The organism is Pseudomonas sp. A-R-19 (genome assembly GCF_019956575.1).
Classification (GTDB): domain Bacteria; phylum Pseudomonadota; class Gammaproteobacteria; order Pseudomonadales; family Pseudomonadaceae; genus Aquipseudomonas.
The window spans coordinates 1-55401 of sequence record NZ_JAHBDR010000036.1 but is presented as its reverse complement, the minus strand read 5'-3'; the positions used below and the strand labels follow the sequence as shown (position 1 = coordinate 55401).

The window sequence follows — 55401 nt, the reverse complement described above, 5'->3', positions numbered from 1 at the left end:
AGCGAGCTGGAGGAGTTCGAACACTCCATCTCCGACCTCGAGTACAACTGGTACCTGCATACCGTTTAAGCGGTTGCAGTAGTGAACAAACGCCGCCGGCCTCACAGCCTGCGGCGTTTTTTTTGCTCGCCATTTGTTACGGAATGCTGATTAGCAGAACCAAAGAAATCTCCTACAGATTCGTCAGACACCAACTACATCTGCCCCCCTGACCACAACCTCACACTCCGGACGCCGGGATTCTTCCCGTTTTCCTACCCGTGTGTGAGTACGACAATGAAAAAACAGTTATTGGGCGCAACCATCACTCTGGTCATCGCCGGTATGTGCTCGACTGCCTGGGCAACAGCCGGTGACACGGCTGCATGGAGCTATTCTGCCCCCACCGGTCCGCAAAACTGGGGTGAACTGAAAAGCGAGTACAGCCTCTGCTCATCGGGCAAGACACAGTCGCCTATCGATATTCGGGACGTGATCAAGACTGACGCTCAGACGCTGAACGTTGCTTATCAGCCAAGCACAGCCAAAGTGTCGAACAACGGCCATACCATTCAGGTAACGCCGGTCGACGCCGGAGGCATCACCCTGGAATCCGGTCACTACTCGTTCGTGCAAATGCATTTTCATACGCCGAGTGAAGAAATGATCCAGGGACGTACCTATCCTCTGGACGCGCATCTGGTTCACCGCAACCCTGCAGGCGAACTGGCCGTGGTCGCCCTGCTGTTTGAAGAGGGTGCACACAATCCGACCCTGGAGCCAATCCTGGCAGCCATGCCCAAGCACGCGGGCGGCAGTGCGCAGCTGGACACGGTAGACATTGCGCAACTGCTACCTGCGAACCTCAACGCCTATTTCTATATGGGCTCCCTGACAACCCCGCCTTGCACCGAAGGCGTGCGCTGGAATGTGCTGACCACTGCAGTGCAACTGTCGCGAGCGCAACTGGAGGCGTTCCAGGCGCTGTATCCAATGAATGCACGCCCGGTTCAACCCTTGAACGAGCGGAGTGTGCACGTTGGTGGCTAAGCGGTCTTGATCGCCAGGCTGGGCAGCGGAGCCCATACAGACAAGGTGCCACCTGCCTCGTACAATGCCCGCTGCCCCGCAGGAGACTTCCATGACACGCGTTGCCAGCCCCCGCAAACCCCGCGCCCGCAGCCAGGCACGGATCGATTCGATACTCGATGCGGCCCGCACATTGCTGGCGGCTGAGGGCGTGGCCAGTCTGTCGATCTACAGCGTCGCCGAGCGCGCGGAGATTCCGCCCTCCTCGGTCTACCATTTCTTCGCCAGCGTGCCGGCGTTACTGGAGGCGTTGACCGCCGACATCCACGCCGCCTTCCGCGCCTGCCTGCAAGCCCCCATCGATCACCATGCCTTGAACGGCTGGCGCGATCTGTCGCGGTTGGTGGAACAACGCATGCTGGACATCTATGCAGAGGACGCCGCCGCCCGCCAACTCATCCTGGCCCAGCACGGCCTGACCGAAGTCACCCAGGCCGACCGCCAGCACGACATCGAACTGGGCGACTTGATGCACAAGCTGTTCGACCATCACTTCGAACTGCCGAAATTGCCAAGTGATGTAGATGTGTTCGCCCTGGCGATGGAGCTGGGCGACCGGGTGTATGCGCGCTCGGTGCAGCAGCACGGGCAGATTACGCCGCGCATGGCCGAGGAAGGGATGCGGGTATTTGATGCTTATGTGGGGTTGTATTTGCCACCGTATTTGCCCAAGCGCAGCCATCCAGCCTGAGATGTTTGTTGGCCTCTCCGGCCTCTTCGCGAGCAAGCCCGCTCCCACATTTGGAATGCATTCCCTTGTGGGAGCGGGCTTGCTCGCGAAGGTCGCGCCGCGAATCTCGCTGATACACACCCACAAAAACCCCCGAAGGGCTCACACCCTTCGGGGTTGTTGTTTACGCATGAGCCTTACAACTTGGCGATCGACACCTCGGTGGATTTCACAAACGCGATCACTTCACTGCCGACCGCCAGTTCCAGCTCTTTCACCGAGCGCGTGGTGATCACCGAAGTGACGATGCCGGACGCGGTCTGTACGTCGATTTCCGACAGCACGTCGCCGAGGACGATTTCCTTGATGGAGCCTTTGAACTGGTTGCGAACGTTGATGGCCTTGATAGTCATGATGTTGATTCCTGTCGTGGGATAAGACTTGAGTTATTGAGCCCAACGCAATTGCGTGGGCAAGGGTGAAACAGGTTCCGGTTCCGGCGGCTGGCCGGGCAGCGCCAGCACGCGATTGAGCACTTCGGTTTCCAGCGCCGCCAGCCGATGGGAACCACGCACCCGAGGGCGCGGCAGTTCCACGTGCAGGTCGAGGCCGACTTCGCCGTCTTCGATCAGGATCACCCGATCGGCAATCGCTACTGCTTCGCTGACGTCGTGGGTCACCAGCATCACCGTGAAGCCGTGCTGTTGCCAGAGTCGTTCGATCAGTTGCTGCATTTCAATTCGGGTCAGGGCATCCAGCGCACCCAAGGGTTCGTCGAGCAACAGCAGGCGCGGCTGGTGAATCAACGCACGGGCCAAAGCCACGCGTTGCTTCTGTCCACCGGATAGCGCTGCCGGCCACTCGTTGGCGCGATCGGCCAAGCCCACCGCTTCCAACGCTTCAAGCGCTTGCGGCCGCCAGTTACCCTTGAGGCCCAGGCCGACGTTGTCGATGATCTTTTTCCAGGGCAGCAAACGCGCTTCCTGGAACATCAGCCGCGTGTCTTCCCGCGCCTCACTCAATGGTGCGGCACCGGCGAGCAATTCACCGCTCGTGGGCTGGTCGAGGCCGGCGAGCAATCGCAGCAAGGTACTTTTGCCGCAACCACTGCGACCCACCACGGCGACAAACTGGCCAGCCGGAATGTGCAGGTCGATCTCGCGCAGCACCTGCCGCGAGCCAAAGGTTTTTTGCAGCTTGCGCACCGCCAGCGGAATGCCGCGCAGCAGGCGTGGAGGTTGTTCTGCGATCATGCCGCACCTCCCTTGGCAACCTGATACGCCGGGTGCCAGCGCAGCCACACACGCTCAAGCCCACGGGCCGCGAGGTCGGCCAGTTTGCCGAGCACCGCGTACAACAGAATCGCCAGCACCACCACGTCAGTCTGCAAAAACTCCCGGGCATTCATGGCCAGATAGCCGATGCCTGAACTCGCGGAAATGGTTTCCGCGACGATCAGCGTCAACCACATGAAGCCCAGGGCGAAGCGCACACCGACCAGAATCGAAGGCAGCGCCCCCGGCAAAATCACCTGCCAGAACAGGCTGAAACCAGTCAGGCCATAGCTGCGCGACATCTCCACCAGCGCCGGATCGACGTTGCGGATACCGTGATAAGTGTTGAGGTAGATCGGGAACAAGGTGCCCAGTGCTACCAGGAAAATCTTCGCCGACTCGTCGATGCCGAACCACAGGATCACCAGTGGAATCAGCGCCAGGTGCGGCACGTTACGGATCATCTGCACTGAACTGTCGAGCAGGCGCTCACCCCACTTCGACAGGCCGGTGATAAAGCCCAGGGTCAAACCGATGCCGCCACCAATGGTGAAACCCAGCGCGGCACGCCAGCCGCTGATGGCCAGGTGCGTCCAGATTTCGCCGCTGCGCACCAGGCTCACGCCGGCTTCGATCACGGCGACAGGTGCCGGCAGGATCCGTGTCGACAACCAGCCCGCCGACACACTCAACTGCCACACCGCCAGCAGCAACACCGGCAACGCCCAGGGCGCCAGGCTGTGGATGATTTTCTTCATGACCGCGCCTCAGCTCTGGGACGCGGCTTTGGGCAGGATGTCGTTGGCGACCATCTCGCCGAACGGGCTGACGTAACCGGCACCTTTCGGCAGCTCGGGACGCTCGACATCAAGGTGCGGGAACAGTAGTTCAGCGACGCGATACGACTCTTCCAGGTGTGGATAACCGGAGAAAATGAACGTGTCGATGCCCAGCTCCGCGTACTCCTTCACACGAGCGGCTACGGTCGGACCATCGCCCACCAGCGCCGTACCGGCACCCCCGCGCACCAAGCCGACACCGGCCCACAGGTTCGGGCTGACTTCCAGGTTGTCGCGGTTGCCGCCATGCAAGGCGGCCATGCGTTGCTGACCGACCGAATCGAAGCGCGCCAGCGAAGCCTGGGCGCGAGCGATGGTGTCGTTGTCCAGATGCGAGATCAGCCGATCCGCGGCTTTCCAGGCCTCTTCGTTGGTTTCGCGCACGATCACATGCAGGCGAATGCCGAAGCGCACGGTACGACCGAGCTTGGCGGCTTTGGCCCGAACCTGTTCGATCTTCTCTGCCACCGCTGCCGGTGGTTCACCCCAGGTCAGAACCATTTCCACCTGCTCTGCCGCGAGGTCTTGTGCCGCTTCCGACGAACCACCGAAATACAGCGGTGGACGTGGCTGCTGGACCGGCGGATAGAGCAATTTCGCGCCTTTCACACTGATGTGCTGGCCGTCGTAATCTACGGTTTCGCCTTCCAGTACGCGGCGCCAGATGCGGGTGAATTCCACCGAGGCCTGATAGCGCTCTTCGTGACTGAGAAACAGACCATCACCCGCCAATTCTTCCGGATCACCGCCGGTCACCAGGTTGAACAACGCACGCCCGCCGGACAGTCGATCCAGGGTCGCGGCCTGACGCGCCGCCACCGTCGGGGAAATGATCCCGGGGCGCAGGGCGACAAGGAACTTCAAGCGCTGGGTCACCGGAATCAGTGATGCCGCCACCAGCCACGAGTCTTCGCAGGAACGCCCGGTAGGGATCAGTACCCCACCGAATCCCAGGCGATCCGCTGCCTGTGCGACTTGTTGCAGATATCCGTGATCGACGGCGCGGGCGCCTTCGGCGGTGCCAAGGTAATGGCCGTCGCCGTGGGTAGGCAGGAACCAGAAGATATTGAGGCTCATTGGAGTGGTCTCCTTGGGGAATCGATTTACTGGGATTTGGTTACTGAGCTTTGGGCAACGGCGGCCGGCGGCGTCCAGATCACATCCTTGATGCTCAACTGCTTTGGAATCAGCTTGAGCTGGTAGAAGCTGTCGGCGATTTTCTGCTGCGCGGCGACCACTTCCGGGGTGAGGAACAGCGCGCCGTAACCCTGGCGTTTCACCGAGGTCAAGGTGATGTCTGCCGGCAGGCCGAGCAGCGGCGAAACCTGTTGGGTCACGTCTTGCGGGTTAGCCTTGGACCATTCACCGACCGCGCGCACTTCTTCCACCAGGGTCTTGATCACCTCAGGATTTTTCTGCGCATAAGGCTTGGTCGCCAGGTAGAACTGATGGTTGTCGACGATGCCCTGGCCATCGCGCAGAGTGCGCGCTTGCAGCTGTTGTTCGGCGGCGGCCTGGTACGGGTCCCAGATGACCCAGGCGTCGACGCTGCCACGCTCGAACGCGGCGCGGGCATCGGCTGGCGGCAGGAATACGGTCTGGATGTCGGTGTATTTGAGGCCGGCGTCTTCCAGTGCGCGCACTAGCAGGTAGTGCACGTTGGAACCCTTGTTGAGCACGACTTTCTTACCCTTGAGCTCGGCCACCGACTTGATCGCCGAGTCCTTCGGCACCAGGATCGCCTCACTGTGCGGCGCTGGCGGTTCGTAGGCGACGTAGAGCAAATCTGCGCCGGCCGCTTGAGCGAACACAGGTGGAGTCTCACCGGTAACGCCGAAGTCGATAGAGCCGACGTTCAGGCCTTCAAGCAGTTGTGGGCCACCGGGGAATTCCGTCCATTGCACGTCCACGCCTTGGGCGGCGAGGCGTTTTTCCAGGGTGCCCTTGGCTTTGAGCAGCACCAGGGTGCCGTACTTCTGATAACCGATTCGTAATGTCTCGGCCTGAGCTTGAGTAATGGCGCCGAAGGTGACAGCCGCAGCAAACAGAGCGACCAGACCACGACGCAAAATGACAGGGCGCATGGCGCTCTCCTTTTTGCAGTTGGGTTTTGGCTGCACCTGCTTGCCCGTTGACGGGCGAGTAAGGCCAGTACTTCAATTTTTCGGTGAGGCTCAAATGCTCCAGCGAGCACTCAACAAACGTTCATTCAACAGGTTCGGATCGAGCGGCCTGGGCCGTCGTGCCATGGCACCGGAGAACTGCTCCAGCGCTTCATACAAACGTTGCTCCAGCTCCGGCGCCAATTGCGCCTGGGCGCTGCCTTCGCCGTAAGCGATCTGGCTGTCGACGGCGAATATCCCTTGCAGCATTTCCTGGGCCTTCAATGCCGACAGCACCGGCTTGAGCGCGTAATCCACCACTAGCATGTGGGCGATGCTGCCGCCGGTGGCCATCGGCAGAACCACCTTGTGGCTCAACGCGCGTTCGGGCAGCAGATCCAGCACGACCTTCAGTGCTCCGGAAAACGATGCCTTGTAAACCGGTGTGGCGATCAGCAGGCCATCGGCGTTTTCAATCTGTTGCAGCAGGTCGATCACCCTGGGGCTGTCGAAGCGTGCGTGCAGCAGGTCTTCGGCCGGGAAGTCCCGTACCTGATAACTCACCACTTCCACGCCCTGCTCTTGTAACCATTGCCGGGAGCGATCCAGCAGCACCCCTGAACGAGAGCGCTGACTGGGACTGCCACCGAGAGAGACAACCAACATTCAGAGGATTCCTTGCTCGGCGTTGGCGATTCGCGGTTTGCGATCTCGCTTCAATGGAGTGACCTTAACAGCTGATTTATATATCCATAAATCATATTTATTCATTTGGTTATTCTTTTTAGAGATATATAAATCCATATTCTCCAGGCAAAAAAACAGGCCGTCGAAACGGCCCGAAATCCCCTGCTTTGTAAATGCTGTGGTGCCTGATCTGGCGCCTTCGCGAGCAAGCCCGCACAGTTGACCGCGTACCTCCTGTGGGAGCGGGCTTGCTCGCGAAGGCGGCTTCAGCCACACCGTAAATATTGATGACTCACCGATTGGGCTGGGGCGTCAGGCGCAAGTAAGGCTTGACCGCCCGATAGCCCTTGGGAAAACGCTGTTTGATTTCATCCTCATCCTTGAGCGACGGCACGATCACCACCTCATCACCGTCCTGCCAGTTGGCCGGCGTGGCCACCTTGTAGTTGTCGGTGAGTTGCAGCGAGTCGATCACCCGCAGGATTTCATTGAAGTTGCGCCCGGTGCTCGCCGGGTAGGTAATCGTCAACCGGACCTTTTTGTTCGGGTCGATCACAAACAGCGAGCGCACGGTCAAGGTGTCGTTGGCGTTGGGGTGGATCAGGTCATAGAGGTCCGAGACCTTGCGGTCGGCGTCGTCCAGGATCGGAAAGTTGACCACGGTGGCCTGGGTTTCGTTGATGTCCTCGATCCACCTGTGGTGCGACTCGACAGGGTCCACGGACAGTGCGATAGCCTTGACGCCGCGCGCTGCAAATTCATCCTTGAGCCTGGCGGTGAAACCCAGTTCGGTGGTGCATACCGGCGTGAAATCCGCCGGATGGGAAAACAGCACGCCCCAGCTATCGCCCAGCCACTGATGGAAACGGATGATGCCGGCGCTGGAGTTCTGTTCGAAATCGGGGGCGATATCGCCAAGTCTGAGACCCATGGTGCTGCTCCTTGTGAGTGCTTGATGGGTTCAACTGTGCCTGTGTTTTTTATCTATTAAAAAGAATAAATATCGATTTATTTAGATCATTAGGAAATATTAAAGATCTGTTCACTGGACGCGCACGCGCAACCCGCCGAACATCGGCCACGAGGTTCGAGAAGGCCTTGAGTTGCTGCAAAGAGGGAACTTCAGGGCGGGATTACGGGGGTGAACCCGTCTTGAACATGTAAAAGCCCCGCCCGGTGCAAGACCGGGCGGGGCTTTTTTTGTCTCGGTTACGCGAACGCTATTACAACAGCGGGATCGAGTAGCTGAGGATCAGGCGGTTTTCGTCCTGCGAACGTGTGTTCGGCAGGTCGGTGCGCCAGGTGGCGTTTTTCCACGCCAGGCCCAGGTTCTTCAACGGACCTTCCTGAACGACGTAGGCCACGCTCAGATCGCGCTCCCACTCCGAAGCACCATTGGCCGCTTGGCCACCCTTGGCGTTAACGGTGTCGATGTTGTCGCCATGCAGGTACACCAGACCCGCCGTCAGGCCAGGTACGCCGACCTTGGCGAAGTCATACGCGTAACGTGCCTGCCAGGTACGCTCGCCAGCACGGCCGAACTTCTGGATTTGCGAATCGGTGATGGTGTAGTTCGACGAACCGTCACCCTGGTTCAGCCAAGGGAAGTCGCTACTGCCGTTGCTGACCTGGTAACCGCCACCGAAGGTATGACCGGCAACCGAATACAGGAACAGGCCGCTGTACAGGTTGTTGTCGACCTTGCCTTTACCGTTTGGCGCGTTGTAGTTGCCAGTGGTGTAGTACAGCGGGTCGTGACCGTTGGCACCATCATCAGAGCTGTTGAAATAACGGAAATCCGACTTCAACACGCCCGGGCCGATGGCCCAGTTGTGAACCAGACCCAGGAAGTGTTGCTTGTAGAACTCTTCCAGATTGCCGTAGTAGTACTGGGCAGTCAGGTCCTTGGTGATCTTGTAGTCGCCACCGGCATAGATGAACTTGTTGCTGTCGCGGAACTTGGTGCCACGAGTGTTCGCGCCCGAGATCGACATCTGCTCATTGTTGCTGGAGTTACGGCCTTTGACGGCTTCGATCTGGCCACCAACCAGCGACAGGTCCTTGATCTCGGCGGAAGTGATCTGGCCACCCTGCCAGGTTTGCGGCAACAGACGACCATCGTTGGTCACGATCACCGGATTTTTCGGCTGCAAGGTGCCCAGCTTCAGTTCGGTCTGGGAAACCTTGGCTTTGGCAGTCAGGCCCAGGCTGGAGAAATCATCAACCGCCTCGCCGTTGGATTTGCTCGGGAAAACCGTGCCGCCGTAAGAGGTCGCGGTGGCGCCGTTGGTACCGCCGCCCGAATCCAGCTTGACGCCCAACAGGCCGATCGCATCGATACCGAAACCGACGGTGCCCTGGGTGTAGCCGGAGATGAAACGCAGATCGAAGCCTTGGCCCCACTCTTCGTTTTTGTTGGCACCGGCACCGTCGCGGTTGTCGGTGTTGATGTAGAAGTTACGCAGCCCCAGTGTTGCCTTGCTGTCTTCGATAAAACCCGCGGCGCTTGCCTGCTGGGCCAATACCCCGACGGCCACAGCCATGGCCAAGGTGGATTTGTTCATGTTTCGCTCCTCTAGTTTCTAATTCTGATGTTCCTGGTCCCGAATCGATTGCCCGGGATCCTGAATGCATAAATTCGCGGTAAACCGTCTAAGCCGGTCGTTTGGCGGGCGGCAGGATACATGGCCTTAAAGCCAAAAAGAATTTCTTAAGTTATTTTAATATCACTGTGGAATATGGCTTCCCACGGCAGAACCGAGGTATCGGCGGCAAGGCCGATTCCTTAACCTGATCATTTGTCGAGGGACGAAATTGCCAAATCCGAGTTCAGGGATGAGTGTCGGACGGACGCACTTTAAGCGGGATGGATAAAAACTAAAAAGAATAAAAAAGAAATAGCATCTGCATTTATGGAATATAAACCTCGACTCGAAAAAAAGCCCCGCCAGCAGGCGGGGCTTTTTCGTGAGGTGATTACATGAAGCTGTAGGTGTAGTTGAAGATCAGACGAGTCTGGTCCTGGTCCAGGGTGCTGGTGTTGCCACGGTAGGTGCCGTGACGCAGCGTGGTACCAAAGCCTTTCAGTGCGCCCGTCTGGATCACGTAATCCACACGTGCGTCAGTCTCGTGCTCGCTCAGGTCTTTACCCACACCGTTGGTGGCCTTGATGTCCTGACCATTCAAGTAACCGATCGACGCCTTCAGGCCTGGAACACCCAGGGAGGCGAAGTCATAGGAGTACTGACCGAAGGTGGTGTTTTCACCGGCACGGATAAAGCTGCCAACGGTCGCATCGGTAAACGAGTAGAAGCTCGCGCCGCCGGCCCCTTCCTGACGACCCTTATCATCGATAAGGCTGCCCTGGTTCAAGAATACGAAGCCGCCGTCATCGTTGACACGCTGATGCCCGAGCAGGAACGCGTGGCCACCCAGGGTGTAGGTGAACATGGCGCTCCAGGTCTTGTTATCGACCTCGCCCGGGTTCTTGGCGAAACCGTTGTTGTTGTTGAAACGGTAGCCCACATCGCCGTTCTTGCCGTCGGAGCTGCTGTCGAAATAACGGATATCAGTCTTGAACGACTGATTGGCCGCGATCGGGTAGACGTGCACCAGGCCGAGGAAGTTCTGTTTGTAGAAGTCTTCCAGGTTCGCGTAGTAGTACTGCAGGGTCAGGTCTTTGGTGACCTTCCAGTCAGCACCGGCGTACTGGAACTTGTTGCTGTCTTGGGTAGCGCCCGCCACGGACAGGCCAGTGGAGTTTGAAGAGGCGCGACCCGACGCGTGCTCCAGTTGACCCAGGTTGAAGGTCACATTGTCGATTTCTTTGGAGGTGATGGTGCCACCGTCAAAGGTCTGCGGCAGCACACGGCTGTCGTTCGCGATCAGGATCGGCAAGTTAGGCGCCAGGGCGCCGCCCAGGTGGGCTTCGGTCTTCGAGAAACGCGCTTTGACGTTGCCATCCAGACGGCTCCACTCGTCAGCCGCTTCTTTGCCATCGCTCGGGAAGAACGAGTTGGCGTTACCGACCGGGTGATGCCCCTTGCCGCCATCGAGGTGGATACCCACCAGCGCCTGGGCATCGATACCAAAGCCTACGACGCCCTGGGTGAAGCCCGACAGGTAGTCGAACTTCAGACCCTCAGCGGTTTCGCGCTGACGGTTGGCAGCAGTGCCTGCACCTTCGCGCATATCGGCGTCGTAATACATGGTGCGAGAGCTGATGGATGCCTTGCTGTCTTCCAGGAAACCTGCGGCGCCTGCCTGCTGCGCCAAAACCCCTACGGCCACGGCCAAAGCCAAGGTGGACTTGTTCATTGTGTAGCTCCTCTCGATTCTAATTCTTGTATTCCTGGTCTCGAGTCGTCGCCCGAAATCCTAAGATGCGCGATTAGCGCCAGACCGTGACCCACAAGTCAATCGTAACTATGTGTGTCTACGACCATAGTCTAATCCCCGTTTTTTTGGTCCCTGCAGGGTCATGATTTCGTCATGAACCTGAAAAGAATTACCCGATTCTTTTCTAATATCGTTTAGGAATTTAGCTACCCATCGCACGATCGCCCCGGAATGCAAGGTTCGGCTCATAAGCTAATTCCTAAACGGTATTTATTTTTGCTTTTTTAGATCGATTAGTTTCAGTCGCAATTCGGAAACAAATCCTTTACCGAAAGGCGGCCCCATGACGACCAAACGCGCACTATCCGGACCAATTGTTACAGTTTGTGTATTCCTGGCATTTTCTTTCTCGGCTCAGGCGGCGAATCTCACCGTCGGTTACCAAACCGGAATCGATCCCAGCAAAGTCCCCCAGGCCGATGGCCTTTATGAAAAGACCATCGGCCAGCCCATCGACTGGCGACGCTTCAACAGCGGCCCGGAAGTGGTCACGGCGATTGCCTCGGGCGATGTGCAAATCGGCAATCTCGGCTCCAGTCCGCTGGCCGCCGCCGCCTCGCGCAATCTGCCGATTGTCGCGTTCATCGTCTCGGCCCAGATCAATGCCGCCGAAGCGCTGGTGGTGCGCAACGGCAGCGGCATCGAGAAACCGCAAGATTTGATCGGAAAGACCATCGCCACGCCTTTCGTATCAACTTCCCACTACAGCCTGCTGGGTGCGCTGAAGCACTGGGGCCTGGACGGCTCGAAAGTCAAAGTGGTGAACCTGCAGCCAGCGGAAATCGCCGCAGCCTGGAAGCGTGGTGATATTGATGGCGCGTTTGTCTGGTCGCCCGCCCTGGGGGAAATCCGCAAGACCGGCAAGACCCTGACTGACGCGGCGCAGGTGGGCCAATGGGGTGCGCCAACCTTTGAGGTTTGGGTGGCGCGCAAGGATTACGCCGAGAAACATCCGGAGGTCGTGGCAAAGTTCGCCCGGGTGACCCTGGATTCGTTCGCCGACTATGCCGCGCATAAGGACCAATGGACCGTTGACTCGGTGCCCGTCCAGAAAATCGCCAAATTGACCGGTGCCAACGCCGCCGATGTTCCGGAGTTACTGGCCGGTTCCGCCTTCCCGGATGCCAAGGCGCAACAGAGCACCGCGCTGCTGGACGGCGGCACGGCCAAGGCCATTGGCGAGACAGCGAAGTTCTTGAAGGAGCAAGGGAAGGTCGAGACGGTGCTGCCGGATTATTCGCCGTATGTCAGTGCGAAGTTTGTGCAGGAGTGAATGTAAAACCTTGTGGCGAGGGGGCTTGCCCCCGTTCGGTCGCGAAGCGGCCGCAAAACCATGCGACTTGGTCGGGCAGGTTTTGGGGCTGCTCCGCAGCCCAACGGGGGCAAGCCCCCTCGCCACAGGGAGCTCTACTGCTACAACATTAGAGGGCTTTTTCGAAGATCTTCGAATTACGCTGATAGTTGTACAGCGACGCCCGCGCCGACGGTAGGCGGTCGACGCTGCTCGGTTCGAAGCCACGCTCGCGGAACCAGTGCGCGGTGCGGGTGGTGAGGACGAACAAGGTTTTCAAGCCCTGCGCCCGGGCGCGGGTTTCAATACGCTCCAGCAACTCATCGCCGCGACCACCATGGCGGTACTCCGGATTCACCGCCAGGCACGCCAGCTCGCCCGCATCCGAATCGGCGATCTGATACAGCGCCGCACAGGCGATGATCATGCCTTCGCGTTCAACCACACTGAACTGCTCGATTTCGCGTTCCAGCACCTCGCGGGAACGGCGCACCAGGATGCCCTGCTCTTCCAGCGGGCTGATCAGGTCCAGCAAACCACCGACGTCTTCAATGGCCGCTTCGCGCACCACTTCGAACTGTTCCTGGGCTACCAGCGTACCGCCACCGTCGCGGGTGAACAGCTCGGTCAGTAGTGCACCGTCTTCGGCGTAACTGACGATATGGCTACGGGCCACGCCGCCACGGCATGCTTCGGCTGCGGCATCCAGCAATTCCGCCTGATAGTTACTGCCCAGCCGTTGCAGATGCGCCGGCACTTGCTGCGGACGCAACTCTCGCACCAGGCGCCCGTGTTCGTCGATCAGGCCCAGGTCGGCGCCAAACAGCAGCAACTTGTCCGCGCCCAGGTCGATGGCGGCGCGGGTGGCGACGTCTTCACAGGCGAGGTTGAAAATCTCCCCCGTAGGCGAATAGCCCAACGGCGACAGCAGCACGATGGAGCGCTCGTCCAGTAGACGGTTGATACCCTTGCGGTCGACCCGGCGCACTTCGCCGGTGTGGTGATAGTCGACGCCTTCAAGCACGCCGATCGGCCGTGCCGTCACCAGGTTGCCGCTGGCCACCCGCAGGCGCGAGCCCTGCATCGGCGACGAAGCCATGTCCATCGACAGGCGAGCCTCAATGGCAATGCGCAACTGGCCGACTGCGTCGATCACGCACTCCAGGGTCGCGGCATCGGTGATGCGCATGCCGTGATGGTAATGCGGGGTCAGGCCACGGGCCGCCAGGCGCGTTTCGATTTGCGGCCGGGAACCGTGGACCAGCACCAGACGCACGCCCAGGCTGTGCAACAGCACCAGGTCGTGGACGATATTGCCGAAGTTCGGGTGTTCAACGCCGTCGCCGGGCAGCATGACGACAAAGGTGCAATCGCGGTGGGCGTTGATGTAGGGCGAAGCGTGACGAAGCCAATTGACGTATTCGGGCATGAACCTGGGCCTGTAATAAATAGCAGCCGAAAAAAGGGCGAAACTGAAAACGCACAGCGGGCTGATGGTTATCGTCGGAACAGGCTTGGCGACACGCGCGCTCTCCTCATGAATACGGGTTTGGGTACCGGCAATTTATACATTAAACCTGTAGGAGCCGGCTTGCTGGCGATGCAAGCACTGCGGTCCATTGGATGAACCGCGTCATCGTTCATCGCCAGCAAGCCGGCTCCTACAGATTGTGTTGCGTTCAGGCCGGCGTCAGGCAGTAATGTTCGATCAGTTGCCTTAATAGATGCACCGTAGGCTGCAAACGTGACATTTCCAGGTATTCCCCCGGCTGATGGGCGCAGGCGATATCACCCGGGCCAAGCACCAGCGTTTCACAGCCAAGGCGCTGAAGATAAGGTGCTTCGGTGCCGAACGCCACTGCTTCGGCGCTATGACCGGTGAGCTTTTCAGCAAGGCGCACCAATTCGGCGTCCTCGGCTTGCTCGAAGGGCGGCACTTCAGGGAACAGCGGTGCGTAATCGATCTTGACCTGATGCCGTTCGGCAATCGGATTGAGCTTTTGCAGGATCTCGGCGCGCAGGACCTTGGGGTCCATACCGGGCAACGGTCGCAAATCGAACTCCAGCGAACACTGGCCGCAGATGCGGTTGGGGTTGTCGCCACCGTGGATGCAGCCGAAGTTCATCGTAGGCGTCGGCACGCCAAACTGTGGATTGCGGAATTCGCGCTGCCATAACAAGCGCAGGCCACGCAGTTCGCCGATGGCATCGTGCATGGCTTCCAGGGCGCTGTGGCCCAGGCGCGGATCGGAGGAGTGACCGCTCTGGCCGAGGATGTCGATACGCTCCATCATGATGCCTTTGTGCATGCGGATCGGCTTGAGCCCGGTCGGCTCGCCTATCACCGCCGCCCGCCCCAGCGGTCGCCCCGCTTCGGCCAGCGCACGGGCGCCGGACATCGAGCTTTCTTCATCGCAGGTGGCGAGAATCAGCAACGGCTGCTTGAACGGCTGATCGAGCAGCGGTTTGACCGCCTCGATGGCCAGGGCGAAAAAGCCCTTCATGTCGCAACTGCCCAGGCCGACCCAACGACCATCGACTTCAGTCAGCTTCAGCGGGTCGGTCTGCCAGAGCGCACCGTCAAACGGCACGGTGTCGCTGTGCCCGGCCAGCACCAGGCCGCCGGGACCGGAACCGAAACTGGCCAGCAGATTGAACTTGCCGGGGCTGACCTGCTGGATCTCGCAGGCAAAACCCAGCTCACCGAGCCACGTCGCCAGCAGATCGATCACCGGGCGGTTGGTTTGATCGAGACTGGGCTGGGTGCAACTGACTGACGGTGCGGCGATCAACGCAGCGAATTGTTCTTTCATCGACGGCAATGGCATCGCTGACTCCCGGCACCCGAATTGAGGTCCATCATAGAACCAACCGATGATAGGAATAAACCGTCGCGGCGCGTACTAACCTTGAGTCCTGTACACTGCACGACCTTGGCAGCCACACATTCCCCCGGCTGCGCTCCCGATCCTGGATTTTCCGGCCATGCAGAAAGAAACCGAAATCAAACTCCGCGTCAGCCGCGAAACCCTCGCCGCCCTGCGCGAGCACCCGCTACTGAAAAAACGCAACAAAAGTGGCTGGGAACGCCGTGAGTTGATGAATCAGTACTTTGACACGCCCGAGCGCGACCTGGCCCAGGCCAAAGTCGCCCTGCGCCTGCGCAAGGATGGCGAAGAAGTGATTCAGACCCTCAAGACCCGCGGCCAGAGTGTCGCCGGCTTGTCGGTGCGTAACGAGTACGACTGGAACCTGCCCAAAGCCAAGCTCGACCTGAAGAAACTCGACGGCGAATGCTGGCCCGAGGAACTGGCCGAACTGGACAAGAAGACCCTGAAGCCGATCTTCACCACCGACTTCGTCCGCGAACGCGCGGAAATCGCCTGGGGCCGTGGCAAGACCAAAGTGGTCATCGAAGCCGCGCTGGACCTGGGCCACGTCGTAGTCGGCAAGCAGAAAGAAGAAATCTGCGAGCTGGAGCTGGAACTGCGCGAAGGCGAGCCGGCAGCCCTGCTGGAACTGGCCGCCGAGCTGGCCGAGAAACTGGCCCTGATGCCGTGCGACATCAGCAAGGCCGAGCGCGGTTATCGCCTGTACGACGCCCACAGCTATTCGCTGAGCCTGCCGGCGCCGCAGATCACCGCCGAAACGCCGCTGGACGACGCGTTCGCCGCGCTGAGCTGGCATTTGCTGGGCAGCAGCCAACGCCTGGCCGAGCAGTATCGCTTCAACGGTCACTGGCGCCTGTTGCAGGATTGGGTCGAATGCCTCGCGGAAATGCGCGCGTTGATCAGCAGCCTGGGCCAGGCCGCTCCGCGTCAGTCGACCCACGACCTGCGTATCGCCCTCGATGCCTTGCTGGAAGACTGGCGTCCGCTGGTCCAGGCCGGCCTGGACGATGAAGACGTGCGCAAAGCCGCGCCTGAACAGTTCCTCGAAGAACTCGAAGACCCGCGCTGGGGTCTGTTCTCCCTGACCACCTCGCGCTGGTTGCTGGCCCGCACCTGGACCGCCGACCGCAATACCCGCGGCAATCGCCAAGGCGCAGCGCAACTGGGCAGCTGGTTGCCGCGCCTGCTGGGCGAAGAAGCCACTTCGTTGCAACTGCAGCGCTACCAGCAACAGCCGGAAGACCTGGCCGAGCAACTGCCGCGCATCGAGCGCATCCAGGTCTGGCTGCATCATGCGCGCAACGTGCTGGAGATCCCGGAAATGGATCGCCTGTACGGCGAGCTGAACAAACTGGCGCAACTGGCCAACGAATCGATCACCGATGAAGTCCTGGATGCGCGCAAGCAGCAGGCGATTGCGGTGTATCAGAACCGTGCCTGGAAAATGTTGCTGCGTCTGTAATACCTTGTGGCGAGGGGGCTTGCCCCCGTTGGGTTGCGCAGCGACCCCAAAAAATGGGCCTGCTGTGCAGTCCAACGGGGGCAAGCCCCCTCGCCACAAAGGCCCTCAAGCATCATCAGCGCAATACCGGCAAACTGGTAGTCGACTTGATCTCCGACAACGCCACGATCGAATTGACCTCCTGAATCCCCGGCACCATCGACAGCTTCTCGAAGAAGAAGCGCTCGTAGGCCTCGATGTCCGCCGTGACAATCCGCAGCAGGAAGTCCACCGCCCCCATCAGCACGTAACACTCCAGCACTTCCGGAAAGCCGCGAATCGCCTCGGTGAATTCGGTGAAGTTCGAACGCCCATGGGCATTGAGTTTCACCTCCGCGAAGATCTGCGTGTTCAGGCCGATTTTCTTGCGGTCGAGCAAGGTCACCTGGCCGCGAATGATGCCTTCCTCTTTCATCCGCTGAATCCGCCGCCAGCACGGCGATTGCGAGAGCCCCACCTGCTCGGCGATTTGCGCGCTGGAAAGCGAAGCGTCCTCTTGCAGCAAGGCGAGGATCTTGCGGTCGTAGCTGTCCAGCTCGCTTTGCATAAATAAACCCTTAACCGAGTAACAAGTGAATTGATTGATTCTTCATATCTGCAATACAGCCAATCATAGAGAAGAAATACCCGGCACAGGATGTAAACATTTCTCCAATGATTTTGGAGCCTGACCATGCCGTATCTCGAAGCCGTGAACACCCCTCCCGCCCGCGCCGATGTCTGGAACGTCGGCAACGCCCATTGCCGTGTTCGCTATCAAATGCTGGCCGAAGCAGAACCGGACCTGCTGTGTCGCGCGCTCAATCTGTTCGCCTTGCAAATGCTCACTCCGGAACAGGTCAACGTGCAGCGCCAGGACGACTGGCTGGATATCGAAATCGTCATCGACGGGTTGAGCTGGCACCGTGCGCAAGTGATTGCGGAAAAACTTCGTAACTTGATCAGCGTCTGCTCGGTGGAGCTGCAAGAAGCTGAGTCCGCATGGACCGAAGCGGTTCAAGCGGCGGGCTGAAAAACTCCGAAACGGCTTCGTCAGGTAGTGGCCCAGCAGTCAGCCGGGCCACGGCTATCCTTTGCGCACTGTCGTTCAAAGGAGCCCGCATGTCCGTACAACTCGCCTCTCAGGACCGCTGGCTGGATCTCAATGATGTGCTGCGCGAGCTGGTCGCCCAGGGCTTTATCAGCCAGGATTCGGCCGAACACGCACTCAATGCCCGCCGCCGCAACGCCACACATGGCCAGACGCATCCACTGGAGTTCATCGCCAGCCAACAGCTGGCGGATCTCAGCCGCCCCGGCAAACTGCTGGACCTCGAAAGCCTGACCTTGTGGCTGTCCCGGCAGGCCGGCCAGCCTTACCTGCGCATCGACCCGTTGAAAATCAACGTCGCGGCCGTGACCCCGCTGATGTCCTATGCCTTTGCCCAGCGCCACAAGATCCTCGCGGTAGCGATCGACCGCGATGCGGTCACAGTGGCCAGCGCCCAGCCTTATGTCAGCGGCTGGGAGTCTGACTTGACCCACGTGCTCAAATTGCCGATCAAGCGCGTGGTGGCCAACCCGGTGGACATCCAGCGCTTGAGCGTCGAGTTTTTCCGTCTGGCCAAATCGGTCACCGGGGCGAACAGCGCCGACCCGCACGTCAGCACCCTCGGCAATTTCGAACAGCTGCTCAACCTCGGCGCCAGCGACCAGGAGCCGGACGCCAACGACGCGCACATCGTCAACATCGTCGACTGGCTGTTCCAGTACGCATTCCAGCAACGCGCCAGCGACATCCACATCGAGCCCCGGCGCGAGCAAGGCACTGTGCGCTTTCGCATCGACGGGGTGCTGCACAACGTCTATCAATTCCCGCCCCAGGTCACCATGGCCATCGTCAGTCGCCTGAAAACCCTGGGGCGCATGAACGTTGCGGAGAAACGCAAACCCCAGGACGGCCGGGTGAAGACCAAGACCCCGGAAGGCGGTGAAGTCGAACTGCGCCTGTCGACACTGCCCACCGCCTTCGGCGAAAAAATGGTCATGCGGATCTTCGACCCGGAAGTGCTGCTCAAGGACTTCGACCAGCTCGGATTTTCCGTCGACGACCTGCGTCGCTGGCAGGACATGACCCGCCAGCCCCACGGCATCATCCTCGTCACCGGGCCGACGGGTTCGGGCAAGACCACTACCCTCTACACCACCCTGAAAAAACTGGCGACGCCGGAGGTCAACCTCTGCACCATCGAAGACCCGATCGAAATGGTCGAGCCGGCCTTCAACCAGATGCAAGTCCAGCACAATATCGACCTGACCTTCGCCGCCGGCGTACGCGCGCTGATGCGGCAAGACCCGGACATCATCATGATCGGCGAGATCCGTGACCTCGAAACCGCGGAAATGGCGATCCAGGCTGCGCTCACCGGGCACCTGGTGCTGTCGACCCTGCACACCAACGACGCGCCCAGTGCCATCAGCCGCCTGCTGGAGCTCGGCGTGCCGCACTACCTGATCAAGGCCACGGTGCTTGGCGTCATGGCCCAGCGACTGGTGCGAACCCTGTGCCCGCACTGCAAGGCGCCACTGGCGCTGGGCGAAGACGACTGGCAAACCCTGACCCGTCCCTGGCAGGCACCGTTGCCGGGCAATGCCCAGCGGGCCGTCGGTTGCCCGGAATGCCGCGACACCGGCTATCACGGTCGCGCCGGGGTCTACGAAATCATGCAGCTCAGCGATGGCATCAAGGCGTTGATAAGCCCCGACACCGATCTGCTGGCCGTGCGCCGCCAGGCATTCAAGGAAGGCATGCGCAGCCTGCGGCTGTCAGGGGCGCAAAAGGTCGCCGCCGGGCTGACGACCATCGAGGAGGTCCTGCGAGTGACACCCCAAAGCGAGCAGAACTGAGCCCGGTTGTTCTTATCCGCCATCGGCGCCGCTACACTCCAGCGATTGCAACTCCACAGATCCACACATCAACAAGGAATCGTTATGCAGATCGGTAGTGTGCTTTTGCTTTTTGTCGGCCTGGTGGTCGCCATTCTGTTCATGGGTTTCAAGGTCGTGCCCCAGGGTTTTGAATGGACAGTCGAGCGTTTCGGGCGCTACACCAACACGCTCAAGCCTGGGCTGAACGTCATCGTTCCGATCATGGACCGCATCGGGCGCAAGATGAACGTGATGGAAAGCGTGCTGGATATTCCGCCACAGGAAGTCATCACTTCCGACAACGCCACTGTGCAAATCGACGCCGTGTGCTTCTTCCAGGTGGTCAACACGGCCCAGGCTGCCTACGAGGTCAACAACCTCGAACACGCCATCCGTAACCTGTTGCAAACCAACATCCGTACGGTGCTCGGCTCGATGGAGCTCGATGCCATGCTCAGCCAGCGTGACGGGATCAACGAAAAACTGCTGCGCACCGTCGATGAAGCGACCGCGCCGTGGGGCATCAAGATCACCCGGATCGAGATCAAGGACATCAGCCCGCCCGCCGACCTGATGGCGGCGATGTCGGGGCAGATGAAAGCCGAGCGGATCAAGCGCGCGCAAATCCTGGAAGCCGAAGGCCTGCGCGCCGCAGCGATCCTGACCGCCGAAGGCAAGAAGCAGGCACAGATCCTCGAAGCCGAAGGCAGCCGCCAGGCCGCCTTCCTGGAGTCCGAAGCCCGCGAGCGGCAAGCCGAGGCAGAAGCCCAGGCGACCAAAGTGGTGTCCGAAGCCATCGCCAGCGGCAACGTGCAAGCGGTCAACTACTTCGTCGCGCAGAAGTACATCGATGCACTGGGCAAACTGGCTTCGGCCAACAACAGCAAAGTGATCCTGATGCCGCTGGAGGCCAGCTCGATGATCGGTGCAGTGGGCGGCATTGGCGAAATCGTCAAGGCCACTTTCGACAACAAGAAAGCCTGAGGCGCGCCATGTGGGCATTCTTTCAGCATCTTTCGTTCTGGGACTGGTTGGCGCTGGGCACGGTGCTGTTGATTCTTGAGGTGTTCGGCGCTGGTGGCTACCTGTTGTGGATCGGCATGGCGGCGGCCGCCGTGGGCGTCTTGACCTTCCTCCTGCCGGGCCTGTCCTGGGAGTGGCAGTTTCTGTTGTTCGGCCTGCTGTCGATCGCCACCGCGTTGTACTGGTGGCGGCGTCAGCGCACGGCGACGCGCCCGAGCGACCAGCCGCACCTGAATCTGCGCGGCCAGGAACTGATCGGCAAAACCTTCGTGGTGCATGAAGCGATTGTCGACGGTCGCGGCAAAATCAAGGTGGCCGACGGCGTGTGGATGGCACGCGGGCCGGACGCTGCCATTGGCAGCCGCGTGCGGGTGGTCGGCCAGCAAGGCGCGATACTGCTGGTCGAAACGGCAGAATAGGCACCCACGGAACTCGATTGGGGGTTGGCAATCCAACCGCGTAGTCAACCCAGTGGAGTCACCCTGTCATGCGTTTCAAACTTGCTGTCGCTACCGTCGCGCTGTTGTCCCTGCCTGTCGGTTCGGCGATGGCCGATACTTTTTGGCGTAACATTCTTACGTCCGGTGCAACCACCGGTTCGAGCTATCTGACGTCCAAGGATCACAAGCTGGTCGTCGCGGCCCAGGACGACGCCAGCAGCTTCGTCGCCAGTGACGGCGGCATCCGCGGTCCGTACCTGGAGGCGGCCATGCAGAAAGTCCGCGCCGACAACCCGGGCCTGCAAGCCACGGACATGGAACTGGCGAATGCGATCCTGGCGAAGAATGCCGTGGCTTCGGAGTAAGCGTTGCGAATGAAAAATGCCGCTCAATTGAGCGGCATTTTTATACCTTGCGAACACAAACCTCATGTTCACTGATCCCCCCCTGTGGGAGCGGGCTTGCTCGCGAAAGCGGTGTGTCATTCAGCATAAATCTGGCTGACACGACGCCTTCGCGAGCAAGCCCGCTCCCACATTGTTTATGTGTTGCCTGGGAGGTCAGCGGTAGTCGTCGACCGGCACACACGCGCAAAACAGGTTTCGGTCCCCATACACATTGTCCACCCGGTTCACCGTCGGCCAGTACTTGTGAGCCTTGGTGTGCGCGTCCGGCGTGACCGCTTGCACGATGCTGTACGGCCGCTCCCACACGCCGGTGATATCGGCCAGCGTATGCGGTGCACCTTTCAACGGGTTTTCTTCCGCCGGCCAGTTACCGTTCTGCACCTCGTTGATTTCCGCGCGGATGCTCAGCATCGCCCCGATGAACCGATCCAGCTCCGCCTTCGACTCACTTTCGGTCGGTTCGACCATCAGCGTCCCCGGCACCGGGAATGACATCGTCGGGGCATGGAAGCCGTAGTCCATCAGGCGCTTGGCTACATCCTCCTCGGTAATACCGGTCAACGCCTTGAGCGGCCGCAGGTCGAGGATGCATTCGTGCGCCACCCGCTCGTTGCGCCCGGTGTACAGCACCGGGAAGGCACCGGACAAATGCCGCGCCAGGTAATTCGCGGCGAGGATCGCCACTTCGCTGGCGTCCGCCAGTTGCGGCCCCATCATCGCGATGTACATCCAGCTGATCGGCAAAATGCTCGCGCTGCCCCAGGGCGCCGCGCTGACGGCACCGTTTTGCGGGTGCGGCCCGTCGATCGGCACCACCGGATGGTTGGCCACGAACGGCGCCAGATGTGCCCGAACACCAATCGGCCCCATGCCCGGCCCACCGCCACCATGGGGTATGCAGAAGGTCTTGTGCAGGTTCATGTGCGAGACATCGGCGCCAATATCTGCCGGCCGCGCCAGCCCGACCTGAGCGTTGAGGTTGGCGCCATCCATGTACACCTGACCGCCGTGCTGATGGATCACTTCGCAGATTTCGCTGATGCCCTCCTCATACACACCATGGGTCGAAGGATAGGTCGCCATCAGGCAGGCGAGTTTGTCGGCGGCCTGTGCGGCTTTTTCCTTGAGGTCGTCCAGGTCGACGTTGCCCGCCTCGTCACACTCGACGATCACCACGCGCATCCCGGCCATTTGCGCCGACGCGGGATTAGTGCCGTGAGCCGACGAAGGAATCAGGCAGATATCGCGGCCACCCTGTTGCCGGCTCTCATGGTATTTGCGGATCGCCAGCAGCCCGGCGTACTCGCCCTGGGCGCCGGAGTTGGGTTGCATGCAGATCGCGTCGAAACCGGTGATCGCGCACAGCCAGCGCTCCAGCTCTTCGATCATCAGCCCATACCCGGCTGCCTGTTCCTTGGGTACGAACGGGTGCAGGTTGGCGAACTGCGGCCAGGTAATCGGGATCATCTCGCTGGTGGCGTTGAGCTTCATGGTGCAGGAGCCCAGCGGGATCATCGATTGATTGAGCGCCAGGTCCTTGTTTTCCAGTTGTTTGAGATAGCGCAGCATCTCGGTTTCGCTGTGATGGGCGCTGAACACCGGATGGCGCAGATAAGGCGAGCTTCGCGCCAACCCTTCGGGAATTCCGCCAGGCAAGACTTCGGCATCCAGGTCTTCAATGCGCAGGCCGTGATCGGCCCCCAGGAACACGTCGAACAGCTTCACCACGGTGGTTTCGTCACAGGCCTCGTCGAGGCTCAAGCCCAACTGTCCGCGCCCGAGTATGCGCAGGTTGATCTGCGCGGCCCGGGCACTTTCGATGATCGCGGTCTGGGTTCCACCGACTTCCAGCGTCAGGGTGTCGAAGAAGTGCCGGTTGACCCGGGTGATACCCTTGCGTTCAAGCCCGGCGGCAAGGATGCAGGTCAGCCGATGAACCCGCTGGGCGATCCGCTTGAGTCCTTCGGGGCCGTGGTAGACCGCATAGAAACTGGCGATATTGGCCAGCAGCACCTGGGCCGTACAGATGTTGGAGTTGGCCTTCTCCCGACGGATGTGTTGCTCGCGGGTTTGCAGGGCCATGCGCAGGGCAGTGTTGCCCCGCGCATCTTTCGAGACCCCGATGATCCGCCCGGGAATCGCTCGCTTGTATTCATCGCGGCTGGCAAAAAATGCCGCGTGCGGCCCGCCGTAGCCCATGGGCACGCCAAATCGCTGGGACGAGCCGAACACCACATCGGCGCCCAATTCACCCGGCGGGGTCAGCAGCAACAGACTCAGCAAATCCGTGGCAACACAGGCCAGGGCCTGTTGCGCGTGCAGGTGATCAATCAGCGGCCGCAGGTCGTGGATTTCACCGTGGGTGTCGGGGTATTGCAGCAGGGCGCCGAACACCTGGTGCTGCTTCAAGTTATCCACAGTGTCGACGATCAGCTCGAAGCCGAAACCTTCAGCGCGGGTCTGCACCACGGAAATGGTTTGCGGATGGCAGTTTTCGTCGACAAAGAACAGGTTGCTTTTCGACTTGGCGACCCGCTTGGCCAGGGCCATGGCTTCCGCCGCCGCGGTAGCCTCATCAAGCAGCGAGGCGTTGGCCAGTTCCAGGCCAGTCAGGTCGATGGTCAGTTGCTGGAAGTTCAGCAGCGCTTCGAGCCGCCCTTGGGCGATCTCCGGTTGATAGGGGGTGTACGCGGTGTACCAGCCAGGATTTTCCAGCACGTTACGTACAATGACGGCCGGCGTGAGGGTGCCGTGGTAGCCCATGCCGATCAGGCTGGTCCAGACCTGGTTCTGCTCGGCATAGCCGCGCAGCTTGGCCAGCGCGGCCTCTTCATCGAGTGCCGGGGGCAGGTCCAGCGCCCGGTTGAGGCGGATGCCCGGCGGCACGGTTTGCTCGATCAATTCGACCCGGCTGCCCAGGCCGAGGCTGTCGAGCATTGCCTGTTGCTCGGCGGCATCGGGTCCAAGGTGGCGGCGCAGAAAGGCATTGGGGTCGCGTAACTGGCTCAGGGACGGCAACTGGGACATGACGGGCTCTCTCTTGACTGGCGCTCAGCGTCGATGCAACACGGTCAAACCAGCATAGCAGTCGATCTTCGCGCGGATGACGTGGCGCGGTCGGCCAAACCGGATCATCATGTCCGCCGCCTATCTAATGTCCGTCGATCGGGTACCTGAATCCATGAGCCAATTGCCTTTCCTGCCGTTTTCCAAACCCACCATCGATGAAGCCACGATCGCCGCCGTAGGCGACGTGTTGCGCTCGGGATGGATCACCAGTGGCCCCAAGGTCCAGGCCTTCGAAGCACAACTTTCGGAGTATTTTGGCGGGCGCCCGGTGCGCACTTTCAATTCCGGCACCTGCACCATGGAAATCGCCTTGCGCATTGCCGGGGTCGGGCCGGGCGACGAAGTGATCACCACGCCGATTTCCTGGGTGGCCACCGCCAACGTCATCCTGGAAGTCGGCGCCACTCCGGTCTTTGCCGACATCGACCCGGTGACCCGCAATGTCGATCTCGATCAACTGGAAGCGGCGATCACGCCGCGCACCAAAGCCATTATCCCGGTGTACCTCGCCGGTTTGCCGGTGGACATGACGCGGTTGTACGCCCTGGCGAACAAACACGGCCTGCGAATCGTCGAAGATGCGGCACAGGCATTGGGCTCCAGCTGGAATGGCCAGCGCATTGGCTCGACCGGTGATTTCGTGTCCTTCAGTTTCCAGGCGAACAAGAACGTCACCTCCTCCGAGGGCGGTTGCCTGGTGCTGAATACGGCTGAAGAAGTACGCCTGGCAGAGAAATACCGGCTGCAGGGCGTTACCCGCAATGGCTTCGATGGCCTGGACGTCGACGTGCTGGGTGGCAAATTCAACATGACCGACGTCGCCGCGGCCATTGGCCTGGGGCAATTTGCCCATATCGACGCCATCACCGCTCATCGGCGTGAACTGGCCCGGCACTATTTCACCTGCTTTGGCGCGGATTTCGAAGCGCAGTACGGAGCGCAACTGCCTCCGGCGGATTTCGAGAACAGTAACTGGCATCTGTTCCAGCTGGTATTACCGGAACGCACGGATGGCAAACCGGCGCGGGCGACTTTCATGGAGCAGATGCAGGCTTTGGGTGTCGGGATCGGTTATCACTACCCGCCGATTCACCTGTTGAGCCTGTACCGCGAGTGCGGTTTCAAGGAGGGTATGTTCCCGGTTGCCGAGCGGGTCGGTCGGCTGATTGTCTCGCTGCCGATGTTCACGGCGATGAGCAAAACGGATGTCGAGCGTTCGGTGGCGGCGGTGAAGGCGGTACTCAAGGCTTGATTTACCCTTGCAGGAGTCCGGCTTGCCGGCGATGGCGGTCTTGAAGACGCCATCGCCGGCAAGCCGGCTCCTACAGGGGCGAGCATTACTCGCCGATGGCAGCCTTGTAGCCGGTGGCATCCAGCAGTTTTTCCAGCTCGGCGGTGTTGCTTGGCTTGAGCTTGAAGATCCACGCGCCGTACGGATCGGAGTTGAGCAGCTCAGGCTCACCGCTCAGCGCCTCATTGACGGCGATCACTTCACCGCTGATCGGTGCATAAATGTCGGAAGCGGCCTTAACCGATTCGACGACACCCGACTGATCACCGGCAGCAAACACGTTGCCGACTTCAGTCAGCTCGACGAACACCACGTCACCCAGCGCTTCCTGCGCGTGATCGCTGATGCCCACGGTGACGGTGCCATCGGCTTCCAGACGTGCCCATTCGTGACTTTCGGCAAAACGCAGGTCGGCAGGGATATCGCTCATGTTCTGTGTCCTCAGGAAATGGTCGGCGGGCAGGCCCGCCAGAAAATATTAGATCAAGGTTTTGCCGTGGCGTACGAAGGTCGGTTTGACCACCCGGACCGGATACCACTTGCCACGGATTTCCACTTCAGCGCGGTCGGCAGTTGCCATCGGCACGCGCGCCAGTGCAATCGACTTGCTTAGCGTAGGAGAGAAACTACCACTGGTGATCTCCCCTTCGCCAACATCCGCGATACGAACCACCTGATGAGCGCGCAAAACACCGCGCTCCTCAAGGACCAGACCGACCAGTTTGTGCTGCACGCCGGCAGCCTGCTCGGCTTCCAGGGCCTTGCGCCCGATGAACTGCCGGGCGGCAGGTTCCCAGGCGATGGTCCAGGCCATATTGGACGCCAGCGGTGAAACATCTTGCTGGATGTCCTGACCGTAAAGGTTCATGCCGGCTTCGACCCGCAAGGTATCCCGCGCGCCAAGGCCGATGGGGGAAATTCCGGCACCGACCAGATCGTTGAAAAAGCCTGGTGCCTGATCGGCGGGTAGAATGATTTCCAGGCCGTCTTCGCCGGTATAGCCGGTGCGCGCGAGAAACCAGTCACCATCGGACAGACCTTCGAAGGGTTTGAGGAGCTGGATCAGGTTGCCGCGGGACTGGCTGACCAGTTCGGCAATTTTATGCCGGGCGTGGGGGCCCTGGATGGCCAGCATCGCCAGCTCGGAACGCTCGCGAAGTTGCACGTCGAAACCGTCGAGATGGGCTTGCATCCAGGCCATGTCCTGATCGCGGGTGGAGGCATTGACCACCAGGCGATAACCCTCATCGAGACGGTAGACGATCATGTCGTCGACGATGCCACCCTGCTCGTTGAGCATGGTGCTGTACAACGCACGGCCGGGGCTGTGCAGGCGTTCGACATCGTTGGCCAGCAAATGCTGGAGCCAGGCTTTGGCCTGGGAGCCGCCGACGTCGATTACGGTCATGTGGGATACATCGAAGACACCGCAATCGCGGCGCACCTGATGGTGTTCCTCGACCTGCGATCCGTAATGCAGAGGCATGTCCCAACCGCCAAAATCGACCATCTTCGCGCCGAGTGCGAGATGAAGGTCATACAGAGGCGTACGCTGTCCCATGGGTTTCTCCTTCCGGGCGTGGCGAAGGCGCGGGCAAGTGCTGCACGGACTGAATGCCTTGAAACAAAGGGCCTTCAGCCGATTTCAGCTACCTGGTCTGTCAGACGGACCGCACCGAATGCCGCGCATTGTAGCCGCAAGGTGTAGGACTGACACCTAGCTGTTTCGATGTGCCGAGCGCCGGATCAATCCGATGACCGGTAACAGCCCGACCAGCACCAGCGTCAACGCCGGCAAAGATGCTCTCGCCCATTCGCCCTCGCTGGTCATTTCGAAGATTCGCACCGCCAGCGTATCCCAGCCAAACGGGCGCATCAGCAGGGTCGCGGGCATTTCCTTGAGCACATCGACGAACACCAGCAGCGCAGCGCTCAACGTACCGGGTAGCAATAATGGCAGATACACTTTGAAAAACAGTCGCGGCCCACTGACGCCAAGGCTACGTGCCGCTTCGGGCAAAGATGGCCGTATACGCGCCAGGCTGCTTTCCAGCGGCCCGTAGGCCACCGCAACGAAGCGCACCAGATAGGCCAGCAACAACGCCGACAGACTGCCCAGCAGCAGCGGCTTGCCCGCGCCGCCGAGCCAGCTCGAGAGCGGGATCACCAGTTCGCGATCCAAGTAACTGAACGCCAGCATGATCGACACCGCCAGCACTGAACCCGGCAAGGCATAGCCCAGGTTGGCCAGACTGATCCCGGAACGAATGGCCCGGGTGGGCGCCAGTCGTCGGGCAAACGCCAGTAACAAGGCGACGCTGACGGTGATCAACGCCGCCATCGCCCCCAGATATAAGGTATGGACGATCAACCCGGTGTAGCGCTCGTCGAGATCGAAGCGCCCACGCTGCCAGAACCACACCGCCAATTGCAGCATCGGAATAACGAAAGCGCAGGCAAACACCAGCCCGCACCAGGTCGTGGCCGCCAGAGCCTTGAAGCCCCGCAGGTGATACAGCGCCTTGACCCGTGGGCGCTCGTTGCTCGCCCGATTGGCCCCACGGGCACGCCGTTCGCCGTACAGCACGAGCATCACCACCAGCAGCAACAGGCTGGCCAGTTGCGCGGCGGAGGACAGGCTGAAAAAACCGTACCAGGTCTTGTAGATCGCCGTGGTGAAGGTATCGAAGTTGAACACCGACACTGCGCCGAAATCCGCGAGGGTTTCCATCAGCGCCAATGCCACACCCGCACCGATGGCCGGCCGCGCCATGGGCAATGCCACCCGCCAGAACGCTTGCCAGGGCGATTGGCCAAGGACCCGCGCCGCTTCCATCAGACCTTTACCCTGGGCGAGGAAAGCCGTGCGGGCCAGCAGATATACGTAGGGATAGAAAACCAGCACCAGCACCACGATCACACCACCCGTGGAGCGCACGCGCGGCAACCGCAGGCCACTGCCGAACCACTCGCGCAGCAGGGTTTGCACGGGTCCGGCGAAATCCAGCAGGCCGACAAACACAAACGCCAGTACGTAGGCAGGTATCGCGAAGGGCAGCATCAGCGCCCAATCGAGCCAGCGTCGACCGGGAAATTCACAGAGGCTGGTCAGCCAGGCAAGGCTGACGCCCAGCAGGGTGACACCAGCACCGACACCGAGTACCAGCGTCAGCGTGTTGCCCAGCAGGCGCGGCATCTGTGTTTCCCACAGGTGCGACCAGATTTGAACGTCGATGGTTTGCCAGGAAAGCAGCAGTACGCTCAGGGGCAACAGGACCAGCGCAGCGATGGCGAAGACGACTGGATACCAGCGGCGTTGGGCGGGATGGGCCAAGGGAGTTCTCTAGAAATTACAGTTTTCACCCTGTTTGTGGCGAGGGAGCTTGCTCCCGCTGGGATGCGAAGCAGCCCCAAAATCTGGCTACCAGCATCCATTTTGTGAGTGCTGCGCACTCAAGCGGGAGCAAGCTCCCTCGCCACAGGGATAATGTTCAGCCTTGGCTTACAAGCAGGGGGGTAGATTGACTCAGTTCCAGCCAGCCTTGTCCATCAGGCGAATCGCTTCCGCCTGACGCTTGCCGGCGATTTCCACAGGCAAGGTATCAGCGATGAACTTGCCCCATGCGGCGACTTCAGCCGATGGCTGCACGGCCGGGTTCGCCGGGAATTCCTGGTTCACGTCGGCGAAAATTTTCTGCGCTTCAGGGGTGGTCATCCACTCCACCAGGGCCTTGGCCGCTTCCGGGTGCGGTGCATTCTTGGTCAGGCCGATGCCCGACAGGTTGATATGCACACCACGGTCGACCTGGTTCGGCCAGAACAACTTCACCGGCAGGTCTGGCTTCTGCTTGTGCAGACGACCGTAGTAGTAGGTATTGACGATACCGACATCGCACTGGCCGGCGTTGATCGCTTCCAGCACGGCGGTGTCGTCGGAGAACACGTCAGTGGACAGGTTCTTGACCCAGCCCTTGAGGATTTCCTCGGTCTTGTCGGCGCCGTGCACTTCGATCATGGTCGCGGTCAGGGACTGGTTATAGACCTTCTTCGCCGTGCGCAGGCACAGGCGGCCTTCCCATTGCTTGTCGGCCAGCGCTTCGTACGTGGTCAGTTCACCCGGTTTCACCCGGTCAGTGGAGTAGGCAATGGTCCGCGCCCGCAGGCTCAGGCCGGTCCAGGCATGGGAGGCGGCCCGGTATTGCAGCGGAATGTTGGCGTCGATGGTTTTCGAGGTGAATGGCTGGAGGATGCCCATCTGCTCGGCTTGCCAGAGGTTGCCGGCATCGACGGTGAGCAGCAGGTCGGCCGGCGTATTCGCGCCCTCGGCCTTGAGCCGCTGCATCAGTGGCGCTTCCTTGTCGGTGATGAACTTCACCTTCACGCCGGTCTTGGCGGTGTAGGCATCGAATACCGGCTTGATCAGCTCGTCGATTCGCGAGGAGTAGACCACCACTTCGTCAGCGGCCTGGGCGGCGGTGCTGCCGATCAGGGTCAAGGCCAGTGCAGTCAGTAGACGCTTCGGTGCCAACATGGGAGCGGTCCCTCGATTGAAAAATGAGTCCAAATGATAAGGACTCACATTTGCCTTCTCAATCGAAGCTGGCTGTGGAGGAGTTACCAGATGTTGCGCAGATTCAGCTGACCATTGTGGCGAGGGGGCTTGCCCGCTTCAGGGTTTGGCCAGCGCCGGCAAATCCCCGGTCAATCCCAGCGCTTCACGCACGAACAAGGCCTTGGCCTCGGGCATCTGCTCAACCAGTTTCAACCCGGTATTACGCAACCAGCGCACCGGCAACGGATCGGCCTGGAACAACCGTTCGAACCCTTCCATCGCCGCCATCAGCGCCAGGTTGTGGGGCATGCGCCGACGCTCGTAACGGCTGAGGACTTTCACATCCGCCAGGCGTTCGCCACGGGTTGTCGCTTGCAGCAACACTTCGGCCAGCACGGCGGCATCGAGGAATCCGAGATTCACACCCTGCCCCGCCAGCGGGTGAATGGTGTGGGCCGCGTCGCCGATCAACGCCAGGCCTTCAGCAACATAACGCTTGGCATGGCGCTGGCGCAGGGGCACACACAGGCGCGGGTCGGCGCTCAGCACTTCACCGAGTCGCCCTTCGAAGGCGCGCTCCAGTTCCTTGCAGAAACCCTGGTCATCCATCGCCATCAGGCGTTCGGCTTCGCCGGGTGTGGTCGACCAGACGATCGAACACCAATCCTGTTGGCCGTCGCGCTCAAGCGGCAGAAACGCCAACGGACCGTTGTCGGTGAAGCGCTGCCATGCCGTCATTTGATGCGGTTTGGCGCAACGCACGCTGGTGACGATGGCATGGTGCAGATAATCCCATTCCCGGGTCGCGACACCGGCCAGGCGTCGCACCGCCGAGTTGGCGCCATCCGCCGCGATCACCAGTGGCGCGCGCAGGGTGCGGCCATCGGCCAGGGTCAGCAGCCAGTCATCGCCGGAGCGGCGCATCTGCTCCAGCCGTGCATTGGCCAGCAACCCCAGGTCGCAGTCGTGCAGGCGCTCGAGCAAGGCATCCTGGACCACGCGGTTTTCGACGATATGCCCCAGCACCTCGGCATGCACACTGGCCGCCGAAAAATGGATTTGCCCGGTGCCGCTGCCATCCCAGACCTGCATGTCGGTGTAGGGACTGCTGCGCCGCCCGGCGATGCCATCCCAGACGCCAAGGCGCTCGAGAATCCGCTGGCTGGCGGCCGATAGGGCGCTCACCCGCGGTTCAAACGCGGCCTGGGCGTTGAACGGTTTGACGCTCATGGGGCTGCCGTCCAGCAGCAAGACTTCCAGCCCGCTGTCCTGCAACGCCAGCGCCAAGGCGCTGCCGACCATTCCGGCCCCGACAATCAGCAGATCTGCGCGCATTTCCATGCTTTAAGCCTGTCTCTCTTGCGGCTTGAGCCGCACGTAAAGGGTTTTCCCGACCCGCGCCACCAGGTGACCGGCGCCGTCATGAATGTCGACCTGCAATTGCGGCAGGTACTTTTCGCCATTCGCCGTCTGCCGGCGGATCTCGTCGAGCAAGGTGTCGTCGATGGTGAAGCGGGCGAATACCGGACCTTTGCCCGGCGCGATGAAATCGATGTCGGCGGCCTTGTCCCAGACGATGTACTTGCGCCCGAGGTTTTCCATCAGCATCAGCATGAAGAACGGATCGACCATCGAGTACAGGCTGCCACCGAACTGGGTGCCCACGTAGTTGCGGTTGTACCAGCCCAGCCCCATGGAGACCCGCACGTCGCGAAAATCATCGCTGATGTGCTGCACCCGCACGCCTGCACCGAAGTACGGCGGGTAAAAGCTCATGAAAAAGCGCATCAGGCGGGCCTTTCCGAATCGGCGGATCAACCAGTTACGCATCCGGTCGCGTCCCCAGCCCCATCGCCTGCCGGGCGAACCAGCGCTTGGCCGGTGGCAACAGGTCGAGACCGAGCAAGCCGATGTTGCGCCCCAGGGACACCAGCGGCTGGGTGCTGCCGAACAGGCGCGTGACCTGGTCGGAGAAGCCCACGGTGAGGTTCTGATCGAGACGCTGGCGTTCGCGGTAGGCCTGCAACGTGGCGAAATCGCCCAAGGCTTTTTCGCTGGCGAGCAATGCATCGGCCAGGGCCTGGGCATCGCGCAGGGACAGGTTGAACCCCTGGCCGGCAATCGGATGCAGGCTGTGTGCCGCGTTGCCGAGCACCGCCAGATGCGGACGCACCTGTTCTTCGGCCTCGACCAGTGTCAGCGGATACAGATGCCGTGCCCCCACCTGTTTCAAGGTGCCGAGGCGATAACCGAACACACCCTGCAACTCGCTGAGGAAGCTGCGCTCATCCAGGGCCGCCAGGCGCTGCGCGTCCATGCCCAGGCGAGTCCAGACCAGCGCGCAGCGATTTTCCGGCAGCGGCAGCAACGCCATCGGGCCTTCGTCGGTGAACCGCTCGAAGGCCATGCCGTTGTGCGCTTCACTCGGGGTGATGTTGGCGATCAACGCGCTCTGGTTGTACGGACGCTTGCGAATGCCGATCCCCAGTTGCTCGCGCAGGCCGGAGCGGCCGCCATCGGCGAGCACCGCGAGGTCGCATTCCAGGATGGTTTCATCGTTGAGGGTCAGGCGATAGCCATCGGTCAGCGGCTCCATGCGGGTGACTTCCGCCGGGCAGCGCCAACTGATCACATCCTTGTCCAGGCCTTGCCACAGGCATTGGCCGAGCCAGGCGTTTTCAACGACATAACCCAGCGCCGGAACGCCCTCTTCCATCGCCGACAACCGAGCCGTCGAGAAACGCCCACGGTCGGACACATGAATCTGCTTGATCGGCTCGGCGCGGCGGGAGACTTCCTGCCAGACGCCCAACCGTTGATAAATCTGCCGCGAGCCGAAGGACAACGCCGAGGAACGCGCATCGTAACTCGGTTGATACGTATCCCCCGGTGCGAACGGCTCGATCAGCACGATCTTCCAGCCCCGGGCCTTGGCCCCCGCCTGCAAGGCCAGCGCCAGACTCGCACCGACCAGCCCGCCACCAATGATTGCCAGGTTGACTCGACTCATGCCGCTTGTGTCCGTGCAGCGGCCATCAGGGCCTCGATATCGGCGACGGTTTTCGGCACGCCGCCCGTCAATATTTCACAGCCGGTTTTGGTGACCACTACGTCGTCCTCGATGCGCACGCCAATGCCGCGCCATTTCTTCGCCACGTTCTGGTTGTCCGGGGCGATGTAGATTCCCGGCTCCACGGTCAGCGCCATGCCGACTTCCAGCACGCGCCACTCGCCGCCGACCTTGTACTCGCCGACGTCATGTACATCCATGCCCAGCCAGTGACCGGCGCGGTGCATGTAAAACGCTTTGTAGGCTTCGCTGGCGATCAGTTCGTCGACGTTGCCCTGGAGCAGCCCCAGCTTGACCAGCCCGGCCGTGATGACCCGGACTGTCGCTTCGTGCGCCTGATTCCAGTGTTTGTTCGGGGCGATTTCAGCAAAGGCGGCTTCCTGGGAAGCCAGCACCAATTGGTAAATCGCTTTCTGTTCCGCTGAATACTTGCCGCTGACCGGAAAGGTGCGGGTGATGTCGCTGGCGTAGCAGTCGATCTCACAACCGGCGTCGATCAGCACCAGATCACCGTCCTTGAGCAACGCGTCATTCTGCTGGTAATGCAGGATGCAACTGTTGCGCCCCGCCGCGACGATCGACCCGTAGGCCGGCATCTTCGCCCCGCCCTTGCGGAATTCGTAATCGAGCTCGGCTTCCAGGCTGAATTCGTGCAAGCCAGCGCGACAAGCCTGCATCGCCCGCACATGCGCCTGGGCGGAAATCCGCGCCGCCTCGCGCATCACTTTCACTTCTGCCGCCGATTTATACAGGCGCATGTCGTGCAGCAGATGATCCAGGGCAACGAACTCGTTCGGCGGCTGGGCACCGAGGTTGGCCTTGGAGCGGATCACGTTGATCCACTCCATCAGGTGGCGGTCGAATTCCGGGTTGCTGCCCATGGCCGAATACACCCGGTCACGGCCTTCGATCAAGCCCGGCAGGATGTCGTCGATATCGGTGATGGGAAAGGCGTCGTCGGCGCCGAAGTCGCGAATCGCGCCTTCTTGCCCGGCACGCAGGCCATCCCACAGCTCGCGCTCGGCGTTGCGTTCGCGGCAGAACAGAATGTATTCGCCATGCACCCGGCCCGGCATCAACACCAGCACGGCCTGGGGCTCGGGAAAACCGCTGAGGTACTGGAAGTCGCTGTCCTGGCGGTAAACGTGCTCGACGTCGCGGTTACGAATGGCCACCGCGGCGGCGGGCAGGATGGCGATGCTGTTGGGTTCCATCTGCGCCATCAGGGCCTTGCGGCGACGGCTGTATTCCGATTTCGGGATATGGATCATGGGCAGATGGCGTTCCCTGGCAAACGATTAGTGCAGCGACGGTTTGGCGGCAGCCGGCACGTCTTTTTTGGTCTCGGAGAACAGCAGCAGCGGAGCGACGCGCAGGTACTCCATGACTTCCATATAGTCGCTTTCGCCGTCTTCGGACTCTTCCAGGGCGTCTTGTACCTGGGAAATAGCCGCGAGGTCCTGCAACACTTCGGTGGCCTCGGTGCTGAGCATGCTGCTGTCACGGCAGTTCAAGCCGAAGCCGCTGAGGAAACCCTGGCACCACTGGCCCAGTGCGACGGCACGTTCGGTGAGCGGGGCATCGTCGGTAGGCAACAGCAGAACGACGGTCACGTCATCGCCGGTGAGTTCGCCTTTCACCATCGCTTGCAGGCCGATAAGGGCGTTGCGAACGTTGTCCTGCGGCTCGCTTTCGAGCAGTTCGGCGGCGTCGACAAGCCAGCCTTCGGCGTCGAAACCGGCGCCGGCGCAGCTGCGGCCGAGCAACAGGCCGTGCAGTTCAGCAGGCGAGACGTTGTGACCGCTGGAAGTCAGCAGGGTGGCGAAACCTTGGTACGGGGAATTCTGAATGGTCATGGGCAGCTAGGCGCCAGACGGCGCTATGTCTAGAATGAAGGCCTTGTATCCTACATCGACTACCCCTGTAGGAGCGAGCTTGCTCGCGATGGTCGCCAACGATAACGCTGGGTACCTGACGCCCCGCGGCGCTCTCAGGTTCATCGCGAGCTCGCTCCTACAGTCCGCCACCCATCAGACAGTGAAGACAATGGAAGACACCGACCTGCAAGCGCTGATGGCCAGACTCGAGTTGCTGATTACTCGAGTCGAGCAACTTAAGAGTCAAAACGGACTCTTACTAGCTCAGGAAAAGACCTGGCGCGAGGAACGCGCGCACCTCATTGAAAAAAACGAAATCGCCCGGCGTAAGGTCGAATCGATGATTTCGCGCCTCAAGGCCCTGGAGCAAGACTCATGAGTTCAAGCAATAGCGTCACCGTGCAGATTCTCGACAAAGAGTATTCGATCATCTGCCCTCAGGAAGAGCGCAGCAATCTGGTCAGCGCCGCCCGTTATCTGGACGGCAAGATGCGCGAGATTCGCAGCAGCGGCAAAGTCATCGGCGCCGACCGTATCGCCGTGATGGCTGCGCTGAACATCACCCACGATCTGCTGCACAAGGAAGAACGCCCGGATATCCAGGCCAGCGGCTCGACCCGCGAACAGGTTCGCGACCTGCTCGATCGCGTCGATCTGGTGCTCGCCACCGATCCGGACGTCACCAAAGGCTGATTCGCGTCGTCGCTTGCGTTATACTGCCCTCACTCCCTGGGGTGTTTGCCAGTTGGCGATGTCCCTGAGCCGATTTGCTATACCCTGGAGGTTGCACGTTGGGCTGGTGTGCATGTCCGCTAGACGGAAAGCCTTAAAGCCTACTGCATCTTCCACCTTGAACTTTCGGGTTCAAGGGCTAAGTCGACAGCGACACATTCGGGGAGCCTGATTCCAGTCCAATGCCGGTTTTAATACCGGCATTGGCGTTTTTACTGCTCTGCTTTTTTACAGAGGCGCTTTACGTAACCGTATTGCCGAAGCCAAAATCCATGACCGAACCTGCGCTGCTCCCCCGCCCGCAACTTCGACGCATGCTGCGCAAGGCCCGCCGCGCCCTGACACCCAGTCAGCAGCGCCTGGCCGCTCGCGGGCTGTACAAGCAACTGGCCCAGCAACCGCTGTTCCGCCGCGCCAAACACATCTCGCTCTATCTGCCGACCGACGGTGAAATTGATCCGCGCCTGTTGCTGCGTGCCGCACAGCGCCGGGGCAAGGCCACTTATCTACCGGTCCTGAGCGCCTGGCCGCGAACCAAAATGGTGTTCCAGCGCATCCGCCCCGGTGAAAAACTCAAACCCAATCGCTTCCGTATTCTCGAGCCACGGGCCAACCTCGCCCGGCAGCGCAAGATCTGGGCGCTGGACCTGGTGCTGTTGCCATTGGTGGGGTTTGACGATGTCGGCGGACGCCTGGGGATGGGCGGCGGCTTCTACGACCGGAGCCTGGCTTATCTGGCACGACGAAACGACTGGCGCAAGCCGACGCTGTTGGGGCTGGCCCATGAATGTCAGAAGGTTGAGCGATTGGCTCAGGCGAGCTGGGATGTGCCGCTGCAAGGAACGGTAACGGACAAGGCCTGGTATTACGCAGGCTAGGCGCCACTTCGATCAGTGGCGCCGAGGCAACAGGCTCAGCGCTTGAAGGCGGTCGACTGTTGCTGCAATTGGGCAAGCTCGACCGGCGCATCGGTCTTGTTGGCCCACAGGCTCTGGGCGTAGCCAGTGGTCACGACGCCAAGGCCAAACAAAATGACCAAAATCCATAGTAAATCCGGTTTGCGTTTCATCGATTGCCCCCCAAAGGCATATCTACACGATGACAGCAGCGGTTTCCGTTTGTAGGCCGTGCAGCAGCGTCAAGCATTGAAGGCCGGCATTTTGCGGCAACGTGAACCGCTGCGCAAATGCTGACGTCAACCGACCGTCGGTTTGTCATAAAATTGTCGACAAGCTGCTCAAACACCTCGCAAGGAGCAACAGACATGGCCTATTGGCTGATGAAATCCGAGCCCGACGAACTCTCGATCAAAGGCCTGGAAAAGCTCGGAAAAGCGCGCTGGGATGGGGTTCGCAACTATCAGGCACGCAATTTCCTGCGGGCCATGGCGGTGGGGGACGAGTTCTTTTTCTATCATTCCAGCTGTCCCGAGCCGGGAATTGCCGGAATCGGCAAAATTGTCGAAGCCGCGTATCCGGACCCGACGGCACTGGAGCCGGAAAGTCATTACTACGATCCCAAGGCCACCCCGGACAAAAATGCCTGGAGTGCGATCGACGTCGCCCATGTCGAGACGTTTGCCCGGGTGCTGAAGCTGGATTATCTGAAGCAGCAGACGGCACTGGCCGAGATGCCGTTGGTGCAGAAAGGCTCGCGGCTTTCGGTGATGCCGGTGACGGCGGAGCAGTGGGCGGCGGTGGTTGCTTTAAAGCCTTGAGTCATTTGTTGCCTGTACCGGCCTTTTCGCGAGCAAGCCCGCACCCACAGTGGATTGGTGTTGGAACAGGATCATAAGTCCACCACGCAACCCTGTGGGAGCGGGCTTGCTCGCGAAGAGGCCCGTCAGGACAGCGAAAGTCTTATTGGATGATCAGGTTGTTGAACAACAGATCCTCAACCACCGGCTTGCCGGTTTCGTCGTTCATTACCTGCTGGGTCTGCTTCAGGGCTTCCTGACGCAGCTTTTCCTTGGCCTCGACGTTGTTCATCGTCTCGGTGGTCTGCTGGGCGAACAGCGCGACCAATTGATTGCGGATCAAAGGTTCATTGGCCTTTACCGCCTTGGTCGCCTCGTCACCGGTCACCCGCAAGGCCACATCCGCCTTGTAAACCTTGAGCTTGGGCGTGCCATCCAGCCCGTAGTTACCCACGAATGGCGGACTCAAGGTGATGTAGTTGACCTTTGGCGCAGCTTCACCTTCTTTGGCTTCTTCGGCCACCGCTGCCACAGGCAGAGACAGGGCCAGCAACAACATGATCCACGCTTTCACAATTCGCTCCTTATCCGGTTTGCGGCCTAGCATAACGACCCGCCACGCCAGCACAAGCTTATGGCTGACTATCAGGGCCAGGCATGCTCGTTGACCCATCAACTCACACACCTACACTTATCGGCCATCACTCCCAAAGGAATAGCCCTGATGAAAGCCGTGCTGTGCAAAGCCTTCGGCCCTGCCGAATCGCTGGTGCTGGAAGAGGTCGCCAGCCCTGTCGCGAAGAAGAATGAAATCCTGCTGGACGTGCACGCCGCCGGGGTCAACTTCCCCGACACGCTGATCATCGAGGGCAAGTACCAGTTCAAGCCGCCCTTCCCGTTCTCTCCGGGTGGCGAAGCCTCAGGCGTGGTCAGCGCCGTGGGTGAAAAGGTCAGCCACCTGAAAGTCGGTGACCGGGTCATGGCCCTGACCGGTTGGGGCAGTTTTGCCGAACAGGTCGCCGTGCCGGGCTACAACGTGTTGCCGATCCCGCCGTCCATGGATTTCAACACCGCCGCCGCCTTCAGCATGACCTACGGCACCTCGATGCATGCCCTCAAGCAGCGCGGCAACCTGCAACCGGGCGAAACCCTGCTGGTGCTGGGTGCTTCCGGCGGCGTCGGCCTGGCCGCGGTTGAAATCGGCAAGGCCATGGGCGCCCGGGTGATCGCCGCTGCCAGCAGCGCGGAGAAACTCGCCGTCGCCAAGGCCGCCGGTGCCGATGAGCTGATCAACTACAGCGAAACCAGCCTCAAGGACGAAATCAAACGCCTGACTGATGGCCAGGGCGCCGACGTGATCTACGACCCGGTCGGCGGCGACCTGTTCGACCAGGCCATCCGCGCCATCGCCTGGAACGGCCGCCTGCTGGTGGTCGGCTTCGCCAGCGGGCGCATCCCCGAATTGCCAGTGAACCTGGCGCTGCTCAAAGGCGCGGCGGTGCTCGGCGTGTTCTGGGGCTCCTTCGCCCAGCGCCAGCCGCAAGACAATGCGGCGAACTTCCAGCAGCTGTTTGGCTGGTTTGCCGAAGGCAAGTTGAAGCCACTGGTGTCGCAGGTGTATCCGCTGGGCAACGCAGCGCAGGCCATCAATGACCTTGGCCAGCGTAAAGCAGTCGGAAAAGTGGTGGTGCAGGTTCGCTGAAGCTCTATCTGCAAAAAAAGCGCGGCCAACTAGCCGCGCTCTTTTTTGCCGTCAAAGCAACACCCGTATCTCCTTCGGCAAAAAATGCACGTAGCGGCTCGCCGGATGCACATTACAGCGCTGCACGATCGAATGAGCGCTGGCATTGAGCTTGGCAATCAGCGCCAAACGTTTCTCCTCCGGCAATTGAGTCGGTGAAAGCGAGTGGGTCAGGTAACCGCGGGTCCAGCTGAAAACCGGCAGGTCCACCCATGAGGAAGTGGCAATGTTCAACGATGCCCGTGCGATGGCACTGCATTTGAGCCGCTTCAACTCCTTGTTGACGTGGAAAGGATGTTCGCTGTCCAGCCTGAAATTCATGGGCGCGATCACGATGACTTGCGCAGGCTGATCCTCGGTAATCTTCCATGGTTTGAACCGCCACTGGTTGACGGCTGCCAGTGAAGCCTCACCGAGTTCGGGATGCGCATCTTCCAAAATCTCGGCGTTGCTGACTGAACCATTGGCCTTAACGGTCAGGCTGACACGCACCATGCCGACAACACCGGCGCGGTAAAGCGCCACTGGATAAACCGGCTTGGGATTATTCTCGGGTATCAGGAATACTTCCCCGGCCCTGACATCCGCAGAAACCAGCAATAAGAGCCCACACAACCACCACCGCATCTCCCTCTCCCTTCGCCTGCAACGCCAGACCTGGCAACAGCACAAAGGTTACGGGGCGATGTCGTCCGGCATAACGTCATGGCTTCCGCTTTGAACGAAGGACCTTTCCCAAAAACCTGCCCTGTTTTCAGCACATCAAAGTCCTCAATACGAAAACAGGTAACGCTTCCTACAACGCCCCTCACTTACACCTGAGCGACATGTTCATAAAGGAACACTCGATATCCAACATTTCCGCTGTTTTGCCGATGAGAACCGGTGCTATTTTCGGTAACGAAACTGTAACATTCGTATCCGCAGTCAAAACAAGAAATTTGGAGCTCTTGAATGTTTGCTTTCTTTCGTCCTGCCGCACATCAGGCTCCATTGCCTGAAGAAAAAATAGACAGCACCTACCGACGCCTGCGCTGGCAGATTTTCGCCGGCATCTTCATTGGCTATGCCGGTTACTACCTGCTGCGCAAGAACTTCTCCCTGGCCATGCCGTACCTGATCGACGAAGGTTACTCCCGTGGCCAGCTGGGCCTGGCGATGTCCGCTATCGCGATTGCCTACGGCTTGTCGAAGTTTCTGATGGGCCTGGTGTCCGACCGTTCCAACCCGCGCTTCTTCCTGCCGTTCGGCCTGCTGGTGTCGGCCGGGGTGATGTTCGTATTCGGTTTCGCGCCCTGGGCGACGTCCAGCGTGACCATGATGTTCATTCTGCTGTTCATCAACGGCTGGGCGCAGGGCATGGGTTGGCCGCCGAGTGGCCGGACCATGGTGCACTGGTGGTCGCAGAAGGAACGTGGCGGCGTGGTGTCCGTGTGGAACGTGGCGCACAACGTCGGTGGCGGCCTGATCGGCCCGTTGTTCCTGATCGGCATGGGCCTGTTCAATGACTGGCACGCCGCGTTCTACGTGCCGGCAGCCGTGGCGCTGGCGGTAGCGGTGTTTGCCTTTGTGACCATGCGCGACACCCCGCAATCAGTTGGCCTGCCGCCGATCGAGCAGTACAAGAACGACTACCCGGAAGGCTACGACGCCAGCCACGAAGAGGAATTCAGCGCCAAGGAAATCTTCGTCAAATACGTGCTGCGCAACAAAATGCTCTGGTACATCGCCATGGCCAACGTCTTTGTCTATCTGCTGCGCTACGGCGTGCTCGACTGGGCGCCGACCTACCTCAAGGAGGCCAAGAGTTTCACCGTGGATAAAACCTCCTGGGCGTACTTTTTCTACGAGTGGGCTGGCATCCCGGGCACGCTGCTGTGCGGCTGGATGTCGGACAAGATCTTCCGTGGCAACCGTGGCCTGACCGGCATGGTGTTCATGGCACTGGTGACGGTCGCGACGCTGGTTTACTGGCTCAACCCGGCCGGCAATCCGATGGTCGACATGATCGCGCTGCTTTCCATTGGCTTCCTGATCTACGGCCCGGTGATGCTGATCGGCCTGCAGGCACTGGAACTGGCACCGAAGAAAGCGGCCGGTACGGCGGCAGGCTTCACCGGCCTGTTCGGTTACCTGGGCGGTTCGGTCGCGGCCAGTGCAGCGATGGGCTACACCGTGGACCATTTCGGTTGGGACGGCGGCTTCGTGCTGCTGGTCGGCGCTTGCCTGCTGGCGATGGCCTTCCTGGCCCCGACGCTACGGCACAAACAAGTCGCCAGTCAGGGCCGCGAAGCACTCGCTTGATCGGCCTTTGATTTACAGCGCTTGAGCCGCGCCTCCAGATTCCGGTCTGGCATGGCGTGGCTGCGCAGGGCGTGCGCGGTCTGCTCGACATAATCGCGAGTGGTGCCGTAGCGCCCGCAAGCGTTTTCGAATACATGGCTCAGCACATGGTCCGGCAAGTTGCCGGCATAGCTGGGCAGATGTCGCTCCAGAACGAATCCCAATGCCTGAACCTGGCTGCCATCTTCGAGACGGCAGTTGAGCCAGTGCGGGCGGTAGGAAGGGAAAGGCATCTCGCGCTGCCAAAGTGCGTACAACGAGGCCTCGAGTTGCTCTTCGGGCAGGCGATAGGCGAAACCGCTGCAAGAGCCGCCGCGATCAAGGCCAAACACCAGGCCGGGCATCTCCGGCGTACCACGATGTTCGTGGGACCACAGGTACAACCCGCGATGGTAGCCATGCACCCGGCCGCGAACCCGCTCAACCGCCGTGCATTCAGGGCGCCAGATCAGCGAACCATAGGCAAACAACCATACCGGTCCACCCTTGTGGCGGGCCATGGTCGACTGCATCGAGCTGAGTAATTGTTCGTGAGTGAGCTGCGGCCCCAGATCGAGCCGCGGAGGGTAAGCCAGATTCAAAAAAGCAGATTCGATGGCGCTCATGGCGAATAGCGTTCAGCTCCCCGCGGGTGAAGAATTACTTAATAGAACGCACCGCTGTAACAATAAGGCACATAAGTTTTAAGGCAATTTAAATGCCATGGCATCGTTCTTAAGTAATTGCCTGACAGGGATATAACCTACCGAAATTTATAAAAGTTTATAAATACCGATAGGCTATATAGGGGGTTATAACCTGTAGGAGCGAGCCTGCTCGCGATGGTCGTTACGATGACGCGGGGAGTCTGGCTGCCCGCGGCGTTCATGAGTCCATCGCGAGCAAGCTCGCTCCTACAGGGGCTCGCATCAGGATCTAGGCGCATACGCAAATACATCGGCGCGCATCTGATGGGCATCCATCCCAGCTTCAACCAGCGCATCCAGCGTGCCGTAGACCATGGCCGGAGAGCCGCTGGCGTATACGTGCAGCGGCTTGAGATCAGGAAAATCTTCGCAGACCGCTTCATGCAACATGCCGCATCGCCCTTCCCAACTGCATTGATCGCTGACGACCTTGTGCAAGAACAGATTGGGCAGCTTCAGCCATTCGTCCCAATGCTCGACTTGATAATAGTCTTCTGGACGACGCACACCCCAATACAGATGCACCGGATGCTTGAAACCCGAGGCCCGGCAATGTTCGATCAGACCGTGGACCTGGCCCATGCCGGTACCGGCGGCGATCAATACGAGAGGACCGTCCGGCAACTCCTCCAGGTGGGTGTCGCCAAACGGCAACTCGACCCGCACCATGCTGTTGCGCTGGAGTTGTTCGATCAGGCTCAGCGCACTGGATTCGCGCGCCAGTACGTGGATTTCCAGGTCGCGCCCCGCGTGGGGTGCCGAGGCCAGGGAGAAAGCGGACTTTTCGCCGTTCTCGCGTTCGATCATCAGGTACTGACCGGCGTGGTAGCGCGGCGGTTTGCCGGCCGGGGCCCGCAGTCGCACGCGCCAGGTGTCGCCGCCCACGTCCTTGCACTCAATGACCTGACACGACACGTTACGCACCGGCAGTTCTCCCAGCGCGAGCACGCCATCCCACAGCACGATGCAGTCTTCCAGCGGCTCCGCTATGCAAGTGTAGAACTCGCCATGATCACGCACATCGCCGGTCTGCTCGACCCGCCCTTCCACCAGCAGCGCCGCGCACACGTGGCAATTGCCGTTGCGGCAACTTTGCGGGCACTCGTAGCCCAGTCGTCGCGCGCCATCGAGAATCCGCTCGCCGGGCAATATCTCAAGCACTGCTCCGGAGGGCTGCAAGGTTACACGCATCAATCTATTCCTAACTGATTCCAGATGGCATCGATCCGCTGGGTCACGGCATCGTCCTTGACGATGACGCGGCCCCACTCACGGGTAGTTTCGCCCGGCCATTTATGCGTGGCATCGAGGCCCATTTTCGACCCCAGGCCGGACACCGGCGAAGCGAAGTCCAGATAGTCGATCGGCGTGTTGTCGATCATCACCGTGTCGCGCTTGGGGTCCATGCGCGTGGTGATGGCCCAGATCACGTCATTCCAGTCCCGGGCGTTGATATCGTCGTCGGTGACGATAACGAACTTGGTGTACATGAACTGTCGCAAAAACGACCAGACACCCAGCATTACCCGCTTGGCGTGGCCCGGATACGACTTTTTCATGGTCACGATGGCCATGCGGTACGAGCAACCTTCGGGCGGCAGATAGAAATCGGTGATCTCCGGGAACTGCTTCTGCAGGATCGGCACGAACACTTCATTCAACGCCACGCCGAGTATCGCGGGCTCATCCGGTGGACGGCCGGTGTAGGTGCTGTGGTAGATCGGCTTGATCCGGTGGGTGATGCGCTCGACGGTGAACACCGGGAAGCTGTCGACTTCGTTGTAGTAACCGGTGTGGTCGCCGTACGGACCTTCATCGGCCATCTCGCCGGGATGGATCACGCCTTCGAGGATGATTTCGGCGGTGGCCGGCACTTGCAGGTCGTTGCCGCGGCACTTCACCAGCTCAGTGCGGTTACCGCGCAACAGGCCTGCGAAGGCGTATTCGGAAAGGCTATCGGGCACCGGCGTCACGGCGCCGAGAATGGTCGCAGGGTCAGCACCCAGCGCGACGGCAACAGGGAACGGTTGGCCCGGATGCTTTTCGCACCACTCGCGATAATCCAGCGCACCGCCACGGTGACTCAGCCAGCGCATGATGACTTTATTGCGGCCAATCACCTGCTGACGGTAGATACCGAGGTTCTGTCGATCCTTGTTCGGTCCCTTGGTGACGGTCAGGCCCCAGGTGATCAGCGGCGCAACGTCGCCTGGCCAGCAGGTCTGTACTGGTAGCGTCGAGAGGTCGACGTCGTCGCCTTCGATGACCACTTCCTGGCAGATCGCGTCTTTGACCACCTTGGGTGCCATCGAGATGATCTTGCGGAAGATCGGCAGCTTGGACCAGGCGTCCTTCAGGCCTTTCGGCGGCTCGGGTTCCTTGAGGAACGCCAGCAGCTTGCCGATTTCGCGCAGTTCGCTGACCGCCTCGGCGCCCATGCCCAGCGCCACCCGCTCGGGGGTACCGAACAGGTTGCCGAGCACCGGGATGTCATAGCCGGTGGGCTTTTCGAAAAGCAGGGCCGGGCCCTTGGCGCGCAAGGTACGGTCGCAGACCTCGGTCATTTCGAGTACTGGGGACACCGGAACCTGGATGCGCTTGAGTTCACCGCGCTGTTCCAGGCCGCTGATAAAGTCGCGCAAGTCGCGATACTGCATGCGTAAGCCTCGTGTTGGCCGTGGCGTTCGGGGCAGGCAGTTTAGCGCCGAACCCTCCGGTTCAGAACCATGAACTGCCGCCTGAGCAAAATTCAGATAACAAAAAGCCGGGTTTCCCCGGCTCTAGTGCCCTTATCGACTTACTTGCGTTTCATCGACAGGAAGAACTCATCGTTGGTCTTGGTCGTTTTCAGCTTGTCGACCAGGAACTCGATGGCAGCGACTTCATCCATAGGATGCAGCAGCTTGCGCAGAATCCACATGCGCTGCAGCTCGTCGTCGGCAGTCAGCAACTCTTCGCGGCGGGTGCCGGAACGGTTGATGTTGATGGCCGGGAACACGCGCTTTTCAGCGATGCGACGATCCAGAGGCAGCTCCATGTTGCCGGTGCCTTTGAATTCCTCGTAGATCACTTCGTCCATCTTCGAACCGGTTTCAACCAGTGCGGTGGCGATGATGGTCAGCGAGCCGCCTTCTTCGATGTTCCGCGCGGCGCCGAAGAAACGCTTCGGTTTCTCCAGGGCGTGGGCATCGACACCACCGGTGAGCACTTTGCCGGAGCTCGGGATCACGGTGTTGTAGGCACGGGCCAGACGGGTGATGGAGTCGAGCAGGATCACCACGTCCTTCTTGTGCTCGACCAGGCGCTTGGCCTTCTCGATCACCATTTCAGCAACCTGCACGTGTCGGGTTGGTGGCTCGTCGAACGTCGAGGCAACCACTTCGCCGCGCACGGTGCGCTGCATTTCGGTTACTTCTTCCGGACGTTCGTCGATCAGCAGCACGATCAGATGAACTTCCGGGTTGTTACGCGCGATGTTCGCGGCAATGTTCTGCAGCATGATCGTCTTGCCCGCTTTCGGCGGTGCAACGATCAGACCGCGCTGGCCTTTGCCGATCGGGGCGCACAGGTCGATGACTCGACCGGTCAAGTCTTCGGTGGAACCGTTACCGGCTTCCATCTTCATGCGCACGGTCGGGAACAGCGGGGTCAGGTTCTCGAAGAGAATCTTGTTTTTCGCGTTTTCCGGACGGTCGTAGTTGATCGTGTCGACCTTGAGCAGCGCGAAATAACGCTCGCCTTCCTTCGGAGGGCGGATCTTGCCAACGATGGTGTCACCGGTGCGCAAGTTGAAACGGCGGATCTGGCTCGGCGAGACGTAGATATCGTCTGGGCCGGCGAGATAGGAAGCGTCAGCGGAGCGCAGGAAGCCGAAGCCGTCCTGGAGAATCTCCAGCACGCCATCACCGGAGATTTCCTCACCGCTTTTCGCGTGCTTCTTGAGCAGGGAGAAAATCACGTCCTGCTTGCGCGAACGGGCCATATTTTCTATGCCCATCTGTTCGGCCAATTCGAGCAGTTCGGTAATCGGCTTTTGCTTGAGTTCAGTCAGATTCATATAGGAATGACGTAATCATTTATGGAGGGGGGAAATTAAGCTTTTGGCTTAATGAGGCCGCGCCGCTGAGAAGGCGACAGGATCGCGTACTTATTCGAAAAGGAGTGCGTCGGCGACGGCTAGCAGGGGGCAATGGAGAAACCAGTGCGGGGCCGAATGTACCACCTGAGTTTGGGAGCGTCTAGCCCTGAATACGCAAAAAGCCCCGCTATTTGCGGGGCTTTTTCATGACACTTTGCAGCGACGCTTAGATGTTGGCGTCGAGGAAAGCAGCCAGTTGCGACTTCGACAGTGCGCCGACCTTGGTCGCTTCAACGTTGCCGTTCTTGAACAGCATCAGAGTCGGGATACCGCGCACGCCATGCTTGGCCGGGGTTTCCTGGTTCTCGTCGATGTTCAGCTTGGCAACGGTCAGCTTGCCTTTGTAAGTCTCGGCAATTTCGTCCAGAACCGGAGCGATCATTTTGCAAGGGCCGCACCATTCAGCCCAGTAGTCGACCAGGACAGCGCCTTCGGCCTTGAGTACGTCGGCTTCGAAGCTAGCGTCGCTAACGTGTTTGATAAGATCGCTGCTCATGGAATTCTCCAGGTTGTAAGCAAAAAAACGTGGCCCATCATAGCTGCCCTTCCCTCGTTCAGGAAGGTGCAGATGATTGAGTCTCGCTATGGTGATTCATGAGTTTGGGTATAGCTCAGGTCATGCAGTGGCGGGAGCGATGAACGCAATTCCGGTACGCAAAGCGGCATTGCGTACGTGCTCTTGCATGGCTTTTTGCGCGGCGCCAGACGCTCGGCGAGCCAGCGCACGAAGGATCTTGCGGTGTTCCTGCCAGGTTTCCATGGCCCGCTCGGCCCGGATGAACGGTAGCTTCTGGCTCTCCAGGAAGATGTCGGCGCTGGCAGTCAGGATACTCAGCATTGCCTGATTGCCGCTGGCCAGCAGGATGCGCCGGTGGAATTCAAAGTCCAGGCGCGCCGCTGCTTCGAAGTCGCCGGACTTCAGTTCGCTGCGCATGGCGGCGACATTGTCTTCCAGCACATCGAGCTCGTCGGTACTCAAGGTTACCGCCGCCAACCCGGCCGCAAAGCCCTCCAGCGCATAACGCAACTGGAAGATATCCAGCGGCGAAGCCTGCGCCGCGAACGGCCAGCCCGGCGCGGCCTCGCCTCGCGGCAACTCCACCGGCGCCTGCACGAACACACCTTTACCCGGCTGGATGCTGATGACGCCCAGCGCACTCAGGGACGACAAGGCCTCCCGTAAAGAAGCCCGGCTTACGCCCAGTTGCAGCGCCAGGTCCCGTTGCGAAGGCAAGGCATCCCCTGGCCCGAAGCCCTGCTCGGTAATCAGTTTACGGATGGCTTGCAGCGCCACCTCGGGTACGGCGCGGGAGATCGAGTTCATGGTTTTCCAAACGAACCAGGCCAATGTGCGCTCAGTTGTAAAGCTATTCGCAACGCTGGGCAAGTCGTGCCCCATGGGGGTTCGGTGATTTTCACGGCTGCGCCATCGGGGTGCGAAACGCAACCTTACTGTTCAGACCAGTAAGACCGTGCAACGCCAGCAAAACCGCACTCTGGCACCCTCAAACAGCCATGTTGGCATGGCCCATGCTCTGTCGATCCGCAGAAATCACTTCTTGCCGATCCGGAGATTTGCCATGACCCAGCGTTACAGCGCCCTCCTCGCAGCCCTGTTTGCCAGCCTGATGCTGAGCCAGGCACCCGCCCACGCCGACGGTCTGGAGGATGTGGTCAAGCGCGGCGTGCTCAAGGTTGCCGTGCCCCAGGACTTCCCGCCCTTCGGCTCGGTCGGGCCGGACATGAAGCCCCGTGGCCTCGACATCGACACCGCGAAACTGCTGGCGGACCAACTCAAGGTCAAACTCGAACTGACCCCGGTCAACAGCACCAATCGCATCCCGTTCCTGACCACCGGCAAGGTCGACCTGGTGATTTCCAGCCTCGGCAAGAACCCGGAGCGTGAGAAGGTCATCGACTTCTCCCGCGCCTACGCGCCGTTCTATCTCGCCGTGTTCGGTCCGCCAGATGCCGACATCAAGACCCTGGACGACCTCAAGGGCAAGACCATCAGCGTCACCCGCGGCGCCATCGAAGACATCGAGCTGACCAAGGTTGCTCCCGAAGGCGTGACCATCAAACGCTTCGAAGACAACAACTCGACCATCGCCGCGTACCTGGCCGGACAAGTCGACCTCATCGCCAGCGGCAACGTGGTGATGGTCGCGATTAGCGAAAAGAGCCCGAAACGCGTGCCGGCGCTGAAAGTGAAGCTCAAGGATTCGCCGGTCTACGTCGGTGTGAACAAGAACGAGCCGGCGCTGCTGGATAAGGTCAACCAGATCCTCGTGACTGCCAGGACTGACGGCGCACTGGAAAAAAATGCCCTGACCTGGCTGAAAGAACCGCTGCCGGCCGATCTCTGATTCGGCGCGCTGGAGACGTTTTATGGCTTATCAGTTCGATTTCCTGCCGGTGGTGAACAACACCGATCTGTTACTGCGCGGTGCGTTGTTCACCCTTGAGCTGACCGCCATCGGCGCTGTGCTCGGCGTGGGGCTGGGCATCGTCGGGGCGTTGGTGCGGGCGTGGAACATCCGGCCTTTCGCGGGGATTTTCGCGGTCTACGTCGAGTTGATCCGCAACACGCCATTCCTGGTGCAGTTGTTTTTCATCTTCTTCGGCTTGCCATCACTGGGCGTGCAGATCTCCGAATGGCAGGCAGCGGTGCTGGCGATGGTCATCAACCTCGGCGCCTATTCGACCGAGATCATCCGCGCCGGCATCCAGGCGATCCCCCGGGGTCAGCTGGAAGCCGCGGCGGCACTGGCGATGACACGTTTCGAAGCGTTCCGCCATGTAGTGTTGCTACCGGCACTGGGTAAAGTCTGGCCGGCCCTGAGCAGCCAGATCATCATCGTCATGCTCGGCTCGGCGGTGTGCTCGCAGATTGCTACGGAGGAGCTGAGCTTCGCCGCCAACTTCATTCAGTCGCGCAACTTTCGCGCTTTTGAAACCTACGCGCTGACCACGCTGCTGTACCTGTGCATGGCACTGCTGATCCGGCAATTGCTGAACTGGATCGGCCAGCGGTTCATCGCAAGGAGCAGCCGATGAGCGACTTCACCTTCTGGGACATCGTGCGCAACCTGCTCACCGGCCTGCAATGGACGCTGGCGCTGTCGCTGGTGGCGTTCATTGGCGGCGGGCTGATCGGCTTGCTGATCATGGTCATGCGCATCTCGAAAAAATCCCTGCCGCGCAGTTTCGCCCGCACGTACATCGAGCTATTCCAGGGCACGCCGTTGTTGATGCAGCTGTTTCTGGTGTTTTTCGGTGTAGCACTGGCAGGACTGGAGATTTCGCCGTGGATGGCGGCGGCGATCGCGCTGACGTTGTTCACCAGCGCCTACCTGGCGGAGATCTGGCGCGGTTGCGTCGAATCGATCCCGAACGGCCAATGGGAGGCTTCATCGAGCCTGGCGCTGAACCCGCTGGAGCAACTGCGCTACGTCATCCTGCCGCAGGCCCTGCGCATCGCCGTGGCGCCGACCGTGGGTTTCTCGGTGCAAGTGGTCAAAGGCACCGCCGTTACCTCGATCATCGGCTTCACCGAGCTGACCAAGACCGGCGGCATGCTCGCCAACGCCACCTTCGAACCCTTCATGGTCTACGGCCTCGTCGCCCTCGGCTACTTCCTGCTCTGCTACCCCTTGTCGCTCAGTGCGCGCTACCTGGAAAGGAGACTGCATGCCTCTGCTTAGAATTTCCGCCCTGCATAAATACTACGGCGACCATCATGTGCTCAAAGGCATCGACCTGAGCATCGAGGAAGGCCAGGTGGTGGCGATCATCGGCCGCAGTGGCTCGGGCAAATCGACCTTGCTGCGCACCCTCAATGGCCTGGAGTCGATCAACGACGGCGTGATCGAAGTCGACGGCGAATACCTCGACGCCGCCCGCGCCGATCTGCGCAGCCTGCGGCAAAAAGTCGGCATGGTGTTCCAGCAGTTCAACCTGTTCCCGCACCTGACCGTGGGGGAGAACGTGATGCTGGCGCCACAGGTGGTGCAGAAAGTGCCCAAGGCCAAGGCAGCAGAGTTGGCGCGGGAGATGCTGGAACGGGTTGGCCTGGGGGAAAAATTCGATGCCTTCCCGGATCGGTTGTCCGGCGGGCAGCAACAGCGGGTGGCGATTGCCCGTGCCCTGGCGATGTCACCGAAAGTGTTGCTGTGCGACGAAATCACCTCGGCGCTGGACCCGGAACTGGTCAACGAAGTGTTGAGCGTGGTCCGGCAACTGGCCAGGGAAGGCATGACGCTGATCATGGTCACCCACGAAATGCGCTTCGCCCGGGAGGTTGGGGATAAGTTGGTGTTCATGCATCAAGGCAAGGTGCATGAGGTTGGGGACCCGAAAGTACTGTTCGCCAATCCGCAGACGGCGGAGCTGGCGAATTTCATCGGGACGGTCGAGGCGGGAAATTGAGTCATTGTGGCGAGGGGGTTTACCCCCGTTGGGCTACGAAGTAGCCCTGAAACCTTTCCACCGAGTATCAATGACACACTGCGCTGAATGGCTTTGGGGCCGCTTCGCGGCCCAACGGAGGTAAACCCCCTCGCCACAGGAGCTGTATTGGATCAATGCATTGAACACTGCGCGTTGGCGGCAGCCTTTGATCGTGGCACGATGTCGAGGTTATCGACCGAGACCCCCGACCATGCCGCAATCCCAAGCCAAGAATCTGTCCCTGATCGCCGCAATCGACCTGGGCTCCAACAGCTTTCACATGGTCGTGGCCAAGGCCCAGAACGGCGAGATCCGTATTCTCGAGCGCCTCGGGGAGAAGGTTCAGCTGGCCGCTGGCATCGACGAAGATCGCCACCTCAACGAAGAATCGATGCAGCGCGGCCTCGACTGCCTCAAGCGCTTCGCCCAACTGATCAACGGTATGCCCGCCGGTGCCGTTCGCATCGTCGGCACCAACGCCTTGCGTGAAGCCCGCAACCGCGCCGAATTCATCCGTCGCGCCGAAAAAATTCTCGGCCACCCGGTGGAAGTCATTTCCGGTCGTGAAGAAGCACGCCTGATCTACCTCGGCGTGTCCCACACCCTCGCCGACACCCCGGGCAAGCGCCTGGTGGCTGATATCGGCGGCGGCAGCACCGAATTCATCATTGGCCAGCGCTTCGAACCGCTGTTGCGCGAAAGCCTGCAGATGGGTTGCGTCAGCTACACCCAGCGCTATTTCAAGGACGGCAAGATCACCCCGGCCCGTTATGCCCAGGCTTACACCGCGGCGCGACTGGAGATCATGAGCATCGAGCACGCCCTGCACCGCCTGACCTGGGATGAAGCCATCGGCTCCTCGGGCACCATCCGCGCCATAGGTCTGGCACTGAAGGCTGGCGGCCACGGCACCGGCGAGGTCAACGCCGAAGGCCTGGCCTGGCTCAAGCGCAAACTGATCAAGCTGGGCGACGTCGAGAAAATCGATTTCGAAGGGATCAAGCCGGATCGCCGGGCGATTTTCCCGGCGGGCCTGGCGATCCTCGAAGCGATCTTCGACTCCCTCGAACTGCAACGCATGGATCACTGCGAAGGCGCCCTGCGTGAAGGCGTGCTCTATGACCTGCTGGGCCGCCATCATCACGAGGACGTGCGCGAGCGCACCCTCACTTCGCTGATGGAGCGCTACCACGTCGATCAGGAACAGGCGGTTCGGGTCGAGCGCAAGGCGTTGCATGCGTTCGACCAGGTGGCCAAAGACTGGGATCTGGAGGACGGCGTCTGGCGCGAACTGCTCGGCTGGGCGGCCAAGGTCCATGAAGTGGGCCTGGACATCGCTCACTACCAGTACCACAAGCATGGCGCCTACCTGATCGAGCACTCCGACCTCGCCGGGTTCTCCCGGGAAGACCAGTTGATGCTCGCGCTACTGGTGCGCGGCCACCGACGCAACATCCCCAAGGACAAGTTCGCCGATTTCGGCGATGACGGCACCAAGCTGATTCGCCTGTGCGTGCTGCTGCGCTTTGCGATCCTGTTCCACCACATCCGTGGCACCCAGCAAATGCCCCAGGTGGAACTGAACGCCAATGGCAACAGCCTGGAAGTGGTGTTCCCGGAGAACTGGCTGGACGAAAACCAACTGACCCAGGCCGACTTTGAAATCGAAGCGCAATGGCTGACACGGGTCGACATCGTGTTGACCGCTCGCTGAAACAGGCTCGTTGAAAACGAAATGGCGATCCATACGGATCGCCATTTTCCCCTCCAGTTACATTGATCCTCTCGCAAGCTGTTTCGGAATCAAAACCATCTCCCGAACAGCAAATATCGATGAAATCCCGCCAAACATGTACTAACCACTAAGGTGGCTGCCAGCGTTCGAGGTAAAGGATGCAGGCCTATTCGGGTGTGCATCCAGTTAAAACTGGATGTATCGAGCGCTGAATTTGATTGTAGATTGTCACGTAACGAACTAGCCGAGCTTCATTAGAACATAGCCAAACGATACCAAAATTGCACAACCAAAGAGCATCACTGCGTCAATTTGCAGAAGTCGCTTGAGATGAGGAGGGAATTTTTTAATATCGACAGGATCCACATCTCCGATGCGAATGTAGGCTTTCGACCACAACACCATGCCCCCAATTTTGTTGGTCAATACGAATCGTCCAAACCAACCCTGATCCCTCCATCTCATTCCCCAGATATGGATGTAGCGACTATTGTTCAAGGCTTGAATCATAGTGTCCAGGTGGCGCTGGCTCAGGTACAGACTGAATACGATATGCACAGCCCCCACCAGGATCGGGCCAGCCAGTAACCAGAAAGCGAACCAGGATGTACGAAACTCTTCCCCCATCATTTCTGCGTTTTCTCGTACAAAATCTCACCAGCAAGCTCACCACCTTCACCAACATATGCCCCACCCGCCCATGCTCCAACTCCTATCACTGCAGCAACGCATACAACTCCTCCAACTACTGTGGATACTCCCAGGGCGACGCAGATCGGGCCAGCGGTGCGCTGGGCAATTCCCGCACCTACAACGCTACCAACTGTGCCTCCCACAAATTTGCCTCCCTCAGTAAATTTCACTTTTTTGCAGGCTGTTCCAGAATCACCAACGCAAACTTCCTGAACAGCAAGCAACGAAGAAACTCCACCAATACCAATACCGATGTAACCCCCCGCCTGCATGTACTTTGCAGCACGACTGATCGCGCTCACGTGATTGGAATACCCAGGTATCGGCCCCGGCGCACCAGCCTTGTCCCAGCGGTGCACCAAGCTGCGAGTGGAAATGCCAAGGGCCGTTTTCAATTTGGGGTGATCGCCCAAGGTAGTCTGGCCACGCAGGCGAGTGGAATTCAGCAGATGTGCATCCAACTGGGTCAGCAGGTGCTTGCGATCGGCGAAGAACGATGGCGACCGCAGATGGCCGTGCTGACGATAATTGTCCTGATGCAGGCGCTCGATGTCTTGAAGGATGTCGCGCAAGCTGGCTAGGTGTTTTTCCAACACCACCGCGCCAACGCCAAGCCAGGTCGACGTATCACCGGTAAAAATGGCGATCTCGGCCGCATGAAGATGCATGAAGTCGGCTTCTTGCGGTGTCAGCGGGTCAAGGGCGGTCTTGACCTCTTGTGCGACCCGCATCAATTGGGCTTCCTGATAGGTACAGGAAGTGTTGTTCGGATCGCTCAGGACGATCATCGAACCCGCCTTGATATCCCCTGTACCGGGGTTGAGCGCCTGAAATTTACTCATTACGGCAGCAGAGCGAGAAGGAAACAGCGTGGCTTCCAGCTGTTCGCGGGTCATGCTGTTGGGGACGACGTAAAAGCCCGGCTCCGCCACATCGGCTGTGCTGAATGCTGTTGGCGCTGGTTGGTTGGACGGCGCAAAAGAGGACTGTTGCGGCGCTGTCGAGTGCGGGGTTGTCGCAGGCGCGCTCATCTGAGCGGCCTGCGGTGCAGGCCTTGCGGTATTCCCGTAGATAGCGGTGAGTACCGAGGGGATCAGTTGCGCCTTGCAAGGGCAATTGCTGTAGCTATCCAGCGTGCCCGCCATGTGTTTGCCATGGCTGATAATGTGCGATATACCGCCGACGATCTGGTAAATCCCCTCACTCTTTCCGCAGGTTACCCTGTCGCCTTCCTTGGCATGGGCGATGCCATACAGCATGATCCGGGTATCACCATCCAGGACGGTGCCACCGCAGGTGGTCTTGTCGTTCAGGCCGATGAAGTAACCTTTGCTCATTGGTTGTTTTCCTTTTCATCCGATCGGGTCCAGGATGTTCCGACCATTGGTTGCGACCATCACTGCGTGAGTACCACCTACTAAGGCACTCAGCTCGACATGCATACGAGCTATGCGGGTGGTCACGTGTGAATAGTGCGATGGACGCTAACAACGTCGCGATCCCGGCGGCAGGGCCGACATGCGGATAAGGAAATTTCGCCTAAGAAAATCAAACTTTTCCTACGACAACATATCGAGAAGGTGTTTCCAGAGGTGGCAGTCCATCATCCAACCACATGATCCGTGGTAAGCGCCCCCATGGTATGCAAAGAACTTTCTCCGCCACCAATTTGTTTCGCACACAAAAAAGGCGATCCCGAGGGATTAATGCCGATCAGTTAAGCCTTCTCGCTTGACCTTTGGCCGCAAGAAATCAAAATCCGATGCCTGTACTGGCATCGGATTTTTTTATGCGTCTCGCTCGGGCACTGGAACTGACCCACAACATCGCC

The 55401-nt window shown here is 60.2% G+C and carries 55 protein-coding genes and 1 other RNA gene (1 of these 56 only partly in view); 23 read left to right on the top strand and 33 right to left on the bottom strand.

Annotated features, from left to right (window positions below; all coding sequences use genetic code 11):
* The 3 genes from KGA88_RS05445 to KGA88_RS05435 form a co-directional block, all read left to right on the top strand.
* Window positions 1–69, top strand: the 3' end of a protein-coding gene (locus KGA88_RS05445; protein WP_053163627.1) for a glutamine synthetase family protein. Its footprint begins 1308 nt before the window's first position; only the last 69 of its 1377 coding nucleotides appear in the window; the start codon falls outside the window, past its left edge; the stop codon is at window positions 67–69.
* Window positions 70–276: 207 nt separating this feature from the next.
* Window positions 277–1029, top strand: a complete 753-nt coding sequence (locus KGA88_RS05440) for a carbonic anhydrase (RefSeq protein WP_223589468.1) — start codon at window positions 277–279, stop codon at window positions 1027–1029.
* Between the two features lie 91 nt (window positions 1030–1120).
* A complete protein-coding gene (locus tag KGA88_RS05435) occupies window positions 1121–1759 on the top strand; it encodes a TetR/AcrR family transcriptional regulator (RefSeq protein WP_223589466.1) in 639 nt (212 codons plus the stop codon).
* 176 nt (window positions 1760–1935) lie between these two features.
* Here KGA88_RS05435 and KGA88_RS05430 read toward each other — a convergent pair whose 3' ends face one another.
* The 9 genes from KGA88_RS05430 to KGA88_RS05390 form a co-directional block, all read right to left on the bottom strand.
* Complete coding sequence (locus tag KGA88_RS05430; protein WP_007967989.1) at window positions 1936–2151, bottom strand: molybdopterin-binding protein; 216 nt, start codon at window positions 2149–2151, stop codon at window positions 1936–1938.
* Window positions 2152–2184: 33 nt separating this feature from the next.
* Window positions 2185–2991: an aliphatic sulfonates ABC transporter ATP-binding protein gene (gene ssuB, locus KGA88_RS05425; RefSeq protein ID WP_223589464.1), complete on the bottom strand. Its 807-nt coding sequence runs from the start codon at window positions 2989–2991 to the stop codon at window positions 2185–2187.
* Window positions 2988–3770: an aliphatic sulfonate ABC transporter permease SsuC gene (gene ssuC, locus KGA88_RS05420; protein ID WP_110660019.1), complete on the bottom strand. Its 783-nt coding sequence runs from the start codon at window positions 3768–3770 to the stop codon at window positions 2988–2990. Before ssuC ends, ssuB begins: the two co-directional genes overlap by 4 nt.
* A 9-nt stretch (window positions 3771–3779) precedes the next feature.
* Window positions 3780–4928 carry an FMNH2-dependent alkanesulfonate monooxygenase gene (gene ssuD, locus KGA88_RS05415; RefSeq protein WP_110660018.1) on the bottom strand — a complete coding sequence of 383 codons (1149 nt, stop codon included), beginning with the start codon at window positions 4926–4928 and terminating at the stop codon, window positions 3780–3782.
* 26 nt (window positions 4929–4954) lie between these two features.
* Window positions 4955–5935, bottom strand: coding sequence for a sulfonate ABC transporter substrate-binding protein (locus tag KGA88_RS05410; RefSeq protein WP_223589462.1), 981 nt, complete (start codon window positions 5933–5935; stop codon window positions 4955–4957).
* A gap of 90 nt (window positions 5936–6025) precedes the next feature.
* A complete protein-coding gene (gene ssuE, locus KGA88_RS05405; protein WP_110662331.1) occupies window positions 6026–6619 on the bottom strand; it encodes an NADPH-dependent FMN reductase in 594 nt (197 codons plus the stop codon).
* Between the two features lie 313 nt (window positions 6620–6932).
* Window positions 6933–7571, bottom strand: a complete 639-nt coding sequence (locus KGA88_RS05400; RefSeq protein ID WP_110662330.1) for a peroxiredoxin — start codon at window positions 7569–7571, stop codon at window positions 6933–6935.
* Window positions 7572–7863: 292 nt separating this feature from the next.
* Window positions 7864–9204, bottom strand: coding sequence for an OprD family porin (locus KGA88_RS05395; RefSeq protein WP_223589460.1), 1341 nt, complete (start codon window positions 9202–9204; stop codon window positions 7864–7866).
* 412 nt (window positions 9205–9616) lie between these two features.
* Window positions 9617–10957: an OprD family outer membrane porin gene (locus KGA88_RS05390; RefSeq protein ID WP_110661992.1), complete on the bottom strand. Its 1341-nt coding sequence runs from the start codon at window positions 10955–10957 to the stop codon at window positions 9617–9619.
* Window positions 10958–11321: 364 nt separating this feature from the next.
* Between KGA88_RS05390 and tauA the strand changes: the two genes are divergently transcribed.
* Window positions 11322–12311 (top strand): taurine ABC transporter substrate-binding protein, encoded by a 990-nt coding sequence (gene tauA, locus KGA88_RS05385; protein ID WP_110661993.1) that lies wholly within the window; start codon window positions 11322–11324, stop codon window positions 12309–12311.
* 148 nt (window positions 12312–12459) lie between these two features.
* On the opposite strand, the gene argA is transcribed toward tauA, so the two are convergent.
* Entirely contained in the window at window positions 12460–13758 is a 1299-nt protein-coding gene (gene argA / locus KGA88_RS05380) for an amino-acid N-acetyltransferase (RefSeq protein ID WP_007987654.1), read from the bottom strand.
* Window positions 13759–14008: 250 nt separating this feature from the next.
* The gene (argE, locus tag KGA88_RS05375; protein ID WP_110662586.1) at window positions 14009–15157 is read right to left on the bottom strand and encodes an acetylornithine deacetylase; all 1149 of its coding nucleotides are present in this window, start codon (window positions 15155–15157) and stop codon (window positions 14009–14011) included.
* 157 nt (window positions 15158–15314) lie between these two features.
* On the opposite strand from argE, the gene KGA88_RS05370 reads away from it, so the two are divergent.
* Window positions 15315–16682, top strand: coding sequence for an inorganic triphosphatase (locus KGA88_RS05370; protein ID WP_150716306.1), 1368 nt, complete (start codon window positions 15315–15317; stop codon window positions 16680–16682).
* A gap of 115 nt (window positions 16683–16797) precedes the next feature.
* Here the strand turns inward: KGA88_RS05370 and KGA88_RS05365 are convergent, their stop codons facing one another.
* Window positions 16798–17268 (bottom strand): Lrp/AsnC family transcriptional regulator, encoded by a 471-nt coding sequence (locus tag KGA88_RS05365; protein ID WP_110661619.1) that lies wholly within the window; start codon window positions 17266–17268, stop codon window positions 16798–16800.
* A 126-nt stretch (window positions 17269–17394) separates the two neighbouring features.
* Between KGA88_RS05365 and KGA88_RS05360 the strand changes: the two genes are divergently transcribed.
* The 5 genes from KGA88_RS05360 (at window position 17395) to KGA88_RS05340 (ending at window position 21456) form a co-directional block, all read left to right on the top strand.
* The gene (locus tag KGA88_RS05360; RefSeq protein ID WP_223589458.1) at window positions 17395–17733 is read left to right on the top strand and encodes a hypothetical protein; all 339 of its coding nucleotides are present in this window, start codon (window positions 17395–17397) and stop codon (window positions 17731–17733) included.
* Window positions 17734–17822: 89 nt separating this feature from the next.
* The gene (locus KGA88_RS05355; RefSeq protein WP_223589456.1) at window positions 17823–19607 is read left to right on the top strand and encodes a GspE/PulE family protein; all 1785 of its coding nucleotides are present in this window, start codon (window positions 17823–17825) and stop codon (window positions 19605–19607) included.
* An 84-nt stretch (window positions 19608–19691) separates the two neighbouring features.
* A complete protein-coding gene (locus KGA88_RS05350) occupies window positions 19692–20612 on the top strand; it encodes an SPFH domain-containing protein (RefSeq protein ID WP_110661625.1) in 921 nt (306 codons plus the stop codon).
* An 8-nt stretch (window positions 20613–20620) separates the two neighbouring features.
* Window positions 20621–21070, top strand: a complete 450-nt coding sequence (locus KGA88_RS05345) for an NfeD family protein (protein WP_223589454.1) — start codon at window positions 20621–20623, stop codon at window positions 21068–21070.
* Window positions 21071–21138: 68 nt separating this feature from the next.
* Window positions 21139–21456, top strand: a complete 318-nt coding sequence (locus KGA88_RS05340; RefSeq protein WP_110661629.1) for a DUF2388 domain-containing protein — start codon at window positions 21139–21141, stop codon at window positions 21454–21456.
* A 195-nt stretch (window positions 21457–21651) separates the two neighbouring features.
* Here KGA88_RS05340 and gcvP read toward each other — a convergent pair whose 3' ends face one another.
* Window positions 21652–24525, bottom strand: a complete 2874-nt coding sequence (gene gcvP / locus KGA88_RS05335) for an aminomethyl-transferring glycine dehydrogenase (protein WP_223589452.1) — start codon at window positions 24523–24525, stop codon at window positions 21652–21654.
* A gap of 154 nt (window positions 24526–24679) precedes the next feature.
* On the opposite strand from gcvP, the gene KGA88_RS05330 reads away from it, so the two are divergent.
* The gene (locus KGA88_RS05330) at window positions 24680–25819 is read left to right on the top strand and encodes a DegT/DnrJ/EryC1/StrS family aminotransferase (protein WP_223589449.1); all 1140 of its coding nucleotides are present in this window, start codon (window positions 24680–24682) and stop codon (window positions 25817–25819) included.
* Between the two features lie 85 nt (window positions 25820–25904).
* Here KGA88_RS05330 and gcvH read toward each other — a convergent pair whose 3' ends face one another.
* The 9 genes from gcvH to KGA88_RS05285 all read right to left on the bottom strand — a co-directional run bounded on the left by gcvH (window position 25905) and on the right by KGA88_RS05285 (window position 35336).
* On the bottom strand, window positions 25905–26288 hold the full coding sequence (gene gcvH, locus KGA88_RS05325) for a glycine cleavage system protein GcvH (protein ID WP_223589447.1): 384 nt from the start codon (window positions 26286–26288) through the stop codon (window positions 25905–25907).
* 48 nt (window positions 26289–26336) lie between these two features.
* The gene (gcvT, locus tag KGA88_RS05320; protein WP_110662127.1) at window positions 26337–27419 is read right to left on the bottom strand and encodes a glycine cleavage system aminomethyltransferase GcvT; all 1083 of its coding nucleotides are present in this window, start codon (window positions 27417–27419) and stop codon (window positions 26337–26339) included.
* Window positions 27420–27575: 156 nt separating this feature from the next.
* Window positions 27576–29192, bottom strand: coding sequence for an ABC transporter permease (locus KGA88_RS05315; protein ID WP_223589445.1), 1617 nt, complete (start codon window positions 29190–29192; stop codon window positions 27576–27578).
* Window positions 29193–29384: 192 nt separating this feature from the next.
* A complete protein-coding gene (locus KGA88_RS05310) occupies window positions 29385–30389 on the bottom strand; it encodes an extracellular solute-binding protein (RefSeq protein WP_110661968.1) in 1005 nt (334 codons plus the stop codon).
* Window positions 30390–30527: 138 nt separating this feature from the next.
* Window positions 30528–31745, bottom strand: coding sequence for a 2-octaprenyl-3-methyl-6-methoxy-1,4-benzoquinol hydroxylase (locus tag KGA88_RS05305; RefSeq protein WP_181432125.1), 1218 nt, complete (start codon window positions 31743–31745; stop codon window positions 30528–30530).
* Between the two features lie 9 nt (window positions 31746–31754).
* Window positions 31755–32240 carry a DUF4442 domain-containing protein gene (locus KGA88_RS05300; protein WP_110661970.1) on the bottom strand — a complete coding sequence of 162 codons (486 nt, stop codon included), beginning with the start codon at window positions 32238–32240 and terminating at the stop codon, window positions 31755–31757.
* Window positions 32233–33420: a 2-octaprenyl-6-methoxyphenyl hydroxylase gene (ubiH, locus tag KGA88_RS05295; RefSeq protein ID WP_223589443.1), complete on the bottom strand. Its 1188-nt coding sequence runs from the start codon at window positions 33418–33420 to the stop codon at window positions 32233–32235. Before ubiH ends, KGA88_RS05300 begins: the two co-directional genes overlap by 8 nt.
* Entirely contained in the window at window positions 33417–34751 is a 1335-nt protein-coding gene (pepP, locus tag KGA88_RS05290; protein ID WP_223589441.1) for a Xaa-Pro aminopeptidase, read from the bottom strand. Before pepP ends, ubiH begins: the two co-directional genes overlap by 4 nt.
* Window positions 34752–34778: 27 nt before the next feature.
* On the bottom strand, window positions 34779–35336 hold the full coding sequence (locus KGA88_RS05285) for a YecA family protein (RefSeq protein WP_223589439.1): 558 nt from the start codon (window positions 35334–35336) through the stop codon (window positions 34779–34781).
* A gap of 190 nt (window positions 35337–35526) precedes the next feature.
* Here KGA88_RS05285 and KGA88_RS05280 point away from each other — a divergent pair, with 190 nt between their 5' ends.
* The 4 genes from KGA88_RS05280 to KGA88_RS05265 all read left to right on the top strand — a co-directional run bounded on the left by KGA88_RS05280 (window position 35527) and on the right by KGA88_RS05265 (window position 36967).
* Window positions 35527–35736, top strand: coding sequence for a TIGR02449 family protein (locus KGA88_RS05280; protein WP_007982902.1), 210 nt, complete (start codon window positions 35527–35529; stop codon window positions 35734–35736).
* Entirely contained in the window at window positions 35733–36050 is a 318-nt protein-coding gene (locus KGA88_RS05275; RefSeq protein ID WP_008055229.1) for a cell division protein ZapA, read from the top strand. Before KGA88_RS05280 ends, KGA88_RS05275 begins: the two co-directional genes overlap by 4 nt.
* Before the next feature lie 30 nt (window positions 36051–36080).
* Window positions 36081–36259: non-coding RNA, 6S RNA (gene ssrS / locus KGA88_RS05270), on the top strand.
* Between the two features lie 102 nt (window positions 36260–36361).
* Entirely contained in the window at window positions 36362–36967 is a 606-nt protein-coding gene (locus KGA88_RS05265) for a 5-formyltetrahydrofolate cyclo-ligase (RefSeq protein ID WP_110662339.1), read from the top strand.
* Between the two features lie 35 nt (window positions 36968–37002).
* Here the strand turns inward: KGA88_RS05265 and KGA88_RS05260 are convergent, their stop codons facing one another.
* Window positions 37003–37158, bottom strand: a complete 156-nt coding sequence (locus tag KGA88_RS05260; RefSeq protein WP_007982896.1) for a hypothetical protein — start codon at window positions 37156–37158, stop codon at window positions 37003–37005.
* A 195-nt stretch (window positions 37159–37353) separates the two neighbouring features.
* Here KGA88_RS05260 and KGA88_RS05255 point away from each other — a divergent pair, with 195 nt between their 5' ends.
* Complete coding sequence (locus KGA88_RS05255; protein WP_223589437.1) at window positions 37354–37806, top strand: EVE domain-containing protein; 453 nt, start codon at window positions 37354–37356, stop codon at window positions 37804–37806.
* A 142-nt stretch (window positions 37807–37948) separates the two neighbouring features.
* Here KGA88_RS05255 and KGA88_RS05250 read toward each other — a convergent pair whose 3' ends face one another.
* Window positions 37949–38359, bottom strand: a complete 411-nt coding sequence (locus KGA88_RS05250; RefSeq protein ID WP_103395874.1) for a flagellar basal body-associated protein FliL — start codon at window positions 38357–38359, stop codon at window positions 37949–37951.
* A gap of 150 nt (window positions 38360–38509) precedes the next feature.
* On the opposite strand from KGA88_RS05250, the gene KGA88_RS05245 reads away from it, so the two are divergent.
* The gene (locus KGA88_RS05245; protein ID WP_110657837.1) at window positions 38510–39487 is read left to right on the top strand and encodes an NADPH:quinone oxidoreductase family protein; all 978 of its coding nucleotides are present in this window, start codon (window positions 38510–38512) and stop codon (window positions 39485–39487) included.
* A 51-nt stretch (window positions 39488–39538) separates the two neighbouring features.
* Here the strand turns inward: KGA88_RS05245 and KGA88_RS05240 are convergent, their stop codons facing one another.
* Window positions 39539–40153: an energy transducer TonB gene (locus tag KGA88_RS05240; protein WP_223589435.1), complete on the bottom strand. Its 615-nt coding sequence runs from the start codon at window positions 40151–40153 to the stop codon at window positions 39539–39541.
* Window positions 40154–40480: 327 nt separating this feature from the next.
* Here KGA88_RS05240 and glpT point away from each other — a divergent pair, with 327 nt between their 5' ends.
* Window positions 40481–41830, top strand: coding sequence for a glycerol-3-phosphate transporter (gene glpT, locus KGA88_RS05235; protein ID WP_223589433.1), 1350 nt, complete (start codon window positions 40481–40483; stop codon window positions 41828–41830).
* Here the strand turns inward: glpT and KGA88_RS05230 are convergent.
* The 6 genes from KGA88_RS05230 to KGA88_RS05205 all read right to left on the bottom strand — a co-directional run bounded on the left by KGA88_RS05230 (window position 41806) and on the right by KGA88_RS05205 (window position 48017).
* Window positions 41806–42474, bottom strand: a complete 669-nt coding sequence (locus KGA88_RS05230) for a gamma-glutamylcyclotransferase (RefSeq protein WP_007978886.1) — start codon at window positions 42472–42474, stop codon at window positions 41806–41808. The two genes, glpT and KGA88_RS05230, sit on opposite strands and share 25 nt — an antisense overlap.
* Before the next feature lie 303 nt (window positions 42475–42777).
* Window positions 42778–43746, bottom strand: a complete 969-nt coding sequence (locus tag KGA88_RS05225) for a CDP-6-deoxy-delta-3,4-glucoseen reductase (RefSeq protein ID WP_223589431.1) — start codon at window positions 43744–43746, stop codon at window positions 42778–42780.
* A complete protein-coding gene (gene ubiD / locus KGA88_RS05220; RefSeq protein WP_110657844.1) occupies window positions 43746–45212 on the bottom strand; it encodes a 4-hydroxy-3-polyprenylbenzoate decarboxylase in 1467 nt (488 codons plus the stop codon). Before ubiD ends, KGA88_RS05225 begins: the two co-directional genes overlap by 1 nt.
* Window positions 45213–45352: 140 nt before the next feature.
* Complete coding sequence (rho, locus tag KGA88_RS05215) at window positions 45353–46612, bottom strand: transcription termination factor Rho (RefSeq protein ID WP_046039047.1); 1260 nt, start codon at window positions 46610–46612, stop codon at window positions 45353–45355.
* Window positions 46613–46859: 247 nt separating this feature from the next.
* On the bottom strand, window positions 46860–47189 hold the full coding sequence (gene trxA / locus KGA88_RS05210; protein ID WP_003206727.1) for a thioredoxin TrxA: 330 nt from the start codon (window positions 47187–47189) through the stop codon (window positions 46860–46862).
* Window positions 47190–47309: 120 nt separating this feature from the next.
* On the bottom strand, window positions 47310–48017 hold the full coding sequence (locus KGA88_RS05205; RefSeq protein WP_110657867.1) for a FadR/GntR family transcriptional regulator: 708 nt from the start codon (window positions 48015–48017) through the stop codon (window positions 47310–47312).
* Window positions 48018–48273: 256 nt separating this feature from the next.
* Here KGA88_RS05205 and KGA88_RS05200 point away from each other — a divergent pair, with 256 nt between their 5' ends.
* The 5 genes from KGA88_RS05200 (at window position 48274) to ppx (ending at window position 52856) form a co-directional block, all read left to right on the top strand.
* Window positions 48274–49059, top strand: a complete 786-nt coding sequence (locus KGA88_RS05200) for a transporter substrate-binding domain-containing protein (RefSeq protein ID WP_223589429.1) — start codon at window positions 48274–48276, stop codon at window positions 49057–49059.
* 22 nt (window positions 49060–49081) lie between these two features.
* Window positions 49082–49750 carry an amino acid ABC transporter permease gene (locus KGA88_RS05195; protein WP_007978873.1) on the top strand — a complete coding sequence of 223 codons (669 nt, stop codon included), beginning with the start codon at window positions 49082–49084 and terminating at the stop codon, window positions 49748–49750.
* The gene (locus KGA88_RS05190) at window positions 49747–50397 is read left to right on the top strand and encodes an amino acid ABC transporter permease (protein WP_095196258.1); all 651 of its coding nucleotides are present in this window, start codon (window positions 49747–49749) and stop codon (window positions 50395–50397) included. The genes KGA88_RS05195 and KGA88_RS05190 overlap by 4 nt, the downstream gene beginning before the upstream one ends.
* Window positions 50384–51121 carry an amino acid ABC transporter ATP-binding protein gene (locus KGA88_RS05185; protein WP_110657848.1) on the top strand — a complete coding sequence of 246 codons (738 nt, stop codon included), beginning with the start codon at window positions 50384–50386 and terminating at the stop codon, window positions 51119–51121. The genes KGA88_RS05190 and KGA88_RS05185 overlap by 14 nt, the downstream gene beginning before the upstream one ends.
* Before the next feature lie 232 nt (window positions 51122–51353).
* On the top strand, window positions 51354–52856 hold the full coding sequence (gene ppx / locus KGA88_RS05180) for an exopolyphosphatase (RefSeq protein ID WP_110657850.1): 1503 nt from the start codon (window positions 51354–51356) through the stop codon (window positions 52854–52856).
* 261 nt (window positions 52857–53117) lie between these two features.
* Here ppx and KGA88_RS05175 read toward each other — a convergent pair whose 3' ends face one another.
* Both KGA88_RS05175 and KGA88_RS05170 read right to left on the bottom strand, forming a co-directional pair.
* Window positions 53118–53507 (bottom strand): hypothetical protein, encoded by a 390-nt coding sequence (locus KGA88_RS05175; protein WP_110657852.1) that lies wholly within the window; start codon window positions 53505–53507, stop codon window positions 53118–53120.
* Window positions 53504–54907, bottom strand: a complete 1404-nt coding sequence (locus KGA88_RS05170; protein ID WP_110657854.1) for a PAAR domain-containing protein — start codon at window positions 54905–54907, stop codon at window positions 53504–53506. The genes KGA88_RS05175 and KGA88_RS05170 overlap by 4 nt, the downstream gene beginning before the upstream one ends.
* Between the last annotated feature and the right edge of the window lie 494 nt (window positions 54908–55401).

Excerpts from the sequence above, each read along its gene's own strand:
- KGA88_RS05440 (WP_223589468.1), top strand. The coding sequence starts at position 277 with ATGAAAAAACAGTTATTGGGCGCAACCATCACTCTGGTCATCGCCGGT.
- KGA88_RS05435 (WP_223589466.1), top strand. The coding sequence starts at position 1,121 with ATGACACGCGTTGCCAGCCCCCGCAAACCCCGCGCCCGCAGCCAGGCA.
- KGA88_RS05430 (WP_007967989.1), bottom strand. The coding sequence starts at position 2,151 with ATGACTATCAAGGCCATCAACGTTCGCAACCAGTTCAAAGGCTCCATC.
- ssuB (WP_223589464.1), bottom strand. The coding sequence starts at position 2,991 with ATGATCGCAGAACAACCTCCACGCCTGCTGCGCGGCATTCCGCTGGCG.
- ssuC (WP_110660019.1), bottom strand. The coding sequence starts at position 3,770 with ATGAAGAAAATCATCCACAGCCTGGCGCCCTGGGCGTTGCCGGTGTTG.
- ssuD (WP_110660018.1), bottom strand. The coding sequence starts at position 4,928 with ATGAGCCTCAATATCTTCTGGTTCCTGCCTACCCACGGCGACGGCCAT.
- KGA88_RS05410 (WP_223589462.1), bottom strand. The coding sequence starts at position 5,935 with ATGCGCCCTGTCATTTTGCGTCGTGGTCTGGTCGCTCTGTTTGCTGCG.
- ssuE (WP_110662331.1), bottom strand. The coding sequence starts at position 6,619 with ATGTTGGTTGTCTCTCTCGGTGGCAGTCCCAGTCAGCGCTCTCGTTCA.
- KGA88_RS05400 (WP_110662330.1), bottom strand. The coding sequence starts at position 7,571 with ATGGGTCTCAGACTTGGCGATATCGCCCCCGATTTCGAACAGAACTCC.
- KGA88_RS05395 (WP_223589460.1), bottom strand. The coding sequence starts at position 9,204 with ATGAACAAATCCACCTTGGCCATGGCTGTGGCCGTCGGGGTATTGGCC.
- KGA88_RS05390 (WP_110661992.1), bottom strand. The coding sequence starts at position 10,957 with ATGAACAAGTCCACCTTGGCTTTGGCCGTGGCCGTAGGGGTTTTGGCG.
- tauA (WP_110661993.1), top strand. The coding sequence starts at position 11,322 with ATGACGACCAAACGCGCACTATCCGGACCAATTGTTACAGTTTGTGTA.
- argA (WP_007987654.1), bottom strand. The coding sequence starts at position 13,758 with ATGCCCGAATACGTCAATTGGCTTCGTCACGCTTCGCCCTACATCAAC.
- argE (WP_110662586.1), bottom strand. The coding sequence starts at position 15,157 with ATGCCATTGCCGTCGATGAAAGAACAATTCGCTGCGTTGATCGCCGCA.
- KGA88_RS05370 (WP_150716306.1), top strand. The coding sequence starts at position 15,315 with ATGCAGAAAGAAACCGAAATCAAACTCCGCGTCAGCCGCGAAACCCTC.
- KGA88_RS05365 (WP_110661619.1), bottom strand. The coding sequence starts at position 17,268 with ATGCAAAGCGAGCTGGACAGCTACGACCGCAAGATCCTCGCCTTGCTG.
- KGA88_RS05360 (WP_223589458.1), top strand. The coding sequence starts at position 17,395 with ATGCCGTATCTCGAAGCCGTGAACACCCCTCCCGCCCGCGCCGATGTC.
- KGA88_RS05355 (WP_223589456.1), top strand. The coding sequence starts at position 17,823 with ATGTCCGTACAACTCGCCTCTCAGGACCGCTGGCTGGATCTCAATGAT.
- KGA88_RS05350 (WP_110661625.1), top strand. The coding sequence starts at position 19,692 with ATGCAGATCGGTAGTGTGCTTTTGCTTTTTGTCGGCCTGGTGGTCGCC.
- KGA88_RS05345 (WP_223589454.1), top strand. The coding sequence starts at position 20,621 with ATGTGGGCATTCTTTCAGCATCTTTCGTTCTGGGACTGGTTGGCGCTG.
- KGA88_RS05340 (WP_110661629.1), top strand. The coding sequence starts at position 21,139 with ATGCGTTTCAAACTTGCTGTCGCTACCGTCGCGCTGTTGTCCCTGCCT.
- gcvP (WP_223589452.1), bottom strand. The coding sequence starts at position 24,525 with ATGTCCCAGTTGCCGTCCCTGAGCCAGTTACGCGACCCCAATGCCTTT.
- KGA88_RS05330 (WP_223589449.1), top strand. The coding sequence starts at position 24,680 with ATGAGCCAATTGCCTTTCCTGCCGTTTTCCAAACCCACCATCGATGAA.
- gcvH (WP_223589447.1), bottom strand. The coding sequence starts at position 26,288 with ATGAGCGATATCCCTGCCGACCTGCGTTTTGCCGAAAGTCACGAATGG.
- gcvT (WP_110662127.1), bottom strand. The coding sequence starts at position 27,419 with ATGGGACAGCGTACGCCTCTGTATGACCTTCATCTCGCACTCGGCGCG.
- KGA88_RS05310 (WP_110661968.1), bottom strand. The coding sequence starts at position 30,389 with ATGTTGGCACCGAAGCGTCTACTGACTGCACTGGCCTTGACCCTGATC.
- KGA88_RS05305 (WP_181432125.1), bottom strand. The coding sequence starts at position 31,745 with ATGCGCGCAGATCTGCTGATTGTCGGGGCCGGAATGGTCGGCAGCGCC.
- KGA88_RS05300 (WP_110661970.1), bottom strand. The coding sequence starts at position 32,240 with ATGCGTAACTGGTTGATCCGCCGATTCGGAAAGGCCCGCCTGATGCGC.
- ubiH (WP_223589443.1), bottom strand. The coding sequence starts at position 33,420 with ATGAGTCGAGTCAACCTGGCAATCATTGGTGGCGGGCTGGTCGGTGCG.
- pepP (WP_223589441.1), bottom strand. The coding sequence starts at position 34,751 with ATGATCCATATCCCGAAATCGGAATACAGCCGTCGCCGCAAGGCCCTG.
- KGA88_RS05285 (WP_223589439.1), bottom strand. The coding sequence starts at position 35,336 with ATGACCATTCAGAATTCCCCGTACCAAGGTTTCGCCACCCTGCTGACT.
- KGA88_RS05280 (WP_007982902.1), top strand. The coding sequence starts at position 35,527 with ATGGAAGACACCGACCTGCAAGCGCTGATGGCCAGACTCGAGTTGCTG.
- KGA88_RS05275 (WP_008055229.1), top strand. The coding sequence starts at position 35,733 with ATGAGTTCAAGCAATAGCGTCACCGTGCAGATTCTCGACAAAGAGTAT.
- KGA88_RS05265 (WP_110662339.1), top strand. The coding sequence starts at position 36,362 with ATGACCGAACCTGCGCTGCTCCCCCGCCCGCAACTTCGACGCATGCTG.
- KGA88_RS05260 (WP_007982896.1), bottom strand. The coding sequence starts at position 37,158 with ATGAAACGCAAACCGGATTTACTATGGATTTTGGTCATTTTGTTTGGC.
- KGA88_RS05255 (WP_223589437.1), top strand. The coding sequence starts at position 37,354 with ATGGCCTATTGGCTGATGAAATCCGAGCCCGACGAACTCTCGATCAAA.
- KGA88_RS05245 (WP_110657837.1), top strand. The coding sequence starts at position 38,510 with ATGAAAGCCGTGCTGTGCAAAGCCTTCGGCCCTGCCGAATCGCTGGTG.
- KGA88_RS05240 (WP_223589435.1), bottom strand. The coding sequence starts at position 40,153 with ATGCGGTGGTGGTTGTGTGGGCTCTTATTGCTGGTTTCTGCGGATGTC.
- glpT (WP_223589433.1), top strand. The coding sequence starts at position 40,481 with ATGTTTGCTTTCTTTCGTCCTGCCGCACATCAGGCTCCATTGCCTGAA.
- KGA88_RS05230 (WP_007978886.1), bottom strand. The coding sequence starts at position 42,474 with ATGAGCGCCATCGAATCTGCTTTTTTGAATCTGGCTTACCCTCCGCGG.
- KGA88_RS05225 (WP_223589431.1), bottom strand. The coding sequence starts at position 43,746 with ATGCGTGTAACCTTGCAGCCCTCCGGAGCAGTGCTTGAGATATTGCCC.
- ubiD (WP_110657844.1), bottom strand. The coding sequence starts at position 45,212 with ATGCAGTATCGCGACTTGCGCGACTTTATCAGCGGCCTGGAACAGCGC.
- rho (WP_046039047.1), bottom strand. The coding sequence starts at position 46,612 with ATGAATCTGACTGAACTCAAGCAAAAGCCGATTACCGAACTGCTCGAA.
- trxA (WP_003206727.1), bottom strand. The coding sequence starts at position 47,189 with ATGAGCAGCGATCTTATCAAACACGTTAGCGACGCTAGCTTCGAAGCC.
- KGA88_RS05205 (WP_110657867.1), bottom strand. The coding sequence starts at position 48,017 with ATGAACTCGATCTCCCGCGCCGTACCCGAGGTGGCGCTGCAAGCCATC.
- KGA88_RS05200 (WP_223589429.1), top strand. The coding sequence starts at position 48,274 with ATGACCCAGCGTTACAGCGCCCTCCTCGCAGCCCTGTTTGCCAGCCTG.
- KGA88_RS05195 (WP_007978873.1), top strand. The coding sequence starts at position 49,082 with ATGGCTTATCAGTTCGATTTCCTGCCGGTGGTGAACAACACCGATCTG.
- KGA88_RS05190 (WP_095196258.1), top strand. The coding sequence starts at position 49,747 with ATGAGCGACTTCACCTTCTGGGACATCGTGCGCAACCTGCTCACCGGC.
- KGA88_RS05185 (WP_110657848.1), top strand. The coding sequence starts at position 50,384 with ATGCCTCTGCTTAGAATTTCCGCCCTGCATAAATACTACGGCGACCAT.
- ppx (WP_110657850.1), top strand. The coding sequence starts at position 51,354 with ATGCCGCAATCCCAAGCCAAGAATCTGTCCCTGATCGCCGCAATCGAC.
- KGA88_RS05175 (WP_110657852.1), bottom strand. The coding sequence starts at position 53,507 with ATGATGGGGGAAGAGTTTCGTACATCCTGGTTCGCTTTCTGGTTACTG.
- KGA88_RS05170 (WP_110657854.1), bottom strand. The coding sequence starts at position 54,907 with ATGAGCAAAGGTTACTTCATCGGCCTGAACGACAAGACCACCTGCGGT.